Source organism: Temperatibacter marinus, from assembly GCF_031598375.1.
Taxonomy (GTDB): Bacteria; Pseudomonadota; Alphaproteobacteria; order Sphingomonadales; family Kordiimonadaceae; genus Temperatibacter; species Temperatibacter marinus.
Genome location: NZ_CP123872.1, coordinates 399,915 through 457,585 on the forward strand (window position 1 = coordinate 399,915; position 57,671 = coordinate 457,585).

General features: G+C 44.8%; 57 protein-coding genes (2 of these 57 cut by a window edge). 29 read left to right on the forward strand and 28 right to left on the reverse strand.

Annotated elements, in window-relative coordinates:
• From QGN29_RS01855 to QGN29_RS01870, 4 genes are all read right to left on the reverse strand, one after another.
• On the reverse strand, positions 1 to 231 hold the beginning of the coding sequence (locus tag QGN29_RS01855; protein WP_310798958.1) for a glycine zipper domain-containing protein. The gene continues 264 nt to the left of window position 1, outside the view; 231 of the gene's 495 nt are visible here — the first part of the coding sequence; it begins with the start codon at positions 229 to 231; its stop codon lies off the left edge, out of view.
• Between the two features lie 46 nt (positions 232 to 277).
• Positions 278 to 2,509 (reverse strand): TonB-dependent receptor, encoded by a 2,232-nt coding sequence (locus tag QGN29_RS01860; protein WP_310798959.1) that lies wholly within the window; start codon positions 2,507 to 2,509, stop codon positions 278 to 280.
• 74 nt (positions 2,510 to 2,583) lie between these two features.
• Positions 2,584 to 3,237, reverse strand: a complete 654-nt coding sequence (locus QGN29_RS01865; RefSeq protein ID WP_310798960.1) for a protein-L-isoaspartate O-methyltransferase family protein — start codon at positions 3,235 to 3,237, stop codon at positions 2,584 to 2,586.
• Between the two features lie 134 nt (positions 3,238 to 3,371).
• Entirely contained in the window at positions 3,372 to 4,067 is a 696-nt protein-coding gene (locus tag QGN29_RS01870) for an SOS response-associated peptidase (RefSeq protein ID WP_310798961.1), read from the reverse strand.
• A gap of 60 nt (positions 4,068 to 4,127) precedes the next feature.
• Between QGN29_RS01870 and QGN29_RS01875 the strand changes: the two genes are divergently transcribed.
• From QGN29_RS01875 to QGN29_RS01885, 3 genes are read left to right on the forward strand one after another with little or no spacing between them, the layout of a single operon-like run.
• On the forward strand, positions 4,128 to 4,562 hold the full coding sequence (locus QGN29_RS01875; RefSeq protein ID WP_310798962.1) for an NUDIX hydrolase: 435 nt from the start codon (positions 4,128 to 4,130) through the stop codon (positions 4,560 to 4,562).
• Between the two features lies 1 nt (position 4,563).
• Positions 4,564 to 4,701, forward strand: coding sequence for a hypothetical protein (locus tag QGN29_RS01880; protein ID WP_310798963.1), 138 nt, complete (start codon positions 4,564 to 4,566; stop codon positions 4,699 to 4,701).
• A 15-nt stretch (positions 4,702 to 4,716) separates the two neighbouring features.
• Positions 4,717 to 4,956, forward strand: a complete 240-nt coding sequence (locus QGN29_RS01885; RefSeq protein ID WP_310798964.1) for a DUF2842 domain-containing protein — start codon at positions 4,717 to 4,719, stop codon at positions 4,954 to 4,956.
• 49 nt (positions 4,957 to 5,005) lie between these two features.
• Here QGN29_RS01885 and QGN29_RS01890 read toward each other — a convergent pair whose 3' ends face one another.
• A complete protein-coding gene (locus QGN29_RS01890; RefSeq protein ID WP_310798965.1) occupies positions 5,006 to 6,631 on the reverse strand; it encodes a long-chain fatty acid--CoA ligase in 1,626 nt (541 codons plus the stop codon).
• A gap of 106 nt (positions 6,632 to 6,737) precedes the next feature.
• Positions 6,738 to 7,163 (reverse strand): hypothetical protein, encoded by a 426-nt coding sequence (locus tag QGN29_RS01895; protein WP_310798966.1) that lies wholly within the window; start codon positions 7,161 to 7,163, stop codon positions 6,738 to 6,740.
• Positions 7,164 to 7,173: 10 nt separating this feature from the next.
• On the opposite strand from QGN29_RS01895, the gene QGN29_RS01900 reads away from it, so the two are divergent.
• Together QGN29_RS01900 and rpoH are read left to right on the forward strand one after the other, a co-directional pair.
• A complete protein-coding gene (locus QGN29_RS01900; RefSeq protein WP_310798967.1) occupies positions 7,174 to 8,196 on the forward strand; it encodes an RluA family pseudouridine synthase in 1,023 nt (340 codons plus the stop codon).
• 60 nt (positions 8,197 to 8,256) lie between these two features.
• On the forward strand, positions 8,257 to 9,126 hold the full coding sequence (gene rpoH, locus QGN29_RS01905; protein WP_310798968.1) for an RNA polymerase sigma factor RpoH: 870 nt from the start codon (positions 8,257 to 8,259) through the stop codon (positions 9,124 to 9,126).
• Between the two features lie 48 nt (positions 9,127 to 9,174).
• Here the strand turns inward: rpoH and QGN29_RS01910 are convergent, their stop codons facing one another.
• The 6 genes from QGN29_RS01910 to QGN29_RS01935 form a co-directional block, all read right to left on the reverse strand.
• Positions 9,175 to 9,672, reverse strand: a complete 498-nt coding sequence (locus QGN29_RS01910) for a hypothetical protein (RefSeq protein ID WP_310798969.1) — start codon at positions 9,670 to 9,672, stop codon at positions 9,175 to 9,177.
• Positions 9,673 to 9,684: 12 nt separating this feature from the next.
• On the reverse strand, positions 9,685 to 11,697 hold the full coding sequence (locus QGN29_RS01915; protein ID WP_310798970.1) for a protein kinase family protein: 2,013 nt from the start codon (positions 11,695 to 11,697) through the stop codon (positions 9,685 to 9,687).
• 221 nt (positions 11,698 to 11,918) lie between these two features.
• Entirely contained in the window at positions 11,919 to 13,211 is a 1,293-nt protein-coding gene (locus QGN29_RS01920; RefSeq protein ID WP_310798971.1) for an adenylosuccinate synthase, read from the reverse strand.
• A gap of 55 nt (positions 13,212 to 13,266) precedes the next feature.
• Positions 13,267 to 14,451 carry an ATP phosphoribosyltransferase regulatory subunit gene (locus tag QGN29_RS01925; protein WP_310798972.1) on the reverse strand — a complete coding sequence of 395 codons (1,185 nt, stop codon included), beginning with the start codon at positions 14,449 to 14,451 and terminating at the stop codon, positions 13,267 to 13,269.
• 58 nt (positions 14,452 to 14,509) lie between these two features.
• The gene (gene serA, locus QGN29_RS01930; RefSeq protein WP_310798973.1) at positions 14,510 to 16,087 is read right to left on the reverse strand and encodes a phosphoglycerate dehydrogenase; all 1,578 of its coding nucleotides are present in this window, start codon (positions 16,085 to 16,087) and stop codon (positions 14,510 to 14,512) included.
• A gap of 89 nt (positions 16,088 to 16,176) precedes the next feature.
• A complete protein-coding gene (locus QGN29_RS01935; protein ID WP_310798974.1) occupies positions 16,177 to 17,358 on the reverse strand; it encodes a phosphoserine transaminase in 1,182 nt (393 codons plus the stop codon).
• A 264-nt stretch (positions 17,359 to 17,622) separates the two neighbouring features.
• Between QGN29_RS01935 and QGN29_RS01940 the strand changes: the two genes are divergently transcribed.
• Positions 17,623 to 18,213: a GNAT family N-acetyltransferase gene (locus QGN29_RS01940; protein WP_310798975.1), complete on the forward strand. Its 591-nt coding sequence runs from the start codon at positions 17,623 to 17,625 to the stop codon at positions 18,211 to 18,213.
• Positions 18,214 to 18,292: 79 nt separating this feature from the next.
• Here QGN29_RS01940 and ppa read toward each other — a convergent pair whose 3' ends face one another.
• Positions 18,293 to 18,817: an inorganic diphosphatase gene (ppa, locus tag QGN29_RS01945; RefSeq protein ID WP_310798976.1), complete on the reverse strand. Its 525-nt coding sequence runs from the start codon at positions 18,815 to 18,817 to the stop codon at positions 18,293 to 18,295.
• 15 nt (positions 18,818 to 18,832) lie between these two features.
• Entirely contained in the window at positions 18,833 to 19,768 is a 936-nt protein-coding gene (ubiA, locus tag QGN29_RS01950) for a 4-hydroxybenzoate octaprenyltransferase (RefSeq protein ID WP_310798977.1), read from the reverse strand.
• Positions 19,769 to 19,842: 74 nt separating this feature from the next.
• Between ubiA and QGN29_RS01955 the strand changes: the two genes are divergently transcribed.
• From QGN29_RS01955 to phbB, 4 genes are all read left to right on the forward strand, one after another.
• Positions 19,843 to 20,577, forward strand: coding sequence for a 16S rRNA (uracil(1498)-N(3))-methyltransferase (locus tag QGN29_RS01955; RefSeq protein WP_310798978.1), 735 nt, complete (start codon positions 19,843 to 19,845; stop codon positions 20,575 to 20,577).
• 169 nt (positions 20,578 to 20,746) lie between these two features.
• Complete coding sequence (locus QGN29_RS01960) at positions 20,747 to 21,316, forward strand: cysteine dioxygenase family protein (protein ID WP_310798979.1); 570 nt, start codon at positions 20,747 to 20,749, stop codon at positions 21,314 to 21,316.
• 176 nt (positions 21,317 to 21,492) lie between these two features.
• Positions 21,493 to 22,854, forward strand: coding sequence for a glutamate--cysteine ligase (locus QGN29_RS01965; protein WP_310798980.1), 1,362 nt, complete (start codon positions 21,493 to 21,495; stop codon positions 22,852 to 22,854).
• Between the two features lie 96 nt (positions 22,855 to 22,950).
• The gene (gene phbB / locus QGN29_RS01970; RefSeq protein ID WP_310798981.1) at positions 22,951 to 23,679 is read left to right on the forward strand and encodes an acetoacetyl-CoA reductase; all 729 of its coding nucleotides are present in this window, start codon (positions 22,951 to 22,953) and stop codon (positions 23,677 to 23,679) included.
• A gap of 10 nt (positions 23,680 to 23,689) precedes the next feature.
• Here the strand turns inward: phbB and QGN29_RS01975 are convergent, their stop codons facing one another.
• Genes QGN29_RS01975 through QGN29_RS01985 form a run of 3 tightly spaced genes read right to left on the reverse strand, consistent with a single transcriptional unit; the run spans position 23,690 to position 25,228 of the window.
• Positions 23,690 to 24,172, reverse strand: coding sequence for a putative signal transducing protein (locus tag QGN29_RS01975; protein ID WP_310798982.1), 483 nt, complete (start codon positions 24,170 to 24,172; stop codon positions 23,690 to 23,692).
• A 48-nt stretch (positions 24,173 to 24,220) separates the two neighbouring features.
• Complete coding sequence (locus QGN29_RS01980) at positions 24,221 to 24,766, reverse strand: pyridoxamine 5'-phosphate oxidase family protein (protein ID WP_310798983.1); 546 nt, start codon at positions 24,764 to 24,766, stop codon at positions 24,221 to 24,223.
• Between the two features lie 12 nt (positions 24,767 to 24,778).
• Positions 24,779 to 25,228, reverse strand: coding sequence for an MAPEG family protein (locus QGN29_RS01985; protein WP_310798984.1), 450 nt, complete (start codon positions 25,226 to 25,228; stop codon positions 24,779 to 24,781).
• Between the two features lie 77 nt (positions 25,229 to 25,305).
• Between QGN29_RS01985 and QGN29_RS01990 the strand changes: the two genes are divergently transcribed.
• Positions 25,306 to 25,794, forward strand: coding sequence for a GNAT family N-acetyltransferase (locus QGN29_RS01990; protein ID WP_310798985.1), 489 nt, complete (start codon positions 25,306 to 25,308; stop codon positions 25,792 to 25,794).
• A 57-nt stretch (positions 25,795 to 25,851) separates the two neighbouring features.
• On the opposite strand, the gene QGN29_RS01995 is transcribed toward QGN29_RS01990, so the two are convergent.
• Positions 25,852 to 26,112 carry a hypothetical protein gene (locus QGN29_RS01995; RefSeq protein WP_310798986.1) on the reverse strand — a complete coding sequence of 87 codons (261 nt, stop codon included), beginning with the start codon at positions 26,110 to 26,112 and terminating at the stop codon, positions 25,852 to 25,854.
• 160 nt (positions 26,113 to 26,272) lie between these two features.
• Entirely contained in the window at positions 26,273 to 26,617 is a 345-nt protein-coding gene (locus tag QGN29_RS02000; RefSeq protein WP_310798987.1) for a zinc ribbon domain-containing protein YjdM, read from the reverse strand.
• Between the two features lie 268 nt (positions 26,618 to 26,885).
• Here QGN29_RS02000 and QGN29_RS02005 point away from each other — a divergent pair, with 268 nt between their 5' ends.
• Complete coding sequence (locus tag QGN29_RS02005) at positions 26,886 to 28,262, forward strand: MATE family efflux transporter (protein WP_310798988.1); 1,377 nt, start codon at positions 26,886 to 26,888, stop codon at positions 28,260 to 28,262.
• A gap of 87 nt (positions 28,263 to 28,349) precedes the next feature.
• On the forward strand, positions 28,350 to 28,913 hold the full coding sequence (locus tag QGN29_RS02010) for a hypothetical protein (RefSeq protein WP_310798989.1): 564 nt from the start codon (positions 28,350 to 28,352) through the stop codon (positions 28,911 to 28,913).
• A gap of 51 nt (positions 28,914 to 28,964) precedes the next feature.
• Here the strand turns inward: QGN29_RS02010 and QGN29_RS02015 are convergent, their stop codons facing one another.
• Complete coding sequence (locus QGN29_RS02015) at positions 28,965 to 29,228, reverse strand: hypothetical protein (protein WP_310798990.1); 264 nt, start codon at positions 29,226 to 29,228, stop codon at positions 28,965 to 28,967.
• 98 nt (positions 29,229 to 29,326) lie between these two features.
• Positions 29,327 to 31,471 (reverse strand): excinuclease ABC subunit UvrB, encoded by a 2,145-nt coding sequence (gene uvrB / locus QGN29_RS02020; protein WP_310798991.1) that lies wholly within the window; start codon positions 31,469 to 31,471, stop codon positions 29,327 to 29,329.
• Positions 31,472 to 31,560: 89 nt separating this feature from the next.
• Here uvrB and QGN29_RS02025 point away from each other — a divergent pair, with 89 nt between their 5' ends.
• The 3 genes from QGN29_RS02025 (at position 31,561) to QGN29_RS02035 (ending at position 33,919) form a co-directional block, all read left to right on the forward strand.
• Positions 31,561 to 31,962: a hypothetical protein gene (locus QGN29_RS02025; RefSeq protein WP_310798992.1), complete on the forward strand. Its 402-nt coding sequence runs from the start codon at positions 31,561 to 31,563 to the stop codon at positions 31,960 to 31,962.
• A gap of 87 nt (positions 31,963 to 32,049) precedes the next feature.
• Positions 32,050 to 33,252 (forward strand): pyridoxal phosphate-dependent aminotransferase, encoded by a 1,203-nt coding sequence (locus QGN29_RS02030; protein ID WP_310798993.1) that lies wholly within the window; start codon positions 32,050 to 32,052, stop codon positions 33,250 to 33,252.
• Positions 33,253 to 33,286: 34 nt separating this feature from the next.
• On the forward strand, positions 33,287 to 33,919 hold the full coding sequence (locus tag QGN29_RS02035; RefSeq protein ID WP_310798994.1) for a methyltransferase family protein: 633 nt from the start codon (positions 33,287 to 33,289) through the stop codon (positions 33,917 to 33,919).
• A gap of 1 nt (position 33,920) precedes the next feature.
• Here QGN29_RS02035 and QGN29_RS02040 read toward each other — a convergent pair whose 3' ends face one another.
• Complete coding sequence (locus QGN29_RS02040; RefSeq protein ID WP_310798995.1) at positions 33,921 to 34,679, reverse strand: SDR family NAD(P)-dependent oxidoreductase; 759 nt, start codon at positions 34,677 to 34,679, stop codon at positions 33,921 to 33,923.
• A gap of 21 nt (positions 34,680 to 34,700) precedes the next feature.
• Positions 34,701 to 36,113, reverse strand: coding sequence for an amidohydrolase (locus tag QGN29_RS02045; RefSeq protein WP_310798996.1), 1,413 nt, complete (start codon positions 36,111 to 36,113; stop codon positions 34,701 to 34,703).
• A 99-nt stretch (positions 36,114 to 36,212) separates the two neighbouring features.
• Here QGN29_RS02045 and QGN29_RS02050 point away from each other — a divergent pair, with 99 nt between their 5' ends.
• From QGN29_RS02050 to QGN29_RS02070, 5 genes are all read left to right on the forward strand, one after another.
• A complete protein-coding gene (locus QGN29_RS02050; RefSeq protein ID WP_310798997.1) occupies positions 36,213 to 37,268 on the forward strand; it encodes a phytanoyl-CoA dioxygenase family protein in 1,056 nt (351 codons plus the stop codon).
• Between the two features lie 44 nt (positions 37,269 to 37,312).
• Positions 37,313 to 38,665 carry a bifunctional UDP-N-acetylglucosamine diphosphorylase/glucosamine-1-phosphate N-acetyltransferase GlmU gene (glmU, locus tag QGN29_RS02055; RefSeq protein WP_310798998.1) on the forward strand — a complete coding sequence of 451 codons (1,353 nt, stop codon included), beginning with the start codon at positions 37,313 to 37,315 and terminating at the stop codon, positions 38,663 to 38,665.
• A 3-nt stretch (positions 38,666 to 38,668) separates the two neighbouring features.
• Positions 38,669 to 40,492 carry a glutamine--fructose-6-phosphate transaminase (isomerizing) gene (gene glmS, locus QGN29_RS02060; protein ID WP_310798999.1) on the forward strand — a complete coding sequence of 608 codons (1,824 nt, stop codon included), beginning with the start codon at positions 38,669 to 38,671 and terminating at the stop codon, positions 40,490 to 40,492.
• A gap of 199 nt (positions 40,493 to 40,691) precedes the next feature.
• Positions 40,692 to 42,869: a TonB-dependent receptor gene (locus tag QGN29_RS02065; RefSeq protein ID WP_310799000.1), complete on the forward strand. Its 2,178-nt coding sequence runs from the start codon at positions 40,692 to 40,694 to the stop codon at positions 42,867 to 42,869.
• 137 nt (positions 42,870 to 43,006) lie between these two features.
• Positions 43,007 to 44,626 carry a SulP family inorganic anion transporter gene (locus QGN29_RS02070; RefSeq protein WP_310799001.1) on the forward strand — a complete coding sequence of 540 codons (1,620 nt, stop codon included), beginning with the start codon at positions 43,007 to 43,009 and terminating at the stop codon, positions 44,624 to 44,626.
• A 94-nt stretch (positions 44,627 to 44,720) separates the two neighbouring features.
• On the opposite strand, the gene QGN29_RS02075 is transcribed toward QGN29_RS02070, so the two are convergent.
• The 4 genes from QGN29_RS02075 to QGN29_RS02090 all read right to left on the reverse strand — a co-directional run bounded on the left by QGN29_RS02075 (position 44,721) and on the right by QGN29_RS02090 (position 48,072).
• Positions 44,721 to 45,950 carry a methyl-accepting chemotaxis protein gene (locus tag QGN29_RS02075; RefSeq protein WP_310799002.1) on the reverse strand — a complete coding sequence of 410 codons (1,230 nt, stop codon included), beginning with the start codon at positions 45,948 to 45,950 and terminating at the stop codon, positions 44,721 to 44,723.
• A complete protein-coding gene (locus QGN29_RS02080; protein WP_310799003.1) occupies positions 45,950 to 46,489 on the reverse strand; it encodes a PAS domain-containing protein in 540 nt (179 codons plus the stop codon). Before QGN29_RS02080 ends, QGN29_RS02075 begins: the two co-directional genes overlap by 1 nt.
• A gap of 188 nt (positions 46,490 to 46,677) precedes the next feature.
• The gene (locus QGN29_RS02085) at positions 46,678 to 47,502 is read right to left on the reverse strand and encodes a purine-nucleoside phosphorylase (protein WP_310799004.1); all 825 of its coding nucleotides are present in this window, start codon (positions 47,500 to 47,502) and stop codon (positions 46,678 to 46,680) included.
• A 12-nt stretch (positions 47,503 to 47,514) separates the two neighbouring features.
• Complete coding sequence (locus QGN29_RS02090) at positions 47,515 to 48,072, reverse strand: phosphoribosyltransferase (protein WP_310799005.1); 558 nt, start codon at positions 48,070 to 48,072, stop codon at positions 47,515 to 47,517.
• 113 nt (positions 48,073 to 48,185) lie between these two features.
• Here QGN29_RS02090 and QGN29_RS02095 point away from each other — a divergent pair, with 113 nt between their 5' ends.
• The 3 genes from QGN29_RS02095 to QGN29_RS02105 are packed head-to-tail and all read left to right on the forward strand — an operon-like array spanning position 48,186 to position 50,684.
• Positions 48,186 to 49,409 (forward strand): phosphopentomutase, encoded by a 1,224-nt coding sequence (locus QGN29_RS02095; protein WP_310799006.1) that lies wholly within the window; start codon positions 48,186 to 48,188, stop codon positions 49,407 to 49,409.
• A gap of 12 nt (positions 49,410 to 49,421) precedes the next feature.
• The gene (locus QGN29_RS02100; RefSeq protein WP_310799007.1) at positions 49,422 to 50,030 is read left to right on the forward strand and encodes a PAS domain-containing protein; all 609 of its coding nucleotides are present in this window, start codon (positions 49,422 to 49,424) and stop codon (positions 50,028 to 50,030) included.
• A gap of 45 nt (positions 50,031 to 50,075) precedes the next feature.
• Positions 50,076 to 50,684 (forward strand): PAS domain-containing protein, encoded by a 609-nt coding sequence (locus tag QGN29_RS02105; RefSeq protein ID WP_310799008.1) that lies wholly within the window; start codon positions 50,076 to 50,078, stop codon positions 50,682 to 50,684.
• 31 nt (positions 50,685 to 50,715) lie between these two features.
• On the opposite strand, the gene QGN29_RS02110 is transcribed toward QGN29_RS02105, so the two are convergent.
• Positions 50,716 to 52,308: an EAL domain-containing protein gene (locus QGN29_RS02110; protein ID WP_310799009.1), complete on the reverse strand. Its 1,593-nt coding sequence runs from the start codon at positions 52,306 to 52,308 to the stop codon at positions 50,716 to 50,718.
• A 168-nt stretch (positions 52,309 to 52,476) separates the two neighbouring features.
• On the opposite strand from QGN29_RS02110, the gene QGN29_RS02115 reads away from it, so the two are divergent.
• The 5 genes from QGN29_RS02115 to edd form a co-directional block, all read left to right on the forward strand.
• On the forward strand, positions 52,477 to 53,280 hold the full coding sequence (locus QGN29_RS02115; protein ID WP_310799010.1) for an SDR family oxidoreductase: 804 nt from the start codon (positions 52,477 to 52,479) through the stop codon (positions 53,278 to 53,280).
• 16 nt (positions 53,281 to 53,296) lie between these two features.
• The gene (locus QGN29_RS02120) at positions 53,297 to 54,763 is read left to right on the forward strand and encodes an NAD-dependent succinate-semialdehyde dehydrogenase (protein ID WP_310799011.1); all 1,467 of its coding nucleotides are present in this window, start codon (positions 53,297 to 53,299) and stop codon (positions 54,761 to 54,763) included.
• Positions 54,764 to 54,917: 154 nt separating this feature from the next.
• Positions 54,918 to 56,387, forward strand: coding sequence for a glucose-6-phosphate dehydrogenase (gene zwf / locus QGN29_RS02125; protein ID WP_310799012.1), 1,470 nt, complete (start codon positions 54,918 to 54,920; stop codon positions 56,385 to 56,387).
• Between the two features lies 1 nt (position 56,388).
• On the forward strand, positions 56,389 to 57,093 hold the full coding sequence (gene pgl / locus QGN29_RS02130) for a 6-phosphogluconolactonase (RefSeq protein WP_310799013.1): 705 nt from the start codon (positions 56,389 to 56,391) through the stop codon (positions 57,091 to 57,093).
• 12 nt (positions 57,094 to 57,105) lie between these two features.
• On the forward strand, positions 57,106 to 57,671 hold the 5' portion of the coding sequence (gene edd, locus QGN29_RS02135; RefSeq protein ID WP_310799014.1) for a phosphogluconate dehydratase. Its footprint extends 1,246 nt past the window's final position; only the first 566 of its 1,812 coding nucleotides appear in the window; it begins with the start codon at positions 57,106 to 57,108; its stop codon lies beyond the right edge, outside the window.

A 57,671-nucleotide genomic window follows, 5' to 3' on the forward strand; every position in this document is an offset into this window, starting at 1 on the left:
TCCTTTATGTTTTCCATAAAGACGGCTTCGCTCAGCCTGCATATGCTGCAGCTTTTCTAAATCACCATAATAATAACTTTTCCCAAAGTGGGGATAGTGATCAAATCCAGGGCCTAAAGTGGGATGGTAGGCACGATCTTGTGCTGAAGCGACTGCTGAAAAAATGCTCAGCAAAAGGGCTGAAAAAGCAGTCACAATAATAAGTTTATGATGTTTTGGGTTCTTATCCATAGTCCTACCTTTATGATAGGACTATGGCGACTTTATGGTCAGCCTTCTAAAATGCTACTGACAGGCTGAGGCGAATGTCACGGCCAGGCTGAGGTAAGACATCTTTAAGAACGCTTGTATGCTGTCTCGCCTCTTCATCAAATAGGTTCATCGCTTTTAGATTAAGCGAAATATCCCTATCCTCAAATGGACGGTAGCTCACGAAAGCATTCACTAGTGTATAGCCTTCAGTGCGTAATTCATCTTCAGCCACTTTATTTTGGTCGCCAGCCATATCTGCTTCAACTCGGAATGACCAAACATCGGACTTGGCTTCCAATCCAATAGACCCAGAGAGCGGCGGAATTTTAGGCAAATTCTTATTGTCTACTGATGCTTCACGTTTGAATCGCACATAATCGACTTGACCATGAAGGTGAATATCAAAGCCGTTGATTTCGCCAAGATCGTATCCGACCTCCCATTCCATGCCTTTCATTGTTACATCACGTTGGAAATAGGCAAACAATGGAAGTTCATCAACTTCGCGGTCTAGAGGGTTTTCATAGATGAACCCATCATAATATGTATAAAAAGCATTAAACTGGGTGTAGACAGCTTCATCATCAAAACGAAGCGTAAATTCACCGCCTGTTGCTTGCTCTTTATCAAAGTTTGGATTGCCAAGCTCAAAACTATTCGTTGCAAGGTGAGGACCATTTGAAAAGAGCTCTTCTAAAGACGGGGCACGCTCAGTACGGTGGAGAGTAAGCCCAGTGAAAAGTCCTTCAGTAACATCATAGCCTGCTGTTGCCGAGATCGAAAAAGCATCGAAGGAAAGGTCATTGTTTGCAAAGGCTGCAAAGCGTGTATCCGTCACAGAATTAGAGATATTATATGTTGAATGCTCATACCGCGCACCGATGTCAAAGCGCCAATCACCCCTAGAGTATTCCTTTACGGTAAACAAACCGAGCTGATTTGCTTCAACAGCTGGAATAAAGGCTTCTGCGCCAATAGCTTCGAAATCTCTGGTTCTATAGCTGAGACCTGAAGACCCAGTGATTGTGTCACTAAATTTTTCGGTTGTTGAGAGGCGGAACTTCATTGCTTCATTAGTGAAGACAGTCCCAATTTCATCGCCTTCAAGTTCAATATGCTCGTAGTCAGCGTAGGCAAAGCGGAAATCTAAAGCGGTAAGCCAAGAGGAGTCTAGACTTAGAGAGCCCATCATATCAAAACGAATTTGATCAAGGTCGATCCTGATGTCTTCTTCACCGTGCTCGTCGTGGTCATCCACGTGATCATCATCGTGATCATCCCCGTGATCATCCCCGTGATCATCGCCGTGATCCTCTTCGTGATGTTCGTGGCCAATTGGCAAGCCGTAATTCGTATTCAGAAGCTTAACATTGAACCCAATAAATCCTTTATACGTCACATAGGAAAGGCCAAAAGAGCCTGCTTTTTTAGTGAGAGAAGAATTATCAACCTTACCAAACATCTCTTCGCCGCGATCTTCATCATGGTCATCATCGTGATCATCGTCGTGATCATCGTCGTGGTCATCGTCGTGGTCATCATGGCCTTCTGCGTCATGTAGAATTTCAGATTCGGCATATCCAGGAATTCTGAAATTCCCTAAATCACTTGCACTGGCGTCTACGTAAAAAACAAGAGCCTCATCACCTGATTCCCATAAATTACCAGTCAGGCGCGCGGACCCTTCAACACCCCGTGAATTTGATCGATATCCAAGTGTCGCTGAGCCGCTTAGGCCTTCAGCAGCACGCATTGGAATACGGCCATCAAAAACATTCACAAGGCCTCCCGCCGCAGAACTTCCATAAGCAAGGATTGAAGTGCCGCGGATTATTTCAATTCGCTCAGCTGTCGCTGGATCAATCGCTACACCGTGATCTGGGCTTGTCGACGATGCATCCATTGCGCCCATACCACTATCAAGCATCATCACCCGATTACCACCAAGTCCGCGAATAATCGGCCGAGAAGATCCCGGACCATAGAATGTTGAGGTCACGCCAGGAAGGTGTCTCAGTGTTTCGCCCAGTGACGAATCAATCGATCGTGTGAGTTCGTCCCGTGATAAAATCGTTATATTGCCTACAGTTTCACCGATTTTTCGATTCTTATAGACACTAGAAACAACGATTTCTTCAAGGTCCTTGCCGTCAAAGTCTAAGAGTTCACTTTCAGATGCTTGCGCAACATTCCCCGCTAAAAGGAATCCCGCTGTCGATCCTAAAAGTATGTTTTTATTGTATTTTTTGCTATTCATTTCACTGAGTCCTGCATGTTAATATGCTACCATTAAGCTAATAATGATATGATATAACATATTCATTCAAGGATTCAAGCGGCAATCGGCTTTAAGGGTACAAAATTCACTCGACATAGATCACGCGTAACGATCGTGCCGTCATTTAATTTATGAATGAGAGTAAGAAGCTGTGAAGAGGATGTGTCACCGATTGGGATCACCATTCGGCCGCCAGGTTTTAGAAATTGTAATAGGTGATTTGGCAGCTGAGGACAGGAAGCGGTAACACTGATAGCATCAAACAAACCGAGGCTTGTCATAGACAGAGCATTCCCCGTTATGACCTCTATAGACTGAGATGGGAAATTAGCTTCAAGGGTCTCACGGGACAGATCAGCCAGTGTCGTCTCAAGCTCTATGGAAAGAACATCATGACAGAGATAGGATAAGACAGTAGCAGCATAGCCACTCCCACATCCAATTTCCAACACACGATCTAATGGCGATAAGGATAAAACATCAGCCATTAAGGCAACAATATAGGGCCGTGAAAGAGTTTGGTCACACCCAATAGGGATGGCAACATCAGAATAGGCTTCAGAGGCATCTTCTGGAGGGACAAATAAATGCCGCTGTACTTTCCCCATCACATCAAGAATTTCCAGGCGACTAATTCCGCGTTCCCGCAGCTGCTTTTCAACCATCAACTGGCGCATACTTTTATATGGGTCAAACCCCTCAATCATAAAGTCTCATCCTCTTTTTATAAGCCCATCATGAAGGAAACAGCTTAATTCCAAGACGGAAAAATTAAATATACCTCACGAAGTCAGCGATTTTTATCTATTTTGCTAAAATGAGTAAGGCCTAAAGAGAATTTTCAAAAAAGACTGCCTTGCATTTCTTCTTCTGGTGGATCAATACAACTTGAATCGTCAAAGCGCGCAGAATTGACCCGACTACTGACGGGCCGCATGTCAAAGTCCGTTTCCGGCAAGAATGTAAGAGAGTCCCAAAAATTTCTCGGCAGCGGGTCCTCTGGCTTAAGCCAACGCTGATAACTCTCAGGCGAAACAACAAGAGGTTTACGATGGTGGACTGCTTTGAGAGGGCCTTGGGCTTCTGCCGTAATAAAGGCTGTTGTTTCTAGCCAGTGCTCACCCTCTTGACCATGCCATACTGCCCAAAGCCCCGCAAAGGCATGAACAGCACCGTTTCGCGGTGTTATATAATAGGGTTGTTTGCGCCCCTTAACAGTTTTCCATTCATACCACCCATTAAATGGCACAAGACAGCGTGTTCGACGTAAGGGACTTTTAAAGGAGGCTTTTTCTTCTACGGTCTCGACCCTTGCATTAATCAGTGGCCGGTCTTTGCGGCCCTCCTTAGACCATTCAGGCACAAGCCCCCATTCAAGAGCTGCTAATTCTCTCTTGCCTCTAGGCGTACTACGTACAGACAAAATTGGCTGGGTCGGGGCGACATTATAGCGCTCAGGAATTGCAGAATGTGCGTATACGCCAAAAGCTTCAGCGATTTCTTCTTCCGTCGCCGTTAAGCTAAATCGACCACACATATTCTTTCTTCCTCTTTTCAAGATATACTCTATGTATAAGAGCTAAGGAGCACAATTGGAATGACTAATTCAACTGAACGTAGACCAACAGCTGCAGTGGGTGTTGTGGTCTTTCGAGATAAGGATGTCCTTTTAATTCAACGGGGAAAAGAACCGAACAAAGGGTCTTGGTCTATCCCTGGCGGGCGCCAAGAATGGGGGGAGACAGTTCAAGACAGCGCGAGGCGTGAAATCAAGGAAGAAACTAATATCTCACTAAAAGACCTGACACTTTTGGATGCTCTCGACCTCATCGAACGAGATATAAATCATCAGGTGACACGTCATTACACCTTGATAGATTTTTATGCCTTTGCTGAAGATGATAGCCGGCCCATACCAGGGGATGACGCTGTCAATGCAGAATTTGTTCCATTGCCTGAGGCACTAGAGCGTGTTAAGTGGGAAGAAACAAAACGTATCATATCACTCGCTGCGGAAAAAGTCGGATTATGAAATGACAGAAGTGCCTCAAAAAATGACTGTGAAGGGCCACTTAAAAGTGATTGGCATTGCCGTACTTTTTTCGACAATTGTTTATTCTGCAGTGAAAATCATCTATCAGATCGCTGAGCACTTCGGTCTAAACGGTTAGAAAAGAGTAGCCCTTATGGAAGATCCATACCAAACAGATGCACGGCCTAGTTTCCGAAATTTGATCGGGGTCTTCATTCTTATTTTTGGTCTAATGCTCTATGCTTTCGGCGCGGCAGCTATTGGTGACTGGCTTGAAGAAAGGAAGGTCTGGCTATGGGTGCAAATGGCCTATTATCTCTTTGCAGGCATTCTATGGCTCTTCCCTGCACGTTACCTGTTTAAATGGCTTGGAAAAGGCAGGACGCCCAACTAGAAAAGCCCGCATAAGCGGGCTTTCATGATCTTGCTAACTTAATCCCTTATCACTCTGGGAAAGTGTAATCTTTAAAGGTTTCCCTTAAATCTTTCTTGCTAATTTTACCTGTGGCCGTATGTGGCAAATCATCGACGATCTCCAAGCCATTAGGCAACCACCATTTAGCGACTTTATCAGCCAAATAATCGTTTAATTCCTCAAGGGTAATACCAGCGCCTTCATTTAGCACAACGATCATCAGAGGCCTTTCTTCCCATTTAGGATGATAGCGTCCAATGACCCCAGCCTCTAGAATTGCAGGATGTCCAATGGCTTCATTTTCAAGGTCAATGGAACTGATCCATTCACCTCCCGATTTAATAACATCTTTAGAACGATCTGTAATTTGCATGAAACCATATTTATCGATATTCGCCATATCGCCTGTATCAAACCATTCATCCTTCTCTGTGGCATCATCTGACTCGCTCTTATAATAAGACTTCACAACCCATGGCCCACGTACCATCAGGCGGCCAGCACTTTCGCCGTCTCTTGGCAACTCATTACCATCATCGTCCATAATCGTCATTTCAATGCCAATAACACCGCGGCCTTGCTTACATTGGAGATCAATAAGGTCTTCACCTTCCAACTCCATCGTGGCTGCATTCGGAGTTCCTAAAGTTCCAAGAGGACTCAGCTCAGTCATTCCCCAAGCATGAGCAACCCAAATGCCGTATTTCTCTTTAAACGTCTTTATCATCGAGCGTGGACAAGCTGATCCACCAATAACAACACTTTCTAGTTTTCCGAAATCTAGTCCATTGCTCTCTACATGAGATAGCATGGGGGTCCACACCGAGGGGACAGCAGCCGTATGTGTGACTTCTTCGTCAATCATCAATTTATGGAGTGTCTGAGGGTCATGATGCGGGCCATTAAAGACAATCTTTGCGCCCCCAGCCGCCGCAGCATATGGTATTCCCCAACTGTTGGCGTGGAACATGGGGACAACCGGAAGAATGGTATCCCGTGAGCCCATGTCAAAACAATCTTTCGATAGAGTCGCCATCGTATGTAGATAATTAGATCTATGCGAATATAATACCCCTTTTGGGTTGCCTGTCGTCCCTGATGTATAGCAAAGACCACAGGCGGTTTTTTCATCAAACTCAGGCCAGATGTAATCACCGTCTTCCTCGGCTAACAAATCTTCGTAACAAACAACATTCTCAAGGGATGTTTCTGGCATATGCTTACGGCCAACCATAACCACAAATTTTTCTACGGTTTTTAAGTGATCTTTTACCGCCTCAATTAGCGGAATGAACTGAATGTCAAGAAAGAGAACCTTATCTTCGGCATGGTTCATAATATAGATAAGTTGCTCAGGGAAAAGGCGCGGATTGATAGTGTGAGCGACAGCTCCCATTCCTGAAATTCCATACCAACATTCCATATGACGATGAGAGTTCCAGGCTAGGGTCCCGATACAGTCTCCTAGTGAAACGCCCATTTTTTCTAAGGCTTGAGCTAATTTTTTTGCACGGAAATTCACCTCAGAATAATTTGTTCTGATCTGACCACCTTCAGGCAGCATCCCGACAATCTCACGTTGACCGTGATTGATATCCGCGAACTGAATAAATTTAGAAACTAAAAGCTCTGACTGCTGCATTAACCCATGCATAACTACCTCCTGACAATATTAAATTCTCCACTCCTAGTTAACTATAAGCGGAGTTGAAACTATTTCAATAATGTTAAAAGGAAAATTATTATTTCTCTGAATGTCGCTACTTAATATGAACAGACGACAAGAGGCGCCCCGTTTCAAGATCAATCACTTGGATCAATGTCTCATTGCCTTTTTTATAAGACACTGTCATTCGCATACCCGACACATCTGCCTGATGAAAAGACATCCCTTCTGGCTTTGAAATTTCAATGAAAGATTGATATGAAGTAGGAAGCGATTTTTCACTAGTCCCTATAACTGACGAAGAAACGGACCCTTTTTCCTCACTCATGATTGGTTTATCTTGGTCAGATCCCGATAGAACTTCCATAGATTTCATGGCAATGAGGACAATCATTCCTAAAATTGCGATCCCCATGAAAAGGACCAAAAGCTTTAATCCCACATGGCCTTTGGTCATTTCTTGAACATCCAGCTCTTCTTGATCTGGATTTTTAGTGACATTCTCTTCATTCATCGTCATAACAGTCTCCATGACTGATCAAATTACAATACTCATCCCCAGTGACCTTAAAGGCCAGCGCTTGGACAAAGTGATTTCTGATCTTGTTCCAGACATTTCACGCTCTCGGCTTAAAAGTTTAATCAAGGATGGTCAAGTTGCTTTTTCAAATGGCCGCCGAGTAAAAAGTCCCTCTCAGAAGGTTCATGATGGGGACAAATATATCCTCTCGGTGCCAGAGGCGGAAGATCCCTTGCCCCTGGCGGAAGATATTCCCTTGGATATAGTCTATGAGGATGCTGATCTCATTGTCGTGAATAAACCCGCTGGCATGGTTGTTCATCCTGCTCCGGGTAGCCCTAAGTCAACATTGGTTAATGCCTTACTACACCACTGTGCCGGCAGTCTATCCGGCATTGGCGGTGTTAAACGGCCTGGCATCGTGCATCGTATCGATAAAGAAACTTCAGGCTTGCTTGTCATGGCCAAACACGACAAGGCTCATAATGGCCTTGCAAAACAATTTGCCGATCATTCCATCGATCGGCTATATTCTGCTTTTTGCCGCGGAGAGCCAAAAGAGCTCAATGCCCGTATAGAAGGTAACATCGGTCGCCATCCTGGCGATAGAAAGAAGATGGCTGTTGTCTCTGAGCTTGACGGGAGATGGGCAGCAACACATTTCAGAGCACTGGACTATTATATGAGCGGCAACAAAACAGTCGCAACTCACATAGAATGTAAACTTGAGACGGGCCGCACCCACCAAGTTCGTGTTCATATGAATAATATTGGACACCCTCTTATTGGAGACCCTGTTTATGGCAATCTGGGCAAATTCCCTTCAACGACAGGTCAAATGGTGCGCAGTGCTTTAATGGGGTTTAAACGACAGGCTTTGCATGCGCGTAGTCTCGGATTCATCCATCCAATTTCTGGCGCCCCCTTGAAATTTGAAACTGAACTCCCATCTGATATGAAAGACTTGATCGATGCCCTTTCAAGCCATGGAAAAGTATTTCCTGCTGACAGTAAGCCCTTTGATCAATCTTAATAATTTAATAAAACTTCGATAATTATAAGAATAGATCAATCTAAGACAGTCAGGGACATCATGAGTACGACACCATCAAATTTACCCACCCTTTCGCCCGAAGGCAGCTTGAATCAGTATTTACAAGAAATTCGTAAATTCCCTATGCTAGAAGCAGATCAGGAATATATGCTAGCAAAAAGCTGGGTTGATCACGGAGACAGAGAAAGTGCACACAAGCTTGTGACCAGTCACCTAAGGCTTGTGGCAAAACTTGCCATGGGTTATCGGGGATATGGCTTAAACGTCTCAGATTTGATTGCTGAAGGCAACGTTGGCATGATGCAAGCTGTAAAAAAGTTTGATCCTGAAAAAGGCTTTCGACTTTCGACCTATGCCATGTGGTGGATTAAAGCGGCCATTCAGGAATATATCCTGCGTAGTTGGTCTCTTGTGAAAATAGGAACAACTGCTGCTCAGAAGAAATTATTCTTCAATCTACGACGCCTTAAGGGGAAAATTAAAGCCCTTGATAGCGGCGACATGCAGCCAGATCACGTCTCAAAAATTGCCACAGAACTTAATGTATCTGAAGATGAAGTTGTGGATATGAATCGCCGTATGTCTACCGGTGACCAATCCCTGAACGCCCCTATGCGAGTTGACGGAGAAGGGGAATGGCTTGACTGGTTGGTAGATGATAATCCAACCCAGGAAACTGTTTATGCTGAAGAAGAAGAGCTAGACTCACGGCGTAAAATGTTACTAGAAGCTATGGGGGACCTTAATGACCGCGAAAAACATATTCTGACAGAAAGACGCTTATCTGAGGACCCGAGCACCTTAGAACAATTGTCACAGGAATATGGCATCAGCCGAGAACGCGTTCGTCAGATTGAGGTGAGAGCCTTTGAAAAGGTTCAAAAATCTATCCATGCGATGGCATCTTAATTTCAATCAACGATTTAGGTGGGCAAGAAAGTTTTCCCACCTATTAGGCTACCGACTTCTCTTCGGCGTAATAAACTGAGGCTTTTCCTCAACCTGCTTTTCAACTAACACTTCGTTGCCCCACTCTTCAGCGAGCGACTGCCGTTGTTTCACAAGAGAAGAGACTTTTCTATTGTTGTTCGATTGAATAATATAGGTAGCCACATGGGGCGCTACGTATAGCAGCATATAGCCAAAGCCAGCGAGACCCCATATAATGAGAAAGGTTACTGGCTGCCAGGCCACTGATTCAAAAGTATAAATATCAGTAAAAGCCATTTTTATATACGGAATGATCCCTGTAAAATTCAAAAGAGCGACTGTCAATGTCCTGTGCATCTTCCACACGTCAGACCCATTAAAAAGGGCAGTAACAGTAGGAAGAATACTGAGGAAAACAAAAATCCCAAGATCATTATTATAAAGCATTAACCCACCGATCATTAACCCCATTATGATCAAGAGAGCGACAGTACCTTCATTATTTTTTCTTTTCTTCGCTGCCATTTTCTGTCTCTTTTAAATATAGGTTAATACCATTGTCAGCACTAAACATACAAAAGCAAAATTTCTGCTCGCACCATACCCCATTTGCTTCGCGCTCATATCTGCGGGGGTGACTTTCACTGAAAGCTTACTTTTTTCTCGCTCCAGGCGTGCAGCTGCATTCTTCGCCGCTAAAAACTTCCGGTTATCTTCTGTCGTGATTTTATTAATATCCACAGTCTTGACGATTTTATCTAAATCTCCTGTCGCTTTCAATTTCTCAAGGATATTAGAAACACCTTCACGGGCTTTTTTATTCTTTAAGCCCTTCACTGCAGTAATCATACTATCTACAAGCTTATTCGACAGGCCAACCATCGATGCTACATTATATTTCTTTTGAAGATAGGAGAAGATTTCAGCTGTATAGCCATTAAAGCGCGTTGTATCGTTTTTTGACGACAGCAGTTTATTATAGTCTCGTTCAATTCCCTCAACGTGACGTAAAATAAATGCCGCAATATGACGGTCTAGCAGGATATTTTTGATTGACCCCACTTCCGCTAATCTATTGATGGATTCCACAAGCTGCTTTCCAGAAACAACCCAGTTCTTATCCATTTTGGGGCTCATACACGGTGCTGCAGGATTCAGCTCATATAAGACACGCTCCACTCCTTTACCTACATCTGGGGATCGTGCATATCCATCATAGCCCGAATATTGATTTAAGAGTTTCGCACCATTTGGGTTTTGCTCATTGCTCAGAGAGGCTAGGGCAGTCATCAGCTTTTTATTCATAATCTCTAATAAGAAGCGAATTTTTTCCCTCTCATCTCGCTGCACCAATGTCTGCATCAAAGCTGGAACGGCATCGGGATAGAATGAAAGCCCCTTATATCGAATAGGGCCATCAGGATGTAAAAAGACCGTAAACCTTGTAATAAGAGCATGTGCCTCTTCATGCCCCATGCCACTCCCAGACGAAATCGCCAATAGAGACTGAAGGCTATCTGAATATATTTCTTCTCTTAAGCACATGCTCATCCATTGCTCAAACTCCAGCCCTCGAATAAGGACAGCTGCAGACTTTGGATCGTGGGCAAAGGCTGATGCGAGAAGGCGACGGTCCACATAAGATGTGCCCTTGAAATTGGTGGGGCGATTCATTGTCCAGTTGCGCATGCCTGATCGTTTGATCGGCGCACTGCCTTCGTACCAATTTAATACATCCTCAAACCCCCAGCGGTCTTCATCATCATCGAGCATAACACCTTTCAGAAGTTGGCCAACAGCACCTGGAACATCTTGTCCCCCAGCCAGCGCCCAAAAAGAAGACTGATTAACACGCGCCATTAACATGGCTTCTTGGGCGCGCGCTCCGTCTAGTGATTTACCAAAATAGAGCGTCATGATGCTTGCCCCAAGTTGGAAAAAGTCCCGAGAGGGTGTCCCTTCGCCGCGTCCTTCAGCGTCTGCAAAAGCAACACTTAAAGGCTCATACTCAGGGGGCTGGTCAAACCCACAGGGCGTTGTGATACACTCCCCTAAATATACATCATCACTTTCCTGCGAAACAAAGAACATTCGCGAAGGATGCAAAGACCCATGAATAATTTTCTTTTTATGAAGACCCGCTATCGCTTTGATAATCGAGAGGGCAACATTTGTTCTCAATTTTGAAGTATCAAGCTTTGGATGTGCTCCCTCTACAGAGAAGAGAGGATCCCCTGTCGGGCGTTCAAAAATCGTTACCAAACTCTGGCGATTTTCTCCTGCTTGAATATTCATTAATCCATGATCTACTGGACAGACGACATTCGGACTTGATCGCTTAGAGAGCAGCTTATAGACGTTGCTTCTGACATATGCCCCGTGATAGTGAACAAAGGCATAAAGCGGCGCGTCTGGCTTTTTACTGTCCACAACCTTATAGGCCTTACCGCCACTTGTATCAAATTGCGGTAGAGGGACTGAAAAATTAACCGAATATCTCTCTCCAAAGGCACTTTGCGACTTAGGTAGAGGTGCACTTTCGCCTGCCACAAATATCTCCCTGATATATTTAGATATAATTTACAACTTAACGGCGTTAAAATTAAATCTAGGACAGTTATTTACCCTATTCTAGCAAATATTAGTCAGCATTAAAGAATCTGTAAATAATTTCTTTAACAAATAAGGCTCTGGTCTGAATTTAATTCAGGCCAGAGCCAGTTATGAGTCATTAATATCACAGTTTGGTCTGCGATCCATTATGAGGTGGCTTAATCTTGAAAAGGATCCCTGACCAAGATTGTATCTTCACGTTCAGGGCTGGTAGAAAGCATTGCCACAGGAGCCCCAATCAATTCCTCAATTCGGCGGACATATTTAACTGCCGCCGCTGGTAGATCTTTCCAGCTTCTGGCACCGTATGTTGTCTCAGACCACCCGTCCATGGTTTCATAGACAGCCTCAACATCTGCCTGATCTTCCATCCCATAGGGCAGATGATCCAACATCTCACCATTGAGCTTATAGCCAACACAAATTTTAATTTCTTTCATCCCATCAAGCACATCAAGCTTTGTTAACGCGATGCCTGTGATGCCGCCAATAGTAACACTTTGGCGAACAAGGACAGCATCAAACCAACCACAGCGACGTTTACGCCCTGTCACTACACCAAATTCATGGCCTTTTGTGCCTAAGAATTCCCCAATTTCATTTTCCTGTTCTGTTGGAAAAGGCCCTTCACCGACGCGGGTGGTATAGGCTTTCGTAATCCCCAAAACATAATTCAAACTGTTTGGACCCATTCCAGAACCGGATGCGGCCTGACCGCCTATGGTGTTAGAACTGGTCACGAAGGGATAGGTGCCGTGATCAATATCAAGAAGCGTGCCCTGTGCCCCTTCAAAGAGGATGCGCTTGCCAGCTTTTTGAGCATCGTCAAGAGACTTCCATGCGTTCTTAACAAACGGGGTGATTTTCGGAGCAATTTCCATAACCTGATCAACAAGATCTGTAAGATTAATTTCATCAACACCTAAACCACGACGCACTGCATTATGATGTTCTAGCGCAACAGTAAGGCGCGCTTTGACTGTCTCACGTGAGAAAAGATCACAGGCACGGATCGCACGACGCCCAACCTTATCCTCATAAGCGGGCCCAATACCTCTACGGGTTGTGCCAATTTTCACCCCTTCAGAAGCATCCTCACGGAGACCATCGAGTTCACCGTGATATGGCATAATCAAAGTCGCGTTGGCTGCAACTTGAAGAGTGTCGTGGCTAACTTCAACACCTTGACCTTGCAGTGTGTCGATCTCTTTTAGCAAAGCCCATGGATCCACTACAACACCGTTCCCGATAACCGAAAGCTTACCCCCGCGCACGATACCAGAAGGCAGCAGAGACAATTTATAAACATTGCCATCAATAACCAATGTGTGACCTGCGTTATGTCCCCCTTGGAATCGCGCAACAACATCAGCGCGCTCAGAGAGCCAATCTACGATTTTACCTTTACCCTCGTCACCCCACTGTGAACCAACAACAACTACGTTACCCATGGTCAATCCTTTTCACGGAAATCATTTAAAACCAATTAGAATCAAATCGCGCCCCTTATAGCGCAACACACTCGCCATTGCTATGGATATGTGAACATCCCAGACTGGCAGCTATTTCTTGCGCTCTAATGAGAGAATTGTCTTCATCTGTCAAGCCCTGAATGACACACCAGCCTTCTAGACGGTAGTTCTTTGCAACATCCTGACTGACTGAGTGGGGGACATAAACTTTCCTTTTCGCTTCCGGCACTGGGATCGCATTCATCACCCTGTCAAGATACATCGAAAATCCTATAGCAGATTCGTGGCTTCCGTCAGCAAAACTGGTCTGATAGCGACCGCCACGACCTAATTCCCCGTGAACAGACTTTGAAAAGAGCGCAAATCCAACGCCAATCTTATAATCAAAGCCATGACTTTCCCCAGGATCGACGGTTAGGGCCACAGAGGGAAACTCAAGGGCGAGTGCTTCAACAAGCCGTGCTAATTCAATGACATACATCACAGATTCGCCCTCAAAGGCGAGTGCTTTTAAAGTATGAACAGCTTCCTGAGCATCCCCTGCTGACTGTAATATAGCCTCAAAAACCTTGCGCTCTCTGGTCGGCAATTCTTGAAGGGCGCCGACATCTCTTGCGTCCAAGGCAGCTCTGACATAGGCCGTTTTTACTTGATCTAGTCCCAGATCAGCACAGACTGCCGGCACAAAAGGAGCGATGGTTAAATCCACTGATAAATCTTTAAGGCCCACTTGCGTCAGACCTTCTATGGCAACGCGGATCACCTCAATCTGTGCTTGAATACCACTATCCCCGATCAGTTCAAATCCGGCTTGGCAGAATTGGCGTGTGGGTCGAATCTGGCTCCCCTTCACGCGGAGGACATTACCCGAATAAGCCAAGCGTAGGGGGCGGGGGTGCTCCTTAAGTCTTGTGCTTGCAATCCGTGCAATTTGGGTCGTCATGTCAGATCGAAGCGCCATGACTTTCCGGCTCTCAGGGTCCATAAGCCGGAACATATTATCAGAGTTCTTTGCTGCTGGGCCTATTAATAGACTGTCCTCAAACTCGACCAGAGGCGGGCTAACCCGCTCGTACCCATAAGACTGAAACACACCCATGACAGAATGAACTGTCTCTGCTTCAAGTTCCGCATAGGGCGGCAAATGATCACGAAGCCCCTCAGGTAAGAGAGCTTGCTTGGCATAGTGCGGGTCTGTATAAGCGTCTTTTTGTGTCATAGGTCGGGTCCATTGATAATAACAGACCCGACATACGCATTTATGCCAGGTCTGGCAATTAAAAGCTCAAACTTTTTGCTGTAAGAACATGAGGTAAAGCCGTCAGTTGGTCAATGACAATATCAGAAATTTCCGTATCCACGCCGACAACTGCTACAGCTTCACCGCCCTCAGGATGACGCCCAAGAGAAAAGTTCGCAATGTTAATGCCGTTATGGCCAAGAATTGTTCCTAGGGCACCGATAAATCCAGGTTTATCTTCATTCACTGCATAGATCATAAAGTCATCCACTTCACATTCAATATTTACACCGTTGACTTCCACAATCCGTGGAGCACCATTTGCAAATAAAGTGCCTGATACTGATCGCGTTCTCTTTTCAGTTTCCACTGTGACTTTGATAAGCGTATGATAATCCCCTTCACGTTCATGCACCGTCTCAGTCACATCAATATTACGTTCTTTTGCAACAACAGGGGCATTGACCATATTGACGCTTTGCAAGAGAGGCGAAAGCAATCCCTGCAAAACAACAGCCGTTAAGGGTTTCACATTAAGGCCAGCAACATGTCCTTCATATTCAACAGTGATAGACTTGAGGCTACTGCCTGTGATCTGACCTGCAAATCCGCCAATATCACCAGCAAGTTCCATATACGGCTTCAATTTCGGCGCCTCCTCAGAAGAAAGGCTTGGCATATTTAACGCGTTTGTGACACCCCCAGAGAGAAGATAATCCGAAAGCTGTTCTGCGACCTGCACTGCCACATTCACCTGCGCTTCAGTTGTAGAAGCCCCGAGATGCGGCGTACAGATCACTTTTTCATGACCAAATAGAATATTATCTTTTGCAGGCTCAACTTCAAACACATCGAGAGCAGCACCTGCAACCTTGCCACTGTCTAGGGCTTCTTTTAGCGCTGCTTCATCGATCAATCCACCTCGCGCGCAATTCACAATCCGAACACCGTCTTTCATTTTCTTAAAAGCTTCAGTACCAATAATGCCGCGTGTTTGATCTGTTAGCGGTGTATGGAGGCTGATAAAATCTACCTCTGCAAACAATTCATCTAATTCTACTTTTTTCACGCCTAATTCTACAGCCCGTTCAGGTGATAGATAGGGGTCAAAAGCTAATACTTTCATCTTGAGGCCAATCGCTCGCTCTGCAGCAAGTGCCCCAATATTTCCACACCCAATAATACCAAGCTTCTTATTTGTAACTTCTACGCCCATAAAGCGAGATTTTTCCCACTTACCTTTATGCGTACTTTCACTGGCTTGAGGAATTTGTCGTGCAAGAGCCAGCGTCATAGAGATGGCATGCTCAGCTGTGGTCGTACTATTTCCGAATGGCGTGTTCATAACGACTGTGCCGTTAGCTGTGGCAGACGGAATATCTACATTATCCACACCAATACCGGCCCGGCCAATGACTTTCAAATTCTTTGCCGCTGCCAAAACATCAGCATCAACTTTTGTAGCTGAGCGGATCGCAAGGCCGTCATACTCCCCTATGACGGCAATCAATTCTTCTTTATTCATACCCGGCTTAAAATCTACGTCAACACCGCGGTCTTTAAATGTTTGTTCAGCCAACGGGCTCATTTTATCACTGATTAGAACTTTAACCATTGTTCATCTCCTTGCCTCTTCAGAGGTCTTTTCTGTATCTATAAGGGGGAGGCAGCACCGCGTGCTGCCAAAATATATATGCTAAAAAGCTATGAGGATAACTCAGCTTTTACTGTGGTATAGGCCCAATCTAGCCAAGGAAGAAGAGCTTCAACATCAGCACTGTCCACCGTAGAACCACACCAAATTCTCAGACCTGCCGGGGCATCACGGTATCCATTGATATCGTAAGCCACATCTTCGGCATCAAGCAAGGCAGAGAGCTTTTTAGGCACAGAAGCTGCAACATCAGCGTCAAGGGTGCTGATCCATGCGTCTTTGATTTTCAAGCAGACTGAGGTATGAGAACGAAGGGCTTTATCGGCCACGAGGAAAGCAGCCCAATCACTGTCTTCTATCCAATCCTCAATCACAGCAAGGCTATCTTGAGAGCGTTCTATTAAAAATTGTAGCCCCCCATTTGCCTCTGCCCATTCAAGAGCGTCAATATAATCCTCAAGAGCCAGCATAGAAGGAGTGTTGATGGTCGCTCCTTTAAAAATGCCACTGATCAACTTCCCTGCTTTTGTTAAGCGGAAAATTTTTGGCAAAGCGCGCCCAGCATCGAAATTCTCAAGACGCTTCACCGCACGTGGGCTGAGGATGATCATCCCGTGGGCCCCTTCAGAGCCTAAAACTTTTTGCCAGCTGTAGGTGACGACATCTAACTTATCCCATGGTAAGTCCATAGCAAAAGCAGCAGATGTGGCATCGCAAATAGTCAACCCTTTACGATTCTCGCAAATCCAGTCTGCATTTGGCACCATGGCGCCAGAGGTCGTTCCGTTCCATGTAAAGACCACATCACGGTCCGTATTCACCTTTGAAAGGTCAGGAATTTCACCGTACTCAGCCTCATAAATATTCACATCATCCAGCTTGAGTTGTTTCACAACATCTGTGACCCAACCACTGCCAAAGCTTTCCCAAGCCAGCATATCAACGCCGCGCTCACCCAGCATCGACCAAAGCGCCATCTCTACAGCACCTGTATCAGATCCAGGGACCAGTCCGATCACATAATCTTCTGGCAAACCAAGCAATTCATGAGATTTCGTCAAAGCATATTGCAAACGCTCTTTACCCACGCTAGAGCGATGAGAACGGCCAAGAGTTGCAGTTGAGAAATTTGTAAGGTCCCATCCTGGGCGTTTCGCGCAGGGCCCAGAAGAGAATTCTGGTCTTAGGGGTTTAACAACAGGCTTTGTTGCCTGAAGAGTAGAATCAGTCATTACACTATCCTTCCAGATAGGTCGCACCTCGTTGGGGAGGTATGGCCCAAAGTATATATGCTCTGTCGTTGACCTTTTTCGCGCAGACAGACCACGGTGAAACTGGATATTGGATTTTGGCCGCACCAGCATTACCCCTGTTTGGTTTTTTGACCTCGGTCGGGAATACCTGCCCTTAAAATACGGATTCGAAGGAAGATGTCAAATACTCATCCTGAAAATCTTCAGCTTGCTCTTGACTATTTTTTCTGCCACTAGTTTTCTATGGCCCCTATCAAGAGTTTACATAAGAATGAGTCTGCCCTTATCGGCTCAATTATCGGTGAAAGTTTTACCGGAGACCCCGTCAATAGTTGGATATTCGGAGACGAGACTGACACACTGCAAGCCTTCTATGCCCTCCTCGCGAAAAAATTATACTTACGCAAAGGATTCGGCCATATCACCCAATGCCACTCAGCAGGCACGCTCTGGCTCTCGCCTCATGTTCGCAAGCACATTCCTATCTACCGCTCATTGGATATTGCTTGGCTCATGGCAACAAGAAGCGGCATAACCAGTCTTCAGCGCGGGATGTCAATCGATCACACTCTTGATTTAAAACGCCCTTTAGTGCCCCACTATTATTTATTCGCTATCGGCACTCTCCCAAATAGTCAAGGCAAAGGCTTGGGCGGCATGCTTATGGAAGCCGGACTTGAGCGCGCTGACAGAGAAAGAATGCCCGCCTATCTTGAGAGCAGCAAGGAAAGTAACATTCCCTTTTATAGGCATTTTGGCTTTGAGATAGTTGAAGAAGTAAAGGCAACCCCGGAAGCGCCTTCGCTTTGGCTAATGTGGCGGGAAGCTTCTTAGTTTACCCTTGAACCTGAATGGTCAAAAGAAAACCCGACTCAAACGAGCCGGGCCAATTTTTTTTGAATACCAGAAGCCCCTACTGGTAGGCGGCAACGCCTTCCATAATGAGGTCAGCCGCTTTTTGCTTGCCTTCCCAGCCTACAACTTTAACCCACTTTCCTTTTTCAAGGTCTTTATAGTGCTCAAAGAAGTGCTGAATCCGGCCTAGAAACACCTCTGGCAGTTCATTATAATCTTGTACAGATGTATACCAAGGATTCAGCTTATCCACAGGAACCATAAGGATTTTCTCATCCATGCCTGCTTCATCTTCCATAATGAGTACACCAATTGGACGACAACGGACAACGGCTCCAGGCATGATCGGGGTTTGATTGGCAATCAAAACATCAACTGGATCACCGTCATCTGCAAGAGTATGAGGGATGAAACCGTAGTTGCAGGGATAACGCATTGATGTATGCATGATACGATCAACATACAGAGCGCCAGACTCTTTATCCAACTCATATTTAACAGGTTCTGTACCGACAGGGACTTCAACGATGACGTTCACGTCCCACGGTGCGTCTTCACCCACTGGAATTTTATCGATATTCATAGTGTATTCCTTACTTTATACTGTAAACTGTCCAGCAATGATGCTGATAAAGACAATCCATCCAAATCCGATATTCGTGCGAAAGACACGCAGACAGCTCTCTCCGTTGTGGATATCCACTGAGCGACACTGCCACCCTAGGTGCACCGCAGCAATTACTAGGCCGATGTAATAGAAATAACTGACATTTGCAAGCATTCCTGCAGATATTAATAGAATTAGAAAGGCAATATAGAAAAAACTTACAAAATAGACGGTTTTTTCGCCTAGAGCCAAGGCCGAAGACTTCACGCCAATCAAAGCATCATCCTCGGTGTCTTGGTGAGCATATAGGGTATCGTAGCCAAGAGTCCAAAAAAATCCACCACAGTATAACGCAATGGCTGCAGTGCCTACATCATTCGTCAAAGCAGCCCATCCCATTAAAGCACCCCAGTTAAATGTTAGCCCTAGCCACGCTTGGGGCCAGTATGTGATCCGCTTCATGAAGGGATAAATCGCCACGAGAAAGAGGGACGCAAACCCAAGCAATTGAGCAGTCGGTGACAACAGCAGCAAAACTCCAAAGCCTACAAGACACTGACAGACAAGAAAAGCCCAAGCTCGCTTTACAGTGACTTCTCCTGCTGGAATTGGTCGTGATTTGGTTCGCTCGACCTTTGCGTCAAAATCTCTGTCTACAATATCATTATAGGTACAGCCGGCTCCGCGCATCACGATAGCCCCCAATCCAAAAAGAAACCCAACGACAATTGATGCCCAAAAATCAAAATAATACCACTGAGCTTTTGACGACAGGGCAATAGACCACAGAGCTGGCCATAGAAGCAACCACGTCCCCACAGGACGATCCATCCTTGCCAACTTCAAATATGGCCGCCAAGAAGACGGTGCTGCGCGGTAAACCCAACTGCCTGAGATGGCATCTTTTGTTTCAATTACATTTGTCATGTTTGTTGTTTGGGATTTTTAGGGTATGAAGTCAATAACCATTCTCTTCAAAGCCAGAGAAATAGGAATTAGCCATGGCGTATACAGCAAAGACAAGACTTTTCATAGAGGACTCCCTCCCTGGATCAGGCCTAATAGATTTAGATAAAGGCCAAACCCATTATTTGGCGAATGTGATGCGAGTCACTGAAGGAACAAGAATAAACCTCTTTAATGGCAGAGACGGCGAATGGCAGTGTCTGGTCACCCATGCTTCTCGCAAATCTGTCAGTTTATTAGTTGAAGAAAAAGTAAGAGATCAGAAAACTGAACCCGATGTTTGGCTTGTCTTTGCCCCCATCAAAAAAGCACGGATTGATTTCATGGCACAAAAAGCAACAGAGTTAGGTGCCAGTAAGCTTATTCCTTTACTGACTGCACGGACAAACACAGACCGAGTTAAGGTCGACAGGTTGGCGTTAAATGCCATCGAAGCCGCTGAGCAATGTGAACGCCTTAACGTCCCTGAAGTTACGGAGCCTATAAAATTCAAAACTCTCATGGAAGAATGGCCTTCTGAAAGGCGCATCATGTTCTGTGATGAAATGCGCAACGCCGAAAGCGCGATTCATGCTTTACCAAAGGGGTCACCGCCACCTCCCTGGGCCATCTTTATTGGACCAGAAGGTGGTTTTGATGATCGTGAGCGCGAAACCTTAGCGGCTCAAGAAGGCTGTGTTTCTGTCTCTCTGGGCCCCCGGATTTTGAGAGCTGATACTGCAGCCATGGCCGCACTCTCTTTGTGGCAAGCCACACTTGGAGACTGGTAACACCATAGCATGCATTGCCATTACAGATTAACTATATAGAATATATATTCAATTAATACAGAATTAATAGAATATTTATACTAATTAATTACATTAATGCGCAAAATTCAAAAAGACTTTTCATCTTATATTTACTATACTTGTCACAGGTATAAAGAGAGAGATGAAGATGTACGTCGACAATCATGCAAATGAAGCAAATATTTTCAAAAGCCAGTCCCAATCCAGGCTTAAAGATTTAGGGCAACTTATATCTAGTGAAATGGATCACGCATCATCTACTTGCAACCCTAGACAGCTGGCAGAAGCTGCTCTGCGTTCCTTCCTCCCTCTTTTATCAGATCATGATCTTCCCTCATTTTCTGTCGAACAAGCAGCCTATGCACGACGTTTAGTCTATACAGACCCCCGCGGGCGCTTCTCTATTCTTGTCCTTCGTTGGACTCAAGGGGCTAAAACTCCAATCCACGGTCACAATGCGTGGGGCAGCGTCGGGGTATACAGTGGCAACATGGGCTGCCAGTGCTTTGATCGCATTGCCGATGGGGAGAATATCGAATCGCTAAAGATGACATTAGATATTAAAATTGGCCGTGGTGACATCACCAGTGTTAATCCCGATCCAGAAGGCATTCACAGTCTTTATGTTGAAGAAAATAATACCGCAGCCACCATCCATATTTATGGCATGGATCTTCGCGATGATCCACAGTGCATCAATGTAATGTACGAGGATTAATTCCAATCTTCGGGCAATTTCAAGTGCTCTCGTTCTGCAAACATCTCACTCATTAGTATAACTAATTCGTTATTTTACATTAACTCTCTTGCACGTTACGAAAACTGCTCTTATGTACGAAGGGTACAGACGAGGGTTTTGGCACTCATTTTAGGTGTTTCCGGAGGTAGTTTTTTATGGCTGATACAACAATAATCGACAGCAAAGACGTTATGATGGCCTATCTAGAGTCAGGTTCGAAGCCTGATCGTGATAGCTGGAGAATTGGTGCTGAGCATGAAAAATTCGTCTTTCACAGAAGTGATAATCGCCCTCTTTCCTATGCAGGTGAGAATGGCCGTCCCGGCATAAGAGACGTCTTAAAAGCCTTCGAAGATTTTGGCTGGAAGCCTGTGAGCGAAAGCGGAAATGTTATTGCTGAAATCTCTGGCGGCGCCTCTATAACCCTTGAACCCGGAGGTCAATTTGAACTTTCCGGTGCACCGTTAGAACACATGCATGACATCTGCACGGAAACCTCCCGCCATCTTCAGCATGCTAAAGAAATCGGCGAAAAGTTAGACGTTGGCTTTCTTGGCCTTGGCTTCCACCCCACATCAAGTCGTGAGTGCATCCCAGTGATGCCCAAAGCCCGCTATGGAATCATGCGCAATTACATGCCAAAAGTTGGATCACTTGGCCTTGATATGATGATGCGCACATGCACTGTACAGGTAAATTTAGATTTTGAGAGCGAAGCGGATATGATTGAAAAATTCCGTATCGGCTTGGCTTTACAACCAATCGCTACCGCGTTATTTGCCAACTCCCCTTTCCTGGATGGCCGGAACGTGGGCTATCAAAGTTATCGAAGCCATATCTGGACTGACACTGATTCTGACCGTTGCGGTCTGTTGCCTTTCGTTTTTGAAGACGGCATGTCGTTTGAACGCTATCTAGATCACGTGCTGGATGTGCCCATGTATTTTGTTCGTCGCGGCGGGGATTACATTGATGCGGCTGGCCAGAGTTTTCGCGACTTTATGGACGGCAAACTTCCTGCGTTACCTGGCGAATTACCTACTATGGAAGATTTCCAAGATCATATGACAACGCTTTTTCCTGAAGTCCGCCTCAAAACATTCCTTGAAATGCGTGGTGCCGACGGAGGCCCTTGGAATAGATTATGTGCACTCCCAGCTTTTTGGGTGGGGCTACTTTACAGCAAAGACAGTCAACAAGCTTGCCTTGACCTTATTAAACCCTGGACTTTTGAAGAACTTGAAACCATGCGTCACAGCGCTCCTAAACTCGGCTTAAAAACTGCCCATAAAGGCCGTCTCCTCAGAGATGTTGCCAAGGAAGTTCTTGATATAGCAGATGCAGGACTAAAGGAACGGGCTAAACTTTCCACCAGCGGTGAAAATGAGAGCGGCTTTATCTCTAGCCTTTATGAAACGGTTGAAACAGGGAAAACACCTGCTGACAAAATGATCGATGCAATGGAAGACCATTGGGATGGGGATGTGAGCCACGTCTTTAAAGAGTTTAGCTACTAATCGTTTTCTGACTTTTAATTTTCATTATTCCTGAGTAAACTTTGCAGATGAACTGTCTCTTCAGTTCATCATCACGCTTGTTTAAAAGGATTTAATATGTCTAATAATCACGTAGCACTTGTCACTGGGGGCACTCGCGGTATCGGGGCCGCTATTTGTAAACACCTTAAATCAGCGGGCAACCAAGTCATCGCCAATTATGTGGGAAATGACCAGCGGGCTGCTGCATTCAGTGAAGAAAATGACATCCCTGTCATGAAATTTGACGTGGCCAATTTCGAGGCATGCCAAAAAGCTATTGCCCATACAATTAACACCTATGGTCCAATTTCTATTCTTGTAAATAATGCAGGCATCACACGGGATGGTACTCTCTTAAAGATGAGTGCAGAGAATTGGCAAGATGTTATCGATACCAATCTAGGCTCTTGTTTTAATATGTGTAAGGCCATTTTCCCCAGCATGAAGGAAGCTGGGTTTGGCCGGATCGTCAATGTGGGTTCCATTAATGGTCAAGCCGGTCAATATGGGCAAGTAAATTATGCCGCTGCCAAGTCAGGCATTCACGGTTTTACAAAAGCCTTAGCCCAAGAAGGCGCGCGCTTCGGCGTTAATGTGAATGCGATCGCGCCAGGCTATGTGGATACAGATATGGTTGCCGCGGTGCCGGATGAAGTCTTAAAAAAGATTATTGCTAAGATCCCAGTGGGCCGGCTGGGTATAGCGGATGACATCGCTCGCGGTGTTGCTTTTCTAACTGCGGATGAGGCTAGCTTTATCACAGGCTCCACACTTTCCATCAACGGCGGGCAGCATATGTATTAGAGATAACTCTCTATAACATGATCCTGAGCCAAGTGATGGCATAGTTTAAGCCATAAACAGCGCAGCCTAAAATACCTCCCCATAGCAACGCTGTGGGTGCATTCCCTAAATACCGGCGATTGTCTACACGAAAGAATTTACGACATTCTAAGCAGCGACGCCAAGGGCTGCCCGGAAAAGCGCGCGACTTCAAAATACCGCCCATAATTGGCACAGTGCCAACAAAATTAAAGACATCAGTAGAGCCACAATAATGACATTCCTGTAGGTCCCCTAACTCTATTTTTGGGGCATCCGCTGGAAATGTAGAAACATCTTGCATCACTTGATCTGCCCGCCATTTATCCCCTTCTCTGATCAACAAATCCGCAGTCACCGCATAATTCATACTGGCCATATGCTCGTTTGATAACCATACAGAAATGCCCGCGCCTTCAAGTACACTGCGCAGGATAAGAGCTTCGCTCGCGTCTAGCCCCTTTTTAAAGATCATAAATTTTTCTGGAGCTTTAGGACCGCAGCACTGACTCATTCTTTACTCTCACTCATCATTCAAGCCCGTATCGAACCCATCAATAGACTGGCTATTTTTGATTTTTTTATATTCTTTTAGACCGTCTTTGCCTTTAGTAGTCGCCCATTTTTCAAGCGTATCTCGCTCACCAGATATCTCCATAAGAGGCACTGCATAGCCACAGCTTGTCTGGACACTCTCTACGTCTACACTTATAAATTGGCGAGTCCCGCTTCTCTCTATAAAATTAGAACTAAGCTCGTCAAATTCAAGGTGCCCAGGGCGAATAACATGCCCCTGACCATATAGTCTTAGAATGAGGGGGTTGCGTGTGTAGCTATTAAACATCACCGTCACCCGCCCATCTTTTTTAATATGAGCTGCCGTCTCATTACCACTGCCCGTCAGGTCCAGATAAACGAAACGATTGGGACTGAGCACTTTGAAAGTATCCATCCCTTTCGGGGATAAATTCACACGCCCGTCAGCACAGGCTGTCGCAATAAAAAACATCGGTTGTTCTTCTATAAACCGTTGATGCTTATCTTCTATCTTATCAAAAAACTCAGCCACCTGCCTTCCCTCCTAAAGTAATAATGCCCAAGCTTTATAGACCAGCAACATCATCACAATTGAACTGACAAGGAAAACCATAAATCGATGCATTATTTTATTGTAGGTACAATGAATGATACTATGAAGAACGCGCGTTGCCACAAAGGCCCAGGCAAGATTCAACGCTTCCATATCTCCCTTACCTGTCGCAACGAACAGAAGGCAGACCACATAGAAAAGAATCGGCATTTCAAAGAGATGATTGTAATTTTCCGCCGGATAATTTTGCGGGCCATCCATTTGCATCTTGCCTTTGGCCGTCTTCAAACTTTCGGGATCGATTTTATTTGATCGCATAAAACCGAGGCGAACAATATAAAGCCAAAACCAAACAAGAACGGTTAATAAAACGAGTGCGATAATAGGTCCTATGAAAGCGGACCCTGTAGCGAGCGAAACTGTTTCTTTAAGTTGATCCATTATGTCTAATCCTCTTATTTTTTCTTTCTTCCCAGATGGTAATCATGATAAGCCTTTATAAGGAAAGGACAAGGCTTATGTTGTCGATGAGACCCTATATTTCTTCTGATTGGCCGTGTGTAGAAAGGATCTACGCGTTGGGTATTGCCACTGGCATTGCCACATTCGAGACCGACGTAAAATCACAACACTCTTTTGAAAGAGATAGCCTAAAAGATATGACTTTTATCGCTTCAGTAGAAGGGACTGTTGTTGGGTGGGTCACCCTGTGGCCTGTGTCCGACCGATGCTGTTATCAAGGCGTAGCAGAAGTCAGCGTTTACATTGATCCAGACTATAGTGGGGCTGGTATAGGCACTGCTTTACTAAATCACTTGGCATCTGCCTGCGAAAAAGCGGGCATTTGGACCATGCAAGCAGGAGTGTTTCGGGTCAACACAGCCTCAATCGCACTTCACGAAAAATGTGGTTTCCGTCAAGTCGGAATTCGTGAAAAACTTGGCAAAAGAGACGGTGTTTGGCATGATGTTTCTTTTATGGAACGCCGCAGTAAGACTATCATCTAAGTCAATAATTTTAGATAATTGATTTGACTAGGAAGTCTTACAGAGACAGAAGGGCTGCTATTTAAGCATCTTGAAATCTAAACGCGCTGGCATCTTCATTTTATTTTCCATCCGGATAACACCGCGCAAAGTTTCTAGTTGCTCTTTGGAGAGAGGAGAGCTAGCAAATTTAGCGATTTGATTGGCATTTTTAAGATTAAATCGGCCACAATCAGGACACTCAATTGCAATGCGGCCATCGTAATTTCTTTCAGCCCATGCATTTTTGAATTCAGTCTTTTTACCTTCTTGGCATAAAGGACAGTAAATCGCTTCCATAACTTTTCTCGATACTCTAAATTAAAACCCCATTGATGAGATTTATATGGAAAAAATTCACAGTTGCAATGAGAAAATCACTTTACCCTCTACATCTTTCAATATGCATCCTTGCGACCCATAGGCGAGAATGAACCAGAGAGAATATTTGAATAGGAACTTATATTTTCTTTACGAACTGCGTCTTTAGGCCCATTGCCCCAATGCCAGGAATTTTACAGTCGATATCGTGGTCTCCCTCCACTAGGCGAATGCCTTTTACCTTGGTTCCGACTTTCACAACAGAGGACGAGCCTTTAACTTTCAAATCTTTGATAACTGTCACGTCATCGCCGTCAATAAGGACATTACCGACGCTATCCTTCCAGACTTTAGTCCGGTTTTTGTCCTGGGATTCAAGGGCCTCAGGATTCCATTCATGTGCGCACTCAGGACAGAGTAACAAACTGCCATCTTCATAAGAATAGGGAGAGCTGCAATTAGGGCATGGGGGAAGTTCAGACATGTTATTTCCTTCTGAGAGTTGCGCCGTGTATAGCCCTCAGAGGGTCACTTGACAAGTTAAGCTTTTTTCTCTTAGGTAGCGAGAAGGGAATGCCCCTGCCGCTCGCGCAGTTATGCACGGTGAAGCCATCTTAGTAGCGAATATAACCCACTGTTTTGTCAGGCGACCAATAGAAATGCGGGCTCATTATAGCTGCCCAGAAAACACGAGGGTAACATGATACACATTAAGAATTCTCTGATAGTTTTAGCTTCAAAGGCACTTTCTAATGACCAATAATCAAGCCCAGACTATTGCCTATGCGACGGACACCATTGGCAAATTATTCTTACAAACTGCCGTGCCTATAGTCATTATTATGATGGTAAACGGACTGTATAATGTCGTAGACGCTTGGTTCCTTGGAATCTATGTCGGTGCTGAAGCCCTTGCAGCTGTCACACTCATGTTTCCTTTTCAAATGATCATCATTGCCCTGTCTATGACCGTTTCAAGTGGTATGTCGAGTATTTTAGCCCGCGCTTTAGGAGCAAAGGATCGTCAGAAAGCAGAAGTAAGTTTCACACTCGCCCATCTCATTTCTACAATCATCTCAACCCTCACCATTTTATTATTCACTCTCTGGGGCGCTGATTTAGTAATATCGATGGCAAATGGAGATGCCTTAATAGAAAATCAAAGCTATTCTTATATGAAAATATTAGTTTGGGCTTGTCCCCTGATGTTCTATTTAACCCTTCACAATGACGCCCTACGGGCTGAAGGTTATGTGAAAATCATGACGCTGATTTCCCTCGCAGGAACTGCCTTAAACATCCTCTTTAATTACATTTTGATCGTTCAAATGGATCTGGGTGTAGAGGGCTCGGCTTATGGCACTGTAGGTGCACAAGCCCTGAGCTTCATCGTTCTCCTAATCTTTCGTCACCAACAAAAAAAATCCCTTGGTTTATGCAGCCTGACCCACACAGAACTCTCTCCGATCATAAAATCAATCTTTGGCCTTGGGATCCCTTCTGGATTAAATTTTTTGGGTGTCGGATTAGTGACTATCATCGTCATCTATGCTCTTCAAATCTGGCCGCCTGCTGACTATTCAACCACAATTAGTGCCTATGGTATTTTAACACGTGTCACGACCTTTACATTTCTTCCATTAATGGGTTTTGCCATGGCAACTCAAACTCTTGTTGGGCATAATTTTGGAGCAGGGCATTATTCTCGATCTCGTGATATTCTTATGGCAGCCATTAAAATAGCTTTTATTTACTGCGTAAGCATCGAAGCATTATTCTTTCTGTTCGCCGCGGATATTGGTCGCCTCTTTGTTGATGATCCTAAAGTGATCAATGATGTCACTCGCCTGATCCCTTATATGATCATCATGTTTTTCTCTTTTGGACCAATGATGATTATTGCCTATTATTTTCAAGCCATTGGAAGCATCGCGAAAGCCGCTATCTTGAATTTAGGAAGAACCTATCTCTTTGTTATTCCCCTGCTCTTTATATTGCCGATCTATTACGGGGAAACAGGAGTCTGGAGTGCACGCCCCGTTGCCGAAATTGGCATGTGGCTGTTAACTTTATGGGTTCTAAAGTCCGGAAAGCGCCATAAGTTGGTACAAGATGCAAGCGATGGATAAGTGGTTCGGCCATAAAGACTCAAATGGGAATTGATCCAGCATAATGGTCATGTATGATGTCTACTAAACAGTATCAGGAGAAAGACCATGACTTCAAAGTCCCTTATTATTCTTAGTATTCTCGGCGTTTTCACAAACTTACCCGCTGCCAAGGCAGAAGAAAGCCATGCTATCTTCTTTAATCAGCTTAAGAAAATTTGCGGTCATTCTTATGAGGGCACTGTTGTCGCGTCCAATGAAAGCGATGAAAAGTGGCGACAGTCTAAACTAATCATCCACGCACCTGCATGTACTGCAGATATGACCAAACAAATCAGAATTCCATTACACGTCGGAGAAGATAAATCCCGAACTTGGATCATCACAAAATCTGCAACTGGTTTAAGCTTGAAACATGATCACAGGCATAAGGATGGCACTCCAGATGCGGTGAGCATGTACGGCGGACATACCACAACTAAAGGGTCGCCAACATCTCAAGATTTTCCAGTGGATGATTTTTCAAAGGCACTCTTTATCAAAGAAGGGTTGAAACAATCTACAACAAATGTTTGGACGCTAACCCTCAATTCCAAAGGGCGTTTATCGTATCGTCTCTCTCGACCTGGTCGAGAGTTTGAAGTATCTTTTGACCTGAATAAACCACTCTAAGGCATCGATGAAAATGGCAATTCTAGTCCTATAACAGCAATTATGTTAGGATCAATGAAGGATTTGGTTATGCAAACGGGCTACCATGCCCATGCTATTTTCCGTCATAATTAAGCGTTTCAATAGGTGGCGATCATCCTGATCAAAGGTAGGGTCCTTCAAAGTCCCTACCATTTTCATACTTGGTGTGCGGAAGTTCCCACAACTGCTACATTCTATAAGAACGCCGCCGTCGTAGGCAATTGTATATGTGGCTTTCATCTCACCTGAAATAGCCTCAGGCTGACAGAGAGGGCAAAAAATATGGCTGCTCATCTCATCCCTTTCACTTAAAACTCTACACAGTTTCAACAGGATCCTCGAGACTTCGTTCACGATCAGTATAACATAAAAACCCTATTTAGCGAATAGGCCTAGGACCACTTCTTCTGAGACTTAGATTTAACAGTCCTGGTTCCGCCCACACCTCCAGAAGATCGGCCCTTTGGTCGCACGGTCGGATCAGGGACGCCCAGTTCACCAGCTTCAAGAGATTTAACTTCGTCACGAAGGCGCGCTGCTTCCTCAAATTCAAGATTTTCAGCCGCTTCAATCATTTTCTTTTTCAAAGTATCAAGATGCTTTTTAAGATTACTACCCACAAGATGATCAGCATCCTCGCCAATATCAACAGTGACATAGTCTCCGCTTGATATATGTTCAATTATCTCCCCGATATTTTTCGCTACCGTCTTGGGTTCAATGCCGTGTTCTATATTATAGGCTTCTTGCTTTGATCGGCGGCGATTGGTTTCATCAATGGCCGTTTTCATACTGCCCGTAATTTTATCCGCATATAAAATAACCCGTCCGTCGACATTGCGTGCTGCGCGACCAATCGTCTGAATAAGAGACCGTTCGCTTCTCAAGAAACCTTCTTTATCTGCATCGAGGATCGCGACAAGACCGCATTCAGGAATATCAAGCCCCTCCCGCAGCAAGTTAATACCCACCAAAACATCAAACACACCGAGTCGTAAATCACGAATAATTTCTATGCGCTCTAATGTATCAATGTCAGAGTGCATGTATCTGACTTTCACGCCGTTCTCGTGAAGATACTCGGTTAAATCCTCTGCCATTCTTTTCGTCAGAGTCGTCACCAAAACACGCATTCCTTTTTCCGCCATGCGGTGCGCTTCATGCATCAAATCATCAACCTGCATATCAACAGGTCTGATTTCAATATCTGGATCTGTTAAACCTGTTGGACGGATAACCTGTTCTGTAAAGACACCTCCAGTTCGCTCTAGTTCCCAATCACCTGGCGTAGCAGACACATAGACTGATTGGGGACGCATTCCATCCCATTCTTCAAACTTCAACGGTCGATTGTCGATGGCAGAGGGCAGTCTAAATCCATGATCTGCAAGTGTGCCTTTTCTTTTGGCGTCGCCACGGCTCATCCCGCTAATTTGCGAAACAGAAACATGGCTTTCGTCCATGAAGAGTAATGCGTTTTCAGGTAGATATTCATACAAGGTTGGCGGAGGGTCGCCAGGCGCCCGACCAGTCAAGTACCGGCTGTAATTCTCAATTCCAGCACAGCTACCCATGGCCTCTAAACTTTCAATATCAAAGTTTGTTCGCTGTTCAATCCGTTGCATCTCAAGAAGGCGCTCTTGGGATTTATAATAGTCAATTCGCTGCGCCAACTCATGCCGAATTCCTTTTACAGCCTGATCAAGCGTAGGGCGAGGCGTTACATAATGGCTGTTCGCATATATTTTCACCGCTTCCAATGAAGCTGTCTTATGGCCTGTCAGAGGATCAAATTCAAATATCTCTTCGATTTCATCTCCAAAGAGCATGATACGCCAAGCTCGATCTTCATAGTGTGATGGAAAGATATCAATCACATCACCGCGCACTCTAAAAGTGCCGCGTTGGAAAGCTTGATCATTGCGGGTATATTGCTGGGCCACTAATTTTCGCGCTAACTGCTGCGGATCAATAGTCTGTCCAACTTTGATCATTTGACTCATTGCAGTATAAGTTTCCACCGACCCAATACCGTAGATACAAGAGACAGAGGCAACAATAATCACGTCATCCCGCTCAAGTATAGACTGCGTTGCAGAGTGGCGCATACGATCGATCTGCTCGTTAATGCTGGCTTCTTTTTCGACAAATGTGTCTGTGCGTGGTACATAAGCTTCTGGCTGATAATAATCATAATAAGAGACAAAATATTCGACGGCATTGTTGGGGAAAAACGCCTTAAATTCGCCGTACAACTGAGCGGCTAATGTCTTGTTCGGAGCCATGATGAGAGCCGGTCGCTGCGTTTGTTCTATAATATTTGCAATAGTATATGTTTTCCCTGATCCCGTAACACCGAGAAGGACCTGATCGCTCTCCCCTTGAGAGATCCCTTGGACAAGTTCCTTGATGGCCGCGGGCTGGTCACCAGACGGGGTAAAATCTGAAACCAATTCAAATTTCTTACCGCCTTCTGTTTTTTCAGGGCGGTTGGCTTTGTTAGGAATAAAATTCGCTAAATGATGTTCACCTGGCATGGCTGTCTTCCGAGTCTTATTTTTCTTGAAGGAGAGTTTAATGCGCCATAAGCTTCTTGCATAGTGTTAATTCACCAGGGAGGGAAACGATGACATTAAGAAAAACACACTTTTGGGGCGGCCTGCTTGGCCTTATCCTCTTTGCCCTAAGTGGTCAATATATGGAAAGCGTCCCAACAAGATATTTAGATGATGGTCCGCGGATGATGTATCGCAGTATGCATATTTACTTTTTGTTCGCCTGCTTGATGAATATTATTCACGGCGCTCAGTCTTTCAAGGCCCTGGACATTCCTCTGGAGAGCGGCTTCGAATACTGCAAAAGCGGCCTTCTATTTCTGATCCCTTTCCTCTTTGGCTATAGCTTTTTTATCGAGTCTTCTTATGATAGCCTCATGCGCCCTTTAGGGAGTATCGGAATCTATGCCTCACTGGCTGTGGCAGGCCTGTTTTTAATTGAACATATCTTGACTAAATTAAGAGGAAAATAGCTAAAGATCATCCTTGCCTCGCCATACAATCCTTCATAAAGTGACAGTTAAATTTCTCTTGTCCTTTGTAAGTTTGAAAGCAACCAAATGAGCATTCTAAGTAAAACACTCGATCGTATAAAACCCTCTCCAACAATGGCTGTTACAGGTAAAGCAATCGCTATGAAAGCCGCAGGAAAGGATGTGATTGGTCTCGGTGCAGGTGAACCTGATTTTGACACACCCGATCACATAAAAGACGCAGCAAAAGCAGCGATGGATGCAGGCGAAACCAAATATACAAACGTGGATGGCACTGCGGCTGTGAAACAGGCTGTCATTGAAAAATTCAAACGGGAAAATAACCTTGAATTTTCTCATGATCAAATCAGTGTCAATAGTGGCGGGAAACATACAATATATAACTGCATGATGGCCACACTCAATCCTGGCGATGAAGTGATTATTCCCGCGCCGTATTGGGTCAGCTACCCAGATATTGTTCAATTAGCTGAAGGCGTACCAGTGATCATAGAGGCCTCCATTGAGAGTCATTTTAAAATAAGCCCAGATCAACTTGAATCTGCCATAACAGAAAAAACAAAATGGCTTATCTTCAACAGCCCATCTAATCCAACAGGTGCTGCTTATACAAAAGAGGAAATCAAAGCGCTTGGGTCTGTCCTAAAAAGACATCCACATGTCTGGGTATTCGCGGATGATATATACGAACATCTTGTCTATGATGACTTCAAATTTTTTACTTTTGCAGAAGTCTGCCCTGACCTATCGGCACGAATTTTAACAATGAATGGGATTGCCAAAGCCTATGCAATGACAGGATGGCGCATTGGCTATGCAGCAGGAGACGCCTCTGTTATAAAAGGAATGGCTAAAATTCAATCTCAAAGCACATCCAATCCTTGCTCAATTTCTCAAGCAGCTACAGAAGCTGCCCTGAATGGTCCTCAGGACTTTCTAGAAAGCCGTGCAGCATCTTTTAAGAAAAGACGGGACATGGTTGTGAAGATGCTTAATGAGGCAGAAGGCATCGACTGTCCCATGCCTGAAGGAGCATTTTATGTCTATCCCTCAATTGCGGGGTGCATCGGAAAGTCCACGCCGGCAGGGAACGTTATTGAGTGTGACGAAGATTTCGTCACCTACTTACTTGAAGAGTACGGTGTCGCTGCTGTCCACGGGAAAGCTTTCGGCCTCTCGCCCTATTTTAGAGCCAGCTATGCGACCTCAAAAGACCTGTTAAAGGAAGCGTGTCAAAGAATTCAAAAAGCCACTGCAGCCCTTAAATAACTTGCGTAGCTCATAAATACCTAAGGAAAGTAAGATGATTGATTTTTTAACGACAGCGAAAATGTTGACGATACTTCCTTTTGCTCTGTCAGCGATTTTAGTTGGCGCCATGGCTCTTCGGACAGTGCTGGTGAAGATCCGAACGGGTCAAAATCCAAACTATTTAAAAGCCAGTGATGATGTAATGGGGTTTTGCGCAAAAATGTACTCGGTTTCCTTCATTGTCATGGTCTTATTTCTCATCGGTCGGTTGATTGATCCATCCCTAGATATCCTCGTTGGGCCAATCCTGCTACTCGCGAGTAAACCAATGATTGCCTTCTCAGGAATTATCCTGGGGCTCGTTGGTGTGATGCTTTGCCTTTGGGCCATGATTGTCATCAGCAAAAATTGGCGGATTGGCATTCCTGAATCCGCTGAAAATGATGATGAAATTGCCCTGGTTACTTCAGGGCCTTTTTCAGTGAGTAGGAACCCTTTTTTCTTAGGCGTGCAACTGCTATTTCTTGGGATTTTCCTAATGGCGCCGAGTGCGATAACCCTTGCTGTCTCTCTGTTAATCTTCTGCACAGTGAATGTACAAGTCAGAGAGGAGGAAGCCTATTTGGTTAAAAAAATAGGCCCCGACTATGAGACCTATTTTTCAAAAGTACGGCGTTGGATTTAGGTTATTTCGGCTGCATCCTGAGGGCGCCGTCTAAGCGAATGACTTCCCCATTTAAATATTGATTTTCTACAATATGTTCCGCAAGACGCGCGAACTCTTCTGGATCGCCCAATCGGCTAGGGTTTGGAACATTCGCCGCTAAGGCTTGACGGTATTCATCGGGGACGGCTGCAAGCATAGGGGTCATAAATATGCCCGGCGCAATGGTCATATTCCGAATTAAATCACGTGAAAGGTCGCGAGCAACAGGCAACGTCATGCCAATAATGCCACCTTTTGAAGCTGCATAGGCCACTTGCCCAATTTGACCTTCATAACCTGCAATTGATGCTGTTGAGATGAGAATGCCACGCTCGCCGTCAATAGGATCCGCTTTGCACAAGCGCTCTGCCACAAGACGAATACAGTTAAAGGAGCCTACAAGGTTCACATCAATAGCCGCTTTATACTTATCAAGCGGCATAGCACCGTCTCGGCCCACTGTTTTTCCCGCACCAATAATACCTGCACAATTCATCAAGACACGCGTTATGCCGTGGGCAGTTTCAGCCAAATCTAAACCAGATCTAACACTCGCCTCATCTGCAACATTCACCTTAGCGAATTGGCCGCCAATTTTCTCTGCCTGTTTATGCCCAGCCTCTTCATTTAAGTCGAAAATTGTCACTTTTGCCCCTTGGGCGGCAAAATATTCTGCTGTTGCGCCTCCAAGCCCCGAAGCGCCTCCTGTAACAACGACACCGATATCTGCTAATTTCATACTCTACTTCCTTTATAGACGTTACTCTTCCTTAGTTTCTTTTAAAGCAGCTTTCATTTCATTCACTTTTTGAATGATTTTCTCTTTAAGCGGTTCTGCCTTAATGGTTTGAACTTCACGATCCTTCATTAATATTTGCCCATGCACAATCGTTGTGACGACATCAGACCCATTCACAGCATAGGCCAGATGCGACATAACATTATAGAGCGGCTGCATCTCGAGAGTTGAGACATCAAGCTGGATCATATCTGCCCATTTCCCAACCTCTAAGCTTCCGACTTCTTGTCCCTTACCAATGGCGCGCGCACCACTGTCTGTCGCCAATGATACAGCATCATAGGCTGGCATGGCTGTTGGGTCTCCGGTAGCTGTTTTGTGAATCAGAGCTGCGAGGTGTATTTCACCCCACATATCAAGGTCATTATTCGAAGCCGCACCATCGGTCCCAAGGCCAACGTGCACACCGGCTTTCATCATTTCTGTCACGGGTGAAATGCCGGCGGCAAGTTTTAAATTAGATGTCGGGTTATGGATTGGACCGAACGGCTTACCGACCATTTCTTTAATTTCTTCTGCTGTCGGATAAACTACATGAGCCGCAATCACTTGTTCTGGTACATCAAAATATCCCAAGTCTTTCACATGAGTCACAGGTGTTTTTCCGTATCTTTCCCCAATGGTTTTTGTCTCAGACGAATCTTCTGCCACATGGATAGAGATCGGAACTCCCAGTTCGCGTGCTGTCTCTGCAGCTTGTTTAAGGTGATTTGGAGCGACAGTATACGGGGCGTGAGGCGCTAGGGCTGGTGTTATGCGCTCATGTTTCCCTTTCCATCTTTTCACATAATCTACACCAGCTTGGTAGCTATCGTCCCACCCCTTAAAGCCCGGACTAGGAAAGTCTATCATGGGAGCACTGATGATCGCTCTAAGGCCACATTCATCTACAACTTGAGCAATTGTGTCTGGATAAAAATACATATCCACAAATGTCGTGGTGCCCGACTTGATCATCTCATAACAAGCGAGAGAAGAGCCAAGCCTGATAAATTCTGGATCTACATATTTGCCCTCCATCGGGAAAATATGCTGTGTAAGCCACTCCATGAGTTTCAAATCATCAGCAAGCCCGCGCATCAAAGTCATACTGGTATGGGTATGGCCATTGACGAGGCCTGGCATCAAAATTTTACCGTCACCTGAGAGTATCGTGTCTGCATGATAGTCACTGAGGATTTCTGCCGCTGTACCAATGGCAACGATCTTGGCGCCCTGAATAGCCACAGCGCCGTCCTCTATTAAATTGCCCTTCTCCATTGTGACAACGTGATCCCCTTTAACAATGAGAGAAACTTGTATCTTATCCGCTGCATCAACCATCGTCGCTAATCCTGTCAAACATATCGTGAGAAGTATGAATATCTGTTTCATTTGAATCCCCTATCAAAACCTTATGGTTCTTATGCCTTTTTTTGTCAAAGATGTCATCCCTAATTGCAATCATTCACGAGCTTGTATAAAGATATTTTTATGAAGTTCTTAAAGTCAATTCTATCCCTTCCCTTTCATCTTGTGGCCTTGCTCACCGGAAGTAATTCTTTTATTGCCAATCCAATTATCGGCTCGAGACTGCTAAACTATTGCGGTCTTCACATTCTAAGATATTGCCTTGCGCATTTTCTAACACAGTGCCGATGGTCTTTTTTGTTGTGGAAAATGCCAGCCTCAGACAGAAAAGCTTTTCATAAGGACGGCTTTCTTGTCCTTCAAAATTACCTCTCTGAGGATGAATTTAACGCCCTTGTTATAGAGACCACAGCCATAGAGGGCGAAGCACGAGAATTATCACAGGGTGACACCCATACACAGAGGATTTTGTTAGATCATGAGAGTTTAGAGAAGAGCCCTGCGCTTAAGAAATTCATATCTAATCGATCGTTCAACAATCTCCTGGATTACGGTGCGAGTTTTGCCCATCCAGCGTTGCTTTACTTGCAGCGGATAAGGAATGGTCTTTACGGCCAAACAACACACTCGTCTGATCCTCAAAAAAATATCCATTCAGATACTTTTCATCCTACCATGAAAGCTTGGTATTTCCTTGAAGATGTCGCCCCGGAAGACGGCCCATTCACCTATGTTGCAGGATCCCATCAATTCACATGGAAGCGGCTAAAGTGGGAGTATAAAAAGTCCATTACTGTTCAAAATCATCCTGATGGATATAGTGAAAAAGGTTCCATGCGCGCGGATATAGAGGACCTAAGAGAGATGGACCTACCTAACCCTCAAGCGCTACCTCTTCCTGCCAATAGTCTGGTCATTGCGAATACACATGGCTTTCACTGCCGGGGACAAGCCGTTGCTGGTCGAGGTCGATTTGAAATATGGGCCTATTGTCGAATGAATCCTTTTATTCCGCTGCCTAAAATTATGGCGCGTTGGGGAGGCCGCTATCAAAGGCGCGTTATGCGCTGGTATTGGTCATACTTGGATAAAAAGAATGAAAAGCGTGGTGTGCCCTCAACCTGGCATCTAATTGATCACAAACTGGTCACAAACAAAGAGTATGACGCAAAGAAATAATCTGTTATATCTTTATTGATAAGCATTTCAGGGACTTGGAACATATGAGCCATCAATTATCCGTCATTATTCTTGCTGCTGGCAAAGGCACACGTATGAAGTCTGACCTTCATAAAGTTCTTCACCCCATTGCAGGCAAACCAATGATCCATCATCTTGTTGAGGCAGTTCAAGACTTGGCTCCTGATGAGATAACTCTTGTTGTCGGGGCGCTGAAAGAACAAGTCATGGAAGCTGTTCCCATGGTAGCTTATGCAGAACAGAAAGAGCAACTGGGGACAGGTCATGCTGTTAAGATTGCTACAGACTCCTTCAAAAACCAAGCTGCGGATGTTTTAATTTTGTACGGCGATGTCCCTTTTATTCCTGCGAGCATCATGCAAGACATGCTGGACAGTCGCAAACAATCCGGGGCTGTCGCCAGCGTTCTTGGCTTTACTCCGAAAGATGCTGCCCGGTACGGCCGCCTTAAACTGGATGCAGAGGGAGGGCTTGAGAGCATTGTTGAATATAAAGATGCATCAGAGGCTGAGCGCAACATTCCTTTATGCAATTCTGGGATGATGGCTGTGGATGGGACATTACTGCCAACTTTACTCTCTAAACTTTCAAATGATAATGCTTCCGGCGAATATTACCTTACAGATATTGTCGAAATTGGACGAAAAATGGGCAAAAAAATCAGTGTAACTCATGCCTGTGAAGAAGATGTGATGGGAGTGAATAGTCGATCCGACTTAGCCCAAGCTGAAGCTATATTTCAAACCAAGATGCGCACCAAAATGATGGACAATGGCATTACGATGATTGATCCAAATAGTGTCTATTTTTCAGCGGATACAGTGATAGACCCAGATGTCGTCATTGAACCCAATGTATTCATTGGTCCTCAAGTTAAGATAATGAAAGGGGCTGTGATTAAAGCTTTCAGTCATCTGGAAGGTGCCGTCATTGGGAAACGCGCTCAAATTGGTCCCTACGCCCGACTGAGGCCAGGAACAAAACTTCATGAAGATACAAAAGTTGGAAATTTTGTTGAAACCAAGAAAGCTATCGTCGGCCCCGGCAGTAAGATCAATCATCTGAGCTATGTTGGAGACAGCCTCCTCGGTAAAAAAGTTAATGTCGGTGCGGGCACCATTACATGCAATTATGATGGATATAATAAATCTGTCACAGAAATGGGGGATGGCAGTTTTATTGGATCAAATACATCTCTGGTTGCCCCTGTTAAAGTTGGTGAGGGGGCCATTGTAGCTGCGGGCAGCACAATCACAAAAGATGTAACAGAGAATAGTCTTGCAAGTGAGCGTGCAAAGCAAACTGAAATTTCTGGTTTCGCCACCAAATTTAGAGCACGTGCTCTTGCAAAAAAAGAGAAAATGAAAAAGGGCTAAACCATGTGCGGCATAATTGGTATTGCAGGACAAACAACAGTAGCAGATCGGCTTGTAGATGCCCTACAACGTCTAGAGTATCGTGGCTATGACAGTGCAGGCATTGCAACTTTTTCTAACGGGAGTCTTGATCGACGGCGGGCAGTAGGCAAACTATCTGCCTTAAGGAAACTGCTCTTCTCTGACCCCTTAGAAGGCACTTCTGGCATTGGCCACACTCGGTGGGCAACACATGGGACTGTAACAGCACAAAATGCCCATCCTCACATGACTGATACCGTAGCTCTGGTGCATAATGGTATTATAGAAAACTTCAAAGATCTCAAAGAAGATTTGGTCTCAAATGGATATACTTTTGAGGGCGAGTCAGACACGGAGGTCGTTACTCAATTATTCACCTTTCATCTCAAGCAAACAGGCTCAGGTCAGGGCGCAATGAAAGCCACACTTGATGCGATTGAAGGCGCTTTTGCTCTCGCAATTCAAATCATAGATGAACCTGACGTCCTCTATTGCGCACGCAAAGGATCACCTCTTGTTGTCGGCATTGGTGAGGGTGAAAATTTTATCGGATCTGATGCTCTTGCGTTGTCTGGTCTCACCAATCGCGTCATTTATCTGGAAGAAGGGGATTGGGCTGTAATCTCCCCTGATACCATTCAGCTCTTTGATCACACGCATACGATGGTTTACAGACAGGAAAAGCAATCCCTCAATACAGGGGCGTTAGTGAGCAAAGGGAATTACAACCACTTCATGCTCAAAGAAATTCATGAGCAACCGATCGTTGTGGCTCAAACATTGGGAAAATACATTGATTACAGCAAGCGTTCTATCGATTTAGGGGATCTCCCAATTGACCTAAGCCAAATTCCTCGTGTGACACTGATAGCTTGCGGTACAAGTTATTATGCTGCCATGGTTGCCAAATATTGGTTTGAAAAAATAGCTAAAGTCCCTGTTGACCTAGATATTGCTTCTGAATTTCGGTACAGAGATGCGGTCATGGCAGAGGGCGGCTTAACTCTATTAATTTCTCAATCAGGCGAGACTGCAGACACTTTAGCTGCACTAAGGCATGCTAAAGAAAAAGGGCAAATAATCGCAACGATCATCAATGTTGATGGATCCAGTATGGCTCGAGAAAGCGAAATGGTCTTCCATACGTATGCTGGACCCGAGATAGGAGTAGCTTCGACGAAAGCCTTCACATGCCAACTTTCTGTTCTAGCATGTTTGGTGCTTGCAACCGCAAAAGCAAAGCAGTCTCTTTCTCAAGAAGACGAGCAACAGTATGTAAAGGCTTTGGAAGAAGCCCCCTCCTTAATGTCAATGGCTCTCACAAAAGAAGACCAATTCAAAACCGTCGCGCGTGACCTTGCAAAAGCAAGAGATATTCTATTTTTAGGGCGCGGGGTGGATTATCCTATCGCCCTTGAAGGCGCCTTAAAATTGAAAGAAATTAGCTATATTCATGCCGAGGGCTACGCAGCGGGCGAGATGAAACATGGGCCCATTGCTTTGATTGATGAAAATGTGCCTGTGATTGTTTTAGCCCCTTCGAGTGAAATCTACGAAAAAACGATCTCCAACATGCAAGAAGTATTGGCGCGGGGCGGTAAAATTGTCCTTATTTCTGATGATGCAGGCCTCCAAGGGTATCGAGACGATAGCCTTGCAACCATTGAGTTACCCAAAGCAAAATCCTTTATCTCACCCTTGCTTTATTCTATTCCGATCCAGTTGTTGGCTTACTATACAGCTATTGCTAAAGGCACAGATGTGGATCAGCCACGGAATTTAGCTAAATCCGTTACAGTTGAATAAATTTTCAAACTGTTGCAAAAATATTACAGACAGTTTCAAAAGATACAGATTCAAGGGCTCATGCTTCGCAATTCATTGCATTTGCACTGCAACATAAATAGACACAGGTCATCAGTTTTTAGTGATGTATGGACCTATATGACGTCTGTGCTCTCGTATTCAAAAAGAAATCGCTTTTTCCTCTCAGGAGTTATTAACTATGAAGCATCTTAAAATGACAAGCAGTATTGCAGCTCTTATGACTGCCACTGCATTCACAACACCAATCCTTGCAGACGATGATCTTATTCTTGAAGAGATCGTTGTTACAGCCCAAAAACGCGAGCAAAGTCTTCAGGATGTTCCTGTCTCTGTTTCTGTGGTTAACGGCGAGCGCATGTCTAACCTTCTTGCTGGCGGCGCTGACATTCGTGCTCTTGCTAGCCGGGTTCCTGGCCTAAACGCAGAATCATCAAACGGTCGCGTCGCACCGCGTTTTTATATCCGTGGTCTTGGTAACACAGATTTTGATCTTGCTGCATCTCAGCCCGTTTCTGTAATCATGGACGGCGTTGTAATGGAAAACGTTGCTCTTAAATCCTTCCCACTTTTCGATGTTCAGCGCGTTGAAGTTCTTCGTGGCCCACAAGGTACATTATTCGGCAAAAACACGCCGGCTGGTATCGTTAAGTTTGACACAAACAAGCCAACCCAAGATGAAGAAGGCTATGCAAGCTTCAACCTAGGTACTCTTGGAACAGTGGAGCTTGAAGGAGCATACGGCGGGTCTATCGATGAGAATTCTAGCTACCGTGTTTCTGCTCTGTATCAACGCCGCGGCGACTGGATCGACAATGGTTACACAGGCGAAGAAAATGCCATGGGCGGTTTCACTGAAACAGCTGCGCGTCTTCAGTTCTTGATCGAAGAAGGACCTGCAAGCCTTCATGTAAGTGTTCAAGGTCGTAAGAATAAAGGCACATCGTCAATTTTCCGTGCGAATATTGTTGGTGGTGGTAGTAATCAGTTGAATGAAAATTATGACCGTGACACTGTTTGGTTTGATGCTGGTGAAAACAACCCACAGGAATACGATGGTCTTGGTGCTTCTGCAACAATCACTTATGATTTTGACACAGTAACTCTGACATCGATCACCTCTTACAACGAAGCTGATGGCTTCTCTCTTGGTGATATTGACGGTGGTTTCGGCGCATCCTTCTTACCGGAAATGGGTCCAGGTTTCATTCCTTTCCCTTCTGCTACAATGGACAGAATGGACAAAACATCTCAGTTCACTCAAGAACTGCGTTTTGCTTCAGCAGCAGACGGCGATGTTCGCTGGCAGGCCGGTGCTTACTATTTCTCAAGTGATCTGAGTGTTACAACATTCCCAGGGTTCGTCCCTGAATCGACTGTGCAACATGACAATTCAAGCTGGTCTTTGTTTGCACAGGTTGACGGCGATGTTGGCGAAAGCACTGTGATAACTGCTGGTGCTCGTTACACAGATGACAAAAAAGAAATGGTTGCTAACCAGGTCTTTGGAACAGTCTACGAAACAGAAATCAGTGACGGTGAGTTGAGCTGGGATATTGCAGTTAACCACGAACTAAACGATGATGTTTCTGTCTATGGTCGCCTTGCTAAAGGCTTCCGCGCTGGATCAATTCAGGGCCGTAACGTTGCATTCCTAGATGCTGTTCCTTTCTCAGTTGCTAAGCCTGAAACAATTCTTTCTGGTGAAGTTGGCTTCAAATCTACCCTCGTAGAGAATAGACTTCGTTTAAATGGTGCCTTCTATAAATGGGAAATGGAGAACCAGCAGATTTCAGCTGTCGGTGGCACAGCTGGTAACTCTATCCTTCTTATCAATGTTCCCCATACAAATGGTTATGGTGCTGAATTTGATCTTGAATGGCTTGTGAATGATAACTGGTTCGTTACTGCAGGGTTCGCCCTCACAGAAACAGAAATCGAATCTTCTGTTCTTGTTGGTACCTGTGCACAATGTACAGTTCTTGACCCAGTGAAGGCGGGTGGTTTTGCTCAAGCACAAGGCAACCCTCTACCACAAGCACCTGATTGGTCTTTGAACTTCACAGCCCGTTACGGTGTTGAACTTGGCGAAGGTGAGTTCTTTGTCTTTACAGATTGGTTCTTCGAAGGCGAAAAGAACCTCTTCATTTACGAATCTGCTGAATATCGTACAAGTGGTGACTTAGAGGGTAATCTTCGCGTAGGTTATACATGGGATGATGGCGGATACGAAGCTGCATTCTATGTGAAAAACATCACAGACGAAGACAACCTAAAAGGTGGTGTTGACTTCAATAACAACACAGCGTTCGTTAACGATGCTCGTACCATCGGCTTCTCTTTCCGCGCTAACTTCTAAGCGATTGAGGTAAGAAAATTTATTAAGGGCCAGAGACATGTCTCTGGCCCTTTTTATTTGCCTATCACTAGCGTTCTCGCTAGAGTGCCTCTTTCTAAATTGCATATAATGAGTGCATATAACGGGGCGGGAAACTCATGAGCGATAATCTCTCTAATACACTAACGACGGCTAAAAGCGGTTCACAACTATCCATGGACATCAATGCAGGCTTTGCCTTCTTCTTGGACTGTGTTGTTAATTTATTTGTGATGGCAGGCATCATGATAGGTGTCTTTAATTTTCCGGCGGAAATATTATTCGGCTATATTATTCCTGGCTGTATCATGGGCATTCTTATTGGTAACCTCGCCAATGTTTACTATGCTAAAAAGTTAGTAAAGAAGACGGGCGTTGATACCCTTACGGCTATTCCGCTGGGGATTGATCTGCCGACTATTCTTGGCATGTGTTTCTTTGTTTTGGGACCAACATTCCTTCTGAATAAAGCAGAACTGGGCGACCTTGAGGCAGGCATGCTTGCTTGGAAAATTGGCCTCGGCGCAACAATTTGGATGGCCCTTATTAAGGCTGGCCTGTCATTCTTTGGCCGGTCCATGCAAAAGACCATTCCAACCATGGCTCTTGTGGGCACAATGGCAGGAATTGCAACTATTTGGCTCGGCGCCAATGCCGTATATAACACCTTTTTACTGCCAGAAGTTGGCCTTTTAGCCCTGGGTATTATGGCTTATGCCCTGATCGCGGGTCATAAACTTCCCTTCAATTTACCGGGGGCAGTGATTGCAATCGTATTTGGAACATTGATCTATTACGTCTTAGCCGCTAATGACTATGGCAGTGGTTATGCTCTCTTACAAGCACCAGAAATTTCGCCCGTTCTCCCGACCATCACATTTGCAGGGTTTTCGACAGTGTTTGACCCTTTAACGCTTGGCTTTATGGGGATTATTTTCCCGTTTGCTCTTTTGATCGCCGCCAGCGCAGTGAATGTTGTTGCAGGTGCAAAAATCATCGGAGATGAATATGATCCCCGCACCATTGTACAAATTGATGCAGGCACCACCTTCTTGATGGCTCTTTTTGGCGGAACAGCGCAAACAACCCCTTACTTTGGGCACACGACCTATAAAAGAATGGGGGCCCGTACTAATTACTCTATGGGAACCGCCGCAGTTATTGCCCTTCTCGGCTTTGTTGGTCTCATTGCTTTTGCTTCAAAGATGATTCCCGTCTCAGTCCTCTCACCAATCCTTGTGGTGGTCGCATCTGATATTATGCGCCTTGCCTTTACAGGCGGCGATGTAAGACATGCCCCCGCGCTCTTATTTGCTCTCATCCCTGCAATTTTAAATTTTGCAAAAGTAAAAGTTGATGAATTGTTCGTAAAAGTTTCCAGTCAGGTCACGGCGGATGGTACGGCAATGACATCCGTTATAGGGGACCAGTGGTTGCAAGGTCACGCTCTTCTCGGTGCACTTGCTTCAGGATATGTTTTAACCTCTATGATCTGGGCTGCTCTTATCGTCTGGATTATTGATCGGAAACTGATCCATGCCGCCCTTGCTGCTTTTACAGCTTCTCTTCTCACTCTCTTTGGCGTAGTCCATTCAATTTCTTCTTCAAGTGGTATGTATCTGCCCTGGAATTTAACGGCCGCTGAGGGTGCCATTCACTTGCCTTATCAACTGGCGACTGGCTATGCGATTATCGGTATATTCTTGCTTATCCTTACGAGAGATAAGAGCCAAGCGTAACGAAGACAAATCACTTTTATGAAGACTAAAAGGCGCCCTATCCGTAAAAGGAAGGCGCCTTTTGGTTCTGCTTTTGTATATATGCGATTTCACATTATTTAAATGTTTGAAGAAATTTCGTCGTTTCAATTTTCAAATTGTGTATTTGATCTTCCAATTGAACAGAAGAAGAATGTAATTCTTGTGCGCGACTTTTAGTTTGCTGAGCAGTGGCACTCACATGCCCGATATTTGCAGTTACGTCCTTCGTGCCTGTTGCCGCCTCTTGAATATTTCGACTAATTTCAGAAGTGGCCGCAGATTGTTCTTCTGTCGCTGCAGAAATGGCTGCCGCAATTTCCTTTAGAGAAGAGATACCGCGTCCAATCTTATCAACAGCCCTCACGGATTGGCTTGTATTATTTTGTATATCCGAGACTTGATGATTAATATCGCCGGTCGCGGAGGCCGTCTGCTGAGCCAAATTTTTCACTTCACTCGCCACCACTGCAAAGCCTTTGCCCGCTTCACCCGCACGAGCCGCTTCAATGGTCGCATTCAGTGCAAGTAAATTAGTTTGCTCGGCAATGTCTGAGATCAGCTTTATCACTGTCCCAATGGTTTCAGAAGACTGGCTCAGCGCCTTAATAGTCTGCTCTGTAGCAGCGGCCTCCTCAGAAGTCTTTTCAGTTTCATGAAGAGATGTCGTCACTTGGCGGGCGATCTCTTCCACAGAAGAGGTTAATTGTTCTGAGGCTGCTGCAACAGTTTGAACATTCATGGTCGCCTGTTTTGACGCCGCCGCTACCGTTGTTGCAAGGCGCTGATTTTCATCTGCCCCCTCCATAAGTTCATCTGCACTTTTCCGTGTATGCTTGGCAGCTTGATCTATCTGGTCAACCAAGGCCATCACATAGGTTTCAAATTCAGTTGCAAGGCGTTTTAATTCATGTCTCTGCCCTTCCTCTTGTTTTTTTATACTCTGTGTAGCTGCATTAATGATTTGAGCACCGCGCTTAAAATCGCCCTGCATCCCAGTTTCCAAGAAACGCCGATAATATCGTTTATCTAAGGCGGCTTCTAAGCTGGCGCTGGCTTCCCGAACATAAGCATCGGTAAGATCAAAAGCTTGATTTAATTGTGCCAATGTAGGGGATAGAGTATCAAAATGATCCCAGTGGATAATCCGCGCACTCAAATCTCCTTTTGCAATCTTTCCTGAGAGATCACTAATTTGATCAAAAGTAGCCTGATAGTGAGCGTTTTGTTCTTTTAGATAAACATTTTCCCTGCGAAGCATTGCAGTGGCTTCATCAGTTTTCTCTTTTTTTCTATTCCAAAACATTAGACGCTCCCTTTCATCATGGACCAAACATATTCATCATATGTGGCCCCAGATTCTTCGAGAGTCTGTTTCAAAAGCTTCTCCCCTGCCATCAAGGCTTCTTTTTGATTTTTATGAAGCGCTTCTTCAGCTACCAAACTTTCATAGAGTGGTATGATCCGAGCAAGAGCATGGGGCGTAGGTTTACGCCGGTTGGAATGATAGCCTATGTGCTGGGCATTTTCATTATAGCTTGGTGTAACATGGGCTAAAACCCAATAATATTTGCCGTCCAAAGCCATATTTTTTACATAGGCAAAAATCTCTTTGCCCGACTGAATGCGCTCCCACAATAGCTTAAAAACACAGCGAGGCATGTCTGGATGGCGAATTATATTATGCGGCTGTCCGATTGCCTGAGTGGTTTCAAGTTGCGCTAAACGACAAAACACATCATTTGCATAGAGAAGGTTCCCCTTCAGATCAGTCTTTGAAACAATGATCTCATGATCATCGAATCGAGCCTCTTGATCCACAGGCTCAACAGAATATTTAACCATCAGTACCTCTCTACCTCTCAAGCGCAACGACCCCTCGTCGCGCAATTCCCTTTTCTGAAAAGTGAAAATCAACTTCTCAGCCAATGGTATTTGACCCGAATTTAAGGTATAATAGAAGAGAGAGGAAGAAATTGACTGTTATCAAGAGTGTCAAATTTTCTCGACAACAGTCACCTTCAATACAGTAACTATAACTTCGTAACAAAAACTTTTAAGAGTTTAGCAAGACGCTTGCCTGCAATTAAACCAAGTTCCATAACTTCTTCATGATTGAGAGGTTCGCCAGTGATGCCTGCTCCCATATTCGTCATTGTTGCAATGCCACACGCTTTCATGCCGTTCAGATGGGAAGCTGTTAAAATTTCAGGCACTGTGGACATTCCAACACAACCACCGCCTAAGACCTGAAAAGCTTTTATCTCTGCAGGGGTTTCAAAGTTTGGTCCCCGAACACCGACATATGTCCCTTCAAAAAGAGGCGTTTCAATTTCAGCCGCACACTCTCGCAAGAGTTGACTATGTTCTTTATCCCATGCATTGGTCATATCGAAAAATCGCGGGCCAAACCGTTCGTCATTCATCCCAGCCATAGGATTTAATCCCGACATATTTATATGATCTGTCATCATCATCAAATTGCCTGGTGTTGCCTCTGGATTCAGGCTGCCCGACGCATTGGTAATCACAAGCAGCGGCACACCCAAGGCCCACATGACCCGTGTAGGATAGGCAAGAGTTGTCTCATCATGCCCTTCATAACCATGCGACCGACCCTGCAGACAAACAATTTCTGTGCCGTTCAGTTTTCCAAAATGAAGACAGCCCGAGTGACCTTGCACCGTTGGCTTCGGAAAGCCAGGGATATCTGTATACTGAATGCGAATGGCCTCTTCTAATTCTTCGGCTAGCTGATTTAGACCGCTGCCAAGAATAATCGCACATTTAGGAGAAAAATCGCCGATTTTACCTCTTAGAAACTCGGCACAGTCTTGCACTTGTTCATAAACGCCCATAGTGATTTCCTTTTATATGTTAATCTCAGGCAGATCGATGCCCTTGCTTTCTTTAATTTCTTCACGACTACATCCAACAAGTTCATGAGGGAAAACCAGCCAGTCGTCTGTCTCCTCAATATAAAAGTCAGGCGTAAGGGATGTCACATTTTTTGCTGGTTTGTAATAGCAAGTGGCGACTTTAATCACTTCTGGAGTATTCTTACGGCATGTGTGACGCAGTTGTTGAATAAGGGCTTCTACTGAGCGTCCGCTATCAAAGACATCATCAACAATCAACAAACTATCTTCACTATTGATGTTGTTAATAATATATTCAAGTCCGTGAACGTGGACTTCTTTTTGTTGTTGCATCCCTACGTAACTGCTTGTGCGGATAGAGATATGGTCTGTCTTCAATCCATAATATTCCATGACTTCTTGGACGGCGATTCCAGTGGGCGTTCCACCGCGCCACACACCAACGATGAATTTTGGCTTGAACCCGGATTCAAGAATGTTAAGTCCAAGTTTGAATGACATATCTAACAGCTCTTGAGCGCTGATATAAACTTTTTGAATATCTGACATGAAGAGTCCTCTAATTATTTGAGGTTTTTTTAAATTATGAGTGTTGTTGCTTTTACTATAAGCGCGTATATTCGTCTACGAGTTTTATTAGGTAAAAGAGAGTGGAGTTTTATATGGCCCGTGCAATCATTCTGGTCTTAGACAGCCTAGGTATAGGATATACACCGGATGCTGTCACTTTTGGGGATAAAGGTGCCAATACGCTTGGGCATATTGCTCAGTGGTGCGCTGAGGGTAATACAAGTGAGTTTTGGCCTGTGGGTCGACAGATGCACTTACCCAATCTTGCACAGCTGGGTCTAGGTAAAGCAGCAGAGCTTGTATCCGGCACGCTTCCAAAAGGATTGGAAACTTCAACGGTGATTGGGTCATACGCTGCGTGCGAGGAAATTTCAAAAGGAAAAGACACGCCTTCCGGTCACTGGGAAATGGCTGGTGTTCCCGTCCTCTTTGACTGGGGATATTTCCCTAAATCCTACCCTTCTTTTCCTCAGCAATTAACGGATCGTCTCATTCAAGAAGCCAATTTACCAGGGATTCTTGGTAACAAACATGCAAGTGGAACCACAATCATTGCGGAATTGGGGGACGAACATATTGAAACAGGACAACCCATCTTTTACACGTCAGCAGATAGTGTCTTACAAATTGCCGCTCATGAAGAGCATTTTGGTTTAGACCGACTGTATGACCTTTGTTATAAAGCGCGCCAAGCTGTCGATGACTTGGACTTGAATATTGGTCGTATTATCGCACGCCCCTTTCTTGGGGATTCTAGTGCTAACTATGCCCGCACTGGCAATCGTAAAGATATTGCAACACCGCCTCACGAACCTACCCTGCTGGACCATCTTACTGAGGCCGGCCGTTCAGTTATTGCTGTGGGAAAAATTAGTGACATTTACGCAGGGTCAGGCATTTCAAAATCTATTAAAGCTTCAGGGCATGACGCTCTCTTTGAGCAAACACTCCGAGCTATGGATACAGCGCAAGACGGTGATTTAATTTTCACAAATTTTGTGGAATTTGATCAAAGTTTTGGTCATAGAAGAAATCCTGGCGGCTATGCGGATTGCCTAGAACACTTTGATCGACGCATCGTTGAGGTCACCACTAAAATGGCAGAGGATGATCTGTTAATCCTGACAGCTGATCACGGGTGTGACACAACGTGGGAAGGATCAGATCACACAAGAGAACATGTCCCCTTCCTTGCTTACAGACCAAACTTACCGGCCGAAAACATGGGCGTGAGAAAGAGCTTTGCTGATATTGGGCAAACAGTGGCCTCCTATCTTAACGTGAAACCTGTCGGTCACGGGACTAAGGCCCTTTAATAAGGAAATAATATGGAGCAATTACACAAGGCCCCTTCAGATATTTTTGACAAAGTTATTGAGGCTTGGAAAAGTTGGCGCTCTTCTTCAGAAACTATTCCCACAAAAAAGGATATCAGACCGCAAGCTCTTCATCGGTATTTGCCGCATATCGTCTTAATGGATTATGAAGGAGATGGCATAGCTCGCTATACGCTCATCGGCGAGCAAGTGAAAGAATTATACGCTCGTCAGATGGTGAACGAGAATACACATAACATTAAGCCTGCAACGCAAGAACAAATTCCTATTCATCGTCAGCTTGTCAAAGGCATCAATGACTATAGATGTGGGATTGTTACACACAGACGCCTCAATGATGAGCGTTCCATTCAATGGAACATGAAAATACTGAGCCTTCCTCTTGCAGGATCAGAAGGACGCAGTCACTTTATACTCGCGGTAAATTACATGCCTGACCGCCCTGAAGATAATTCTGCCTGGCAAAGTATGGTTAGTTTTGATGTTGAGAATACCATCATTACTGCAGTAAAGCGTTTAGACTTGGGTTTTGGTGTTTTCGACTTCCCCTCTGAAAATGCGAAAAATATTCGCGATTTGGGTATAGAAAGAATTTGTTAAGGTTTTCAGGATAGGCTTCTTTTCTAAGAGCTAGGGGAGAATACTATGGAAGCGCTGGTCAAACCACCAGCAAATGTTTTTGACGTGCTGATTACAGCATGGTTAAAATGGCGAGATCATTCAAGTTCGCCTATTCCGTGCCGCCATGAAATTCACCCGAAAGATATGACCTCTATCCTACCCTATGTGATGGTTTTAGATAACCTCAAGGAAAGTACTGCGAGCTACTCCCTTGTGGGCGAGCAAATGAAGATCATTTACACGAACAATCTAAAGTCACGCAACATAATCTCCACGCGTGCCAATGTGATCACACAGAAGAAACTGCATAAATATTTGATCGAAAATATTCAATCAAAGCACTGCGGCACCTTGACGCGACGGTTGGCTCAAGACAGTCAAAATCGTGATTGGCATTATGATGTACTTACCCTGCCTCTCCTCAATAAGGATGGCAGTTATAGCTTGATCATTACTGTTGATATGGAACCTCTTGTTGAAGATAAAAAATCGGCGTGGATGCTTGTAGACTCCCTCACAATCGATCAAGCAATTCTACTTGAAATTGAACGCCTTGATCTGGGCGAAGGAGTCTTCGACTTTCCCTACGATTTAGCTGCAGGCGTAAAGAATTGTGGTGTGCGGACTATATAAGTCCCATCTAACTCGCACAGTTTTCGCGTACTTAATAATTTTCTAGAGCCTCAGAAACGGAAACTGGCTTACCGTATAACCACCCCTGTGCATATGTTACACCGATATCCTGTAAGAATTGCTTTTGCTTCTCGTCTTCAACACATTCTCCGACGGTGGTAATATTCAATTTTGTACAGAGATCCGCCATGGAGCGAAGAAAAGAACGATTCTCCTCTTCTTCGATGCCTTTACGGATGTAAACACCATCAATTTTCACCACATCCACTTTAAGGGCTCTCAAATATTGTAAGCCAGCCGCGCCAGCGCCAAAATCATCAAGACAAACAATGTGCCCAAACTCCCTAATCCGCGATAAAATTTTATTGGTTGTCTCTAAATCATCAATCTGGCTTGATTCAGTTAATTCAAACGATAAATTCTTTCGAATATCGTCACAGTCTTCAAGAATTCTGAAAAAATGTCGCAGGAATATGGATGATTGAATTGATTTCCCAGAAATATTCACTGCCACAGAAATATTGTACCCTATACGTTTAAGCCGCTTAATAAGATGAATGACCTTCAAAGTCATCGCCAAATCAAACTCATGGATGACGCCCATTTCTTCAGCAAAACACATGAAAAAATAAGGTGATCCATCATAAACACGGTGATCAAAGCGACATAGGGCTTCATAATGATGTAGTTTGCCAGTTTCAATATGAACGATAGGCTGTAGGGCGATGTCAAAATACTCTTGTGTCACAATTGTTTTAAAAGCGCGTAGTTGCATCTTAGCTTTTTGCAATCGTTTTTCGTAATCCCCTGACACCCCGGTCAAAGAATTCGATTTGCCCCCTCTGGAAGCCTGTTGCAAACTAAAAACGGCAGCTTTTACAGCCTCTTCTTCGCTGAGGCCATCATCCCCTGTTATTGAGTCAATTCTTAAGAAATTAGTATTCGTCTTAAGGGCATTGTCAAAAGACTGCTGAATATCCGGCTTGTTTTCTACAGCCTTGATTTCGCTAGAGACATCCACTTTGCGAGGATCGTCTCGATCCGTTGCCGCTTCTATCAAAAGCTTACTCAGCTTCAAAATCCGTTCATTAAGTGGGGGCTGATCTTCATCGAAAAAGCCCGCTAACTTTAACAACGCTTGCCCTTCAGAGATGTTGAGCCCATCAGCATAATCGCTGACACGTTTAGAAAGAGAATTAAAATGATCGGTCGTGAACTGCCGATCTGGGCGCGAGGCTGGCCTTTGACTGAGAGAGGGAAGGACGAGATCTCCCGCATAGGGTCTTAACATTAATTGGTAATAAATCACACCGTCCTTGCGATGAGATGTCCCATAAAGATTAACCGCAATTTCTTTTTGATTTTCCTTCACGATCCGAAAAGGAGCAGGCCCTATTTTCCTCTGCTTATTCAATTTTCTCTTCAGCAGAGTGAACAAAGGAAGGTCATCAGGGTGCAAAGCATTCTGCAGAGAATCGCCTTTTTGCAGCATGCGGCCTAATAAATCAGGATTAGACCAAGAAATTTCCTGGATAATATCCTCGGAGTCTATCTCGAGTATGACGTCTGCCATAGCCTTTAAAAATGATTTAAAGGCTCCTTCATCTATTGCAGAAAACTCCATAACTCCTCCTCATCTCATAGCTTCAGATCCTACAATAGGCTGATTTTAATCCAAATAGATAATAAAAATGCATATAAATTAGTGCGATCCATAAAATTCCATTGGCTTTTTGCTCACAATAAGTTTACGTTCACGTCAACATAAGTCCATTATAAGGAGGAGAATATTATGACAATCTCATTTGATTACACCGGTAAAAGTGTCATCGTATTTGGCGGAACAAGCGGGATTAATCTTGGCATCGCTGAATCTTTTGCAAAAGCCGGGGCTCGCGTTGCTGTCTGCAGTAGAAACCCAGACAAGGTAAATGCAGCTGTTGACCTGCTCAAAAGTCATGGCAGTGATTCATGTGGTTATAGTTTAGATGTGCGTAACATCGAAGATGTTCAAAATGCCTTTAAAGATTTTGCGTCAAAAGTGGGCGAGATCGACATTGTTATCTCTGGGGCAGCGGGTAACTTCCCTGCTCCTGCTTTGGGTATGTCTGCCAATGGTTTCAAGTCTGTGGTTGACATTGACCTTCTTGGCACATTCCATGTGATGCAAAGCTGTTTTCAATATGTAAAAAAACCTGGCGCGTCGGTTATCAATATTTCGGCTCCACAGGCTTTCATTCCCATGATGATGCAGTCTCATGTTTGCGCAGCAAAAGCGGGTGTCGATATGTTGACCAAAACACTGGCACAAGAGTGGGGCGGCATGGGTGTTCGTATTAACAGCATTTCTCCAGGTCCGATTGACAAAACAGAGGGCATGGATCGTCTTGCTCCAACTGAGGCCATGAGAAAAGCAACAGTACAGAGCGTGCCTTTAGAGCGGATGGGTGAAAAAGATGATATTGCAAATGCTGCTTTATTCTTAAGCTCAGATGCGGCATCTTACATAAGTGGAATCGTTCTCCCTGTCGATGGTGGATGGGCAACAGCTGGGGCTGGTGCTCACATGATCGGCGCGATGATGAAAAATATGTAAACTGCAGGGTTAAATTATGACAGTCCAAAACGAGCCTTTATTGAAAGATATGTCTCTCTTAAAAAAAGCGGGATATATTAATGGTCAGTGGGTGAATGCGAAGAATGGAAAGACGTTTGACGTTATTAATCCAGCGTCAGGAGATGTTATTGCTTCAGTAGCTGACCTTGGAAAAGATGAAGCAAAAACTGCTGTAATTGCAGCAGAAAATGCCTTTTTGGACTGGCGTAAAATCACAGCAAAACAGCGTGCCATTTTATTACGAAGGTGGAATGACCTTATCCTTGAAAACCAAGAAGACCTTGCTCGATTAATGACATTTGAGCAAGGCAAGGTCATCATGGAATCTCGCCTTGAGATTGCCTATGCCGCCTCCTTCATCGAGTGGTTCGCCGAAGAAGGTAAGCGAATGAATGGGGATATCATTCCAGCCGTCGCAAATGATCGACGTCAGCTTTCTATCAAGCAACCTATCGGCGTTGTAGGAGCTATTACGCCGTGGAATTTCCCCTCAGCAATGATTACCAGAAAATGCGCTCCTGCTTTTGCCGCTGGTTGTAGCTTTGTCTGCAAACCTGCTGCAGAAACTCCTCTGTCCGCCTTAGCCCTATGCGAACTTGCAGAAAGAGCTGGCCTGCCTCCGGGTTTGTTGAATGTGATCCCAAGCACGCAGGCTCAAGAAGTAGGGGATGTCTTAACCAAAGACCCAATTGTCAAAAAATTCACTTTCACTGGCTCTACCCCGGTTGGCAAGCATTTGCTTGCCCAATGTGCCTCTACTGTGAAAAAGGCCTCAATGGAACTTGGGGGTAATGCTCCTGTCATTATTTTTGAGGATGCAGATTTAGAAAAGGCCGTTCTAGGTGCGCTCGGGTCAAAATATCGTAATGCTGGACAAACATGCATCTGTGCGAACCGCATCTTAGTCCAAGAAAATATCTACAATGACTTCTTGAAAGCATTCACTGAAAAAGTGAGTGAATTCATCCTTGGAGATGGCCTTAATGAGAATAACACAATGGGCCCTGTTATTTCAGAGCAAGCTGTGCATAAAATTCAAGCCCTCGTGGATGATGCAAAAGCAAAAGGGGCGACGATAGTAACCGGCGGCGCACAAACCCAAGGTCAATTCTTCAGTCCAACCATCATCGCTGATGTCACTGAAGATATGCGCCTTTTCAGCGAAGAAATTTTCGGCCCAGTCGCGCCTGTCTTTACATTCAAAACAGAAGAAGACGCTATTAAGATGGCTAATGACACACCTTTTGGCCTTGCTGCATATTTTTATAGTCGTGATATTGGCAGAGTTTGGCGTGTTTCTGAGGCTCTAGATTATGGCATGATTGGCGCGAATGAGGTTGGCATTACATCAGAAGTTATCCCATTTGGCGGCTGGAAAGAATCCGGCCTTGGCCGTGAAGGATCAGCATGCGGCATTGATGAATATCTTGAAATCAAGTATATATGCATGGGCGGTCTATAGCCTCTGCACTCTCTCGACTTGTTTTTGAAAACCCAATTCAAATTGACAGCGCTGTCATTCTTCACTAAGCTGCCTTCAAAATTAATAACAATTCAACAATCCGGCATAGCTCGGATGCGTCTGTCCATGGGAGTGGGCAACTAAGGGACTGAGTATGAATAAAGCATTTGATCTCATAATTTTTGGTGGCATGGGGGACTTGTCTAAAAAGAAACTACTACCGGCACTTTATAGTGGCTGGCTTGCAGGTCATTTCCATCCGGACACACGAATATTCCTAACTTCTCGCCGAGCCCCGGATCAATCTATGAAGGAATGGCTGCAGGACATTTTTAGCCAGTACAAGCCTGCGCGGTCAGTTACTGAAGAGCGCCTTAATGGGTTTTGCGAGCATGTTGAATTCATTACTTTAGATTTAATGCATGGCTGTGAAAATTGGCAAAAACTTCATGAACGCCTCACAATTGACGGGCAGGATAGAATTGTAACAAGCTTTTTGGCCATTCCTCCTTCCCTGTTTACGAGTGTATGTTCTCTTCTGGACAAGCATGGAATTAACACACCCAACTGCAGGGTGGTTCTAGAAAAGCCCCTCGGTCATGATTTAGAATCAGCCAAAAAGATTAATGCTGAAGTCGCGCAATATTTCAGCGAAGAGCAAACATTCCGCATCGACCACTATTTAGGAAAAGAAGCTGTGCAAAACCTTCTGGCCCTGCGCTTTTCGAATATTATTTTTGAAAAACTTTGGGACAGCAGCACCATCGACCATGTTCAGATCACCATAGCAGAGGATATGGGCCTCAAGGGTAGAGATGCCTATTATGATGATTCAGGTGCCCTCCGCGACATGGTTCAGAACCATCTCTTACAGCTTTTATGCCTTGTGGCCATGGAACCGCCTGCGCGCATGGACGGCGATAGTATTCGGGAAGAAAAGCTTAAAGTTCTCAAATCTCTTGAACCTATGACGAATGAATTGGTTAAAAAAACTGTTGTTCGCGGACAATATGTCGCGGGCGCTGTCAATGGTGAACCTGCGGGTGGCTATGCTGACGATCTAAACTTAAAATCATCAAGTTCCACAGAATCTTTCGTTGCCATAAGAGCTTCTATCCAGAACTGGCGTTGGGCCAATGTGCCCTTCTATTTAAGAACTGGTAAACGTCTTGCCGATCGTTTTGCCGAGATTGTCATCCAGTTTAAAGATATTCCTCATCATGCTGATCCAGAATGGACAGGCGGGGCCCTTCAACCAAACCGGTTCATAATCCGCCTCCAGCCCGACGATAAACTCGTCATGTCAATGATGGTTAAAAACCATTCTGTTGATGATGGGTCATTGAAAGAGGTTGAGCTTGACCTTGATGTGACGGATGACAAACGTGTTGGCCCTTATATGCGCCTGATCCTCGCTGCAACACGCGGGGACCACAGTCTCTTTGTTCACAGAGAAGAAGTCGAATATGCTTGGCAATGGATTGATAGCATTATTGAGGCCTGGCAATCTGGCAAGGGTGGAACACTATTCCCTTATCAAGCTGGGTCCTGGGGACCCTATGAAGCCCATGATTTAATCAACCGTGAAGGCCGTCAGTGGTTCCATGAAAGCAAAGTTCGTTAATATGTATATCCTAAAAAAATACGAGACCCGAGAAGAAATGGTTGTCCAGCTCGCGCAGGATATGATCACAGTCCTTGAAGAAAGTGTCGATACAGATGGCCAAGCTAGTTGGGCTGTGTCTGGTGGAAATACACCAAAACCTCTCTTTCATGCCATGCGTGAAACTGATTTAGCTTGGGACGACATCACAGTTTCGCTTGTTGATGATCGCTGGGTGCCTGAAAGTCATCCTCGTAGTAATGCTGCTATGATCAAACAAGAGCTTCTGCAAGGAAAGGCAAAACAGGCCTCATTCCTCACCCTATACCGTGAAGGGAAATCACCTTTCGACTGTGCTGATGATGTGAATAAAGAGTATGAACAACAGGCCATTCCCTTTTCAAGTATTTTGCTAGGCATGGGACCAGATGGACACACCGCCTCACTCTTCCCTAAAGCAAAAGGCTTAGAGGAAGCCTTCCATATGGAGAAGGCCCCGACAATTTCACCTATAGAAGCCATTCAATCTCCGGTAACAGGAGATGAAATCTTGCGCCTCTCTCTCAGTGCCAGAGCAATCAGCCAGTGCAATCATATACGGATGATGTTGACAGGCCCTGAAAAATTAGAAGCCCTTGAGCAAGCAACCGCGGAAGGCAGTGACTTGCCCATCGCACGATTGATGAGGGTTTTAAACCACCCTTTGACCATATATTATGCTGACTAAAAGAGTAGACCCATGACAAATTTAGCCATTCAAGAAATTACTGCCAAAATTGAGGAACGCTCAAAAGCTAGTCGAGCCCTCTATCTCAACAGGATTGAAACAATGAAGGATGGAGGCCGCAACAAGCCTAGTCTCTCTTGCGGTAATCTAGCGCATGCATTTGCTGCCTGTCCTGATTCTGAGAAGACGATGCTTCTTGACGGCAAAGTTGCCGATATCGCTATTGTGAGCTCCTATAACGATATGCTTTCTGCCCATCAGCCATACCACCTTATGTTAGACCAGACCAAAGAGGCTATCCTCAAAGCAGGCGGTGTTGCTCAAATGGCAGGTGGGGTTCCCGCAATGTGTGACGGCGTCACACAGGGTCAGAGCGGAATGGAAATGAGTCTCTTCAGTCGAGATGTGATCGCCTTGTCAACAGCTGTTGCTATGAGCCATAACGTTTTCGATGCGGGCTTACTCTTTGGTATTTGTGATAAAATCGTTCCCGGCTTGCTCATTGGGGCTTTGTCGTTTGGTCACTTGCCTTTTGCGTTTGTGCCTGCAGGGCCAATGCCTACAGGCATATCAAATAG

Coding starts and splice junctions, on each gene's coding strand:
- QGN29_RS02005 (WP_310798988.1), top strand. CDS start 26,886: ATGACCAATAATCAAGCCCAGACTATTGCCTATGCGACGGACACCATT.
- QGN29_RS02025 (WP_310798992.1), top strand. CDS start 31,561: ATGACATTAAGAAAAACACACTTTTGGGGCGGCCTGCTTGGCCTTATC.
- QGN29_RS01985 (WP_310798984.1), bottom strand. CDS start 25,228: ATGGATCAACTTAAAGAAACAGTTTCGCTCGCTACAGGGTCCGCTTTC.
- QGN29_RS02035 (WP_310798994.1), top strand. CDS start 33,287: ATGATTGATTTTTTAACGACAGCGAAAATGTTGACGATACTTCCTTTT.
- QGN29_RS02080 (WP_310799003.1), bottom strand. CDS start 46,489: ATGGTTAAATATTCTGTTGAGCCTGTGGATCAAGAGGCTCGATTCGAT.
- QGN29_RS02095 (WP_310799006.1), top strand. CDS start 48,186: ATGGCCCGTGCAATCATTCTGGTCTTAGACAGCCTAGGTATAGGATAT.
- QGN29_RS01955 (WP_310798978.1), top strand. CDS start 19,843: ATGGCGTATACAGCAAAGACAAGACTTTTCATAGAGGACTCCCTCCCT.
- ubiA (WP_310798977.1), bottom strand. CDS start 19,768: ATGACAAATGTAATTGAAACAAAAGATGCCATCTCAGGCAGTTGGGTT.
- QGN29_RS01975 (WP_310798982.1), bottom strand. CDS start 24,172: ATGATCTTTAAAAAGGGGCTAGACGCGAGCGAAGCTCTTATCCTGCGC.
- ppa (WP_310798976.1), bottom strand. CDS start 18,817: ATGAATATCGATAAAATTCCAGTGGGTGAAGACGCACCGTGGGACGTG.
- zwf (WP_310799012.1), top strand. CDS start 54,918: ATGAATAAAGCATTTGATCTCATAATTTTTGGTGGCATGGGGGACTTG.
- QGN29_RS02090 (WP_310799005.1), bottom strand. CDS start 48,072: ATGTCAGATATTCAAAAAGTTTATATCAGCGCTCAAGAGCTGTTAGAT.
- rpoH (WP_310798968.1), top strand. CDS start 8,257: ATGAGTACGACACCATCAAATTTACCCACCCTTTCGCCCGAAGGCAGC.
- serA (WP_310798973.1), bottom strand. CDS start 16,087: ATGGTTAAAGTTCTAATCAGTGATAAAATGAGCCCGTTGGCTGAACAA.
- QGN29_RS02110 (WP_310799009.1), bottom strand. CDS start 52,308: ATGGAGTTTTCTGCAATAGATGAAGGAGCCTTTAAATCATTTTTAAAG.
- QGN29_RS02010 (WP_310798989.1), top strand. CDS start 28,350: ATGACTTCAAAGTCCCTTATTATTCTTAGTATTCTCGGCGTTTTCACA.
- QGN29_RS01965 (WP_310798980.1), top strand. CDS start 21,493: ATGGCTGATACAACAATAATCGACAGCAAAGACGTTATGATGGCCTAT.
- QGN29_RS02050 (WP_310798997.1), top strand. CDS start 36,213: ATGAAGTTCTTAAAGTCAATTCTATCCCTTCCCTTTCATCTTGTGGCC.
- QGN29_RS02015 (WP_310798990.1), bottom strand. CDS start 29,228: ATGAGCAGCCATATTTTTTGCCCTCTCTGTCAGCCTGAGGCTATTTCA.
- QGN29_RS02065 (WP_310799000.1), top strand. CDS start 40,692: ATGAAGCATCTTAAAATGACAAGCAGTATTGCAGCTCTTATGACTGCC.
- QGN29_RS01870 (WP_310798961.1), bottom strand. CDS start 4,067: ATGTGTGGTCGATTTAGCTTAACGGCGACGGAAGAAGAAATCGCTGAA.
- QGN29_RS01925 (WP_310798972.1), bottom strand. CDS start 14,451: ATGACACAAAAAGACGCTTATACAGACCCGCACTATGCCAAGCAAGCT.
- glmS (WP_310798999.1), top strand. CDS start 38,669: ATGTGCGGCATAATTGGTATTGCAGGACAAACAACAGTAGCAGATCGG.
- QGN29_RS01920 (WP_310798971.1), bottom strand. CDS start 13,211: ATGGGTAACGTAGTTGTTGTTGGTTCACAGTGGGGTGACGAGGGTAAA.
- QGN29_RS02085 (WP_310799004.1), bottom strand. CDS start 47,502: ATGGGCGTTTATGAACAAGTGCAAGACTGTGCCGAGTTTCTAAGAGGT.
- QGN29_RS02120 (WP_310799011.1), top strand. CDS start 53,297: ATGACAGTCCAAAACGAGCCTTTATTGAAAGATATGTCTCTCTTAAAA.
- QGN29_RS01875 (WP_310798962.1), top strand. CDS start 4,128: ATGACTAATTCAACTGAACGTAGACCAACAGCTGCAGTGGGTGTTGTG.
- QGN29_RS01895 (WP_310798966.1), bottom strand. CDS start 7,163: ATGACGATGAATGAAGAGAATGTCACTAAAAATCCAGATCAAGAAGAG.
- glmU (WP_310798998.1), top strand. CDS start 37,313: ATGAGCCATCAATTATCCGTCATTATTCTTGCTGCTGGCAAAGGCACA.
- QGN29_RS02000 (WP_310798987.1), bottom strand. CDS start 26,617: ATGTCTGAACTTCCCCCATGCCCTAATTGCAGCTCTCCCTATTCTTAT.
- QGN29_RS02070 (WP_310799001.1), top strand. CDS start 43,007: ATGAGCGATAATCTCTCTAATACACTAACGACGGCTAAAAGCGGTTCA.
- QGN29_RS02115 (WP_310799010.1), top strand. CDS start 52,477: ATGACAATCTCATTTGATTACACCGGTAAAAGTGTCATCGTATTTGGC.
- QGN29_RS02100 (WP_310799007.1), top strand. CDS start 49,422: ATGGAGCAATTACACAAGGCCCCTTCAGATATTTTTGACAAAGTTATT.
- QGN29_RS01940 (WP_310798975.1), top strand. CDS start 17,623: ATGGCCCCTATCAAGAGTTTACATAAGAATGAGTCTGCCCTTATCGGC.
- QGN29_RS01960 (WP_310798979.1), top strand. CDS start 20,747: ATGTACGTCGACAATCATGCAAATGAAGCAAATATTTTCAAAAGCCAG.
- uvrB (WP_310798991.1), bottom strand. CDS start 31,471: ATGCCAGGTGAACATCATTTAGCGAATTTTATTCCTAACAAAGCCAAC.
- QGN29_RS01995 (WP_310798986.1), bottom strand. CDS start 26,112: ATGGAAGCGATTTACTGTCCTTTATGCCAAGAAGGTAAAAAGACTGAA.
- QGN29_RS02075 (WP_310799002.1), bottom strand. CDS start 45,950: ATGTTTTGGAATAGAAAAAAAGAGAAAACTGATGAAGCCACTGCAATG.
- pgl (WP_310799013.1), top strand. CDS start 56,389: ATGTATATCCTAAAAAAATACGAGACCCGAGAAGAAATGGTTGTCCAG.
- QGN29_RS01880 (WP_310798963.1), top strand. CDS start 4,564: ATGACAGAAGTGCCTCAAAAAATGACTGTGAAGGGCCACTTAAAAGTG.
- QGN29_RS01860 (WP_310798959.1), bottom strand. CDS start 2,509: ATGAATAGCAAAAAATACAATAAAAACATACTTTTAGGATCGACAGCG.
- phbB (WP_310798981.1), top strand. CDS start 22,951: ATGTCTAATAATCACGTAGCACTTGTCACTGGGGGCACTCGCGGTATC.
- QGN29_RS01890 (WP_310798965.1), bottom strand. CDS start 6,631: ATGCATGGGTTAATGCAGCAGTCAGAGCTTTTAGTTTCTAAATTTATT.
- QGN29_RS01885 (WP_310798964.1), top strand. CDS start 4,717: ATGGAAGATCCATACCAAACAGATGCACGGCCTAGTTTCCGAAATTTG.
- QGN29_RS01935 (WP_310798974.1), bottom strand. CDS start 17,358: ATGACTGATTCTACTCTTCAGGCAACAAAGCCTGTTGTTAAACCCCTA.
- QGN29_RS02040 (WP_310798995.1), bottom strand. CDS start 34,679: ATGAAATTAGCAGATATCGGTGTCGTTGTTACAGGAGGCGCTTCGGGG.
- QGN29_RS02045 (WP_310798996.1), bottom strand. CDS start 36,113: ATGAAACAGATATTCATACTTCTCACGATATGTTTGACAGGATTAGCG.
- QGN29_RS01900 (WP_310798967.1), top strand. CDS start 7,174: ATGACTGATCAAATTACAATACTCATCCCCAGTGACCTTAAAGGCCAG.
- QGN29_RS01865 (WP_310798960.1), bottom strand. CDS start 3,237: ATGATTGAGGGGTTTGACCCATATAAAAGTATGCGCCAGTTGATGGTT.
- QGN29_RS02105 (WP_310799008.1), top strand. CDS start 50,076: ATGGAAGCGCTGGTCAAACCACCAGCAAATGTTTTTGACGTGCTGATT.
- QGN29_RS01910 (WP_310798969.1), bottom strand. CDS start 9,672: ATGGCAGCGAAGAAAAGAAAAAATAATGAAGGTACTGTCGCTCTCTTG.
- QGN29_RS02030 (WP_310798993.1), top strand. CDS start 32,050: ATGAGCATTCTAAGTAAAACACTCGATCGTATAAAACCCTCTCCAACA.
- QGN29_RS01990 (WP_310798985.1), top strand. CDS start 25,306: ATGTTGTCGATGAGACCCTATATTTCTTCTGATTGGCCGTGTGTAGAA.